Here is a 57,671-nt window from a genome sequence, read left to right as displayed (position 1 = left end):
TATTGACGTAAGTATAGCCCGCATCGCGCAAGCCGGTCGACACCATCGCATCGGCAATCGCGCGGATCGTGGCGTCGTCGATCTTGTCGGCGAACTTGTTCCAGCTGCTCCACCCCATTGGCGGGGTCAAAGCGAGGCCGTCGGGCGCAAGCGTCCCCAGTGCCGGCAGTGTGGTTTCGTGGAACGTCAGCGCGGTCCGTTCGGCGGCGGTGGCGCGGTGCCCGGTCAGCGCGACCGTCGAGTCCCAGATGCCGCCGTCGAGCGTCACGTTCTGCCCGCGCACCTGCGCGCGCCAATGGCGGATGGGCACGCCCGGCGTGTTGAGGTTGCGCAAGTCGAAGCTGAGCAGCGTCGGCGTTACGACGATCTGCTGCATCGGCATCCGGCCATACCAGTCCGACGTCACCCAGCCCGACACGCTCCCGTCGGCGGCGCGGTGCAACTCGAGCATCCGGATGCCGGGGTTGGCCGGTGCGCCGGGGAACACAAACGCGATGTCATAAGCCCCCTGCGCCGGGGTGAAGCTGAGCGGGTGCGCGACGGCTGGCGAACCAGCGAGCAGCATCCCCAGCCACGCCGCCACACCCGCGACCAAGTGCCGCCAAGGTCGCACGCTCAAAGCGCCGCAACCGATGCCGCGCGCGCCGCTACGTCGCTATGCCGTCGGCTATAGGCGAAGTAGATGACGAGCCCGATCACGTTCCAGCCAGCGAAGCGCACCAGCGTCATCGGTGGCAGGCTGACCATCAGATACAGGCAGCCGAGGATCGTCAGCATGCCGACCACATAGGGGGCGGGTGCGCGGAACAACCGCTTGGCATCGGGCGCAGTGCGGCGCAGCACCATCAGGCATGCGCCAACCGAGATGAAGGCGAGCAAGGTCCCGGCATTGGCGAGTTCGGCGATCTCGTCGAGCCGGAAGATCCCCGCGACCAACGCGATCGTCACGCCGGTCAACACGGTGATCAACGTCGGCGCGCCGGTACGCTGCGAGACCTTGGCCAAGCGGCGCGGCAGCAAGCCATCGCGCGCCATCACGAAGAACACGCGGCTTTGGCCGTACATCATCACCAAGATGACCGAGGGGAGCGCGATGATCGCGGCCAAGGCGATGAGATGCGCCGCGAGCGGCTGCCCGAGATTGCGCAGCACCAAAGCGAGCGGCTCGGGCGAATTGGCGAGCGCGGTGAACGGCAGCGCACCGACTGCGGCGATCGCCACCGCCATATAGATGATCGTGCACAATACCATCGACCCGATGATGCCGATCTTGAGATCGCGCGCGGGGTTCTTTGTCTCCTCGGCCGAGGTCGCCACCGCATCGAAGCCGTAGAAAGCGAAGAATACGATCGCCGCCGCCGCCATCACACCATGCTTGCCGTCGCTGCCGAAGCCATAGGGCATGAACGGATGCAGGTTGGCGGTGTGGAAATTGGGCGCGGCAAAAGCGACAAAGACGCCAAGTGCCACCAGCTTGATCACCACCAGGATGATGTTGAGCGTCGCGCTTTCGCGGGTTCCCGCGATCAACATGCCCATCACGGCGAGTGCCACCGCGACCGCCGGCAAATTGACGATGCCGCCGCCATGCGGCCCGACCAGCAAGGCGTGCGGCAAATGCACGCCCGCAGACTCGATCCAGCCCACCAGATAACCCGACCAGCCCACCGCCACGGTCGAACAGGCGAGCGAATATTCGAGGATCAAGCTCCAGCCGACGATCCAGGCGATGCCTTCGCCGAGCGCGGCGTAACTGAACGTATAGGCACTCCCCGCCGCAGGGATCATCGTCGCGAGCTCGGCATAGGCCAAGGCAGCACATCCACACACCAGCCCGCAGATGACGAAGGCGAGGATCACCGCCGGGCCCGCACGTTCGGCTCCAACGCCGACCAAGGTGTAGATACCCGTGCCAACGATCGCGCCGACCCCGAGCGCGACCAGATGCGGCCAACTCAATGTCTTGGCGAGGCGCGCGTTCTTGGGGTGACTCGTAACGCTGTCGAGCGGCTTACGTGGTCCGAACATGACCTCTCCTGGAATGATGAATCAGGTCGCGGCGGCTGCCGCAAACTCTATGCGCAAATCGTCGAGCGTGGCGGCGATATGCTCGCTCAGCATCGACATGATGGTGGCTTCGTCCCGCGCCAGCCAGGCATCGAGCAATCCGCGATGCTCGACATGCGCGCGCTCGTCGCGGCCGGCCGGTGCCAGATGCGCGATGACATACCGCTCGGCAAGGATCGTGAGACGTTCCACCACCTGTGTGGTCAGGATACGATCTCCCGGGCGGACGAGTGCTGTGTGGAATTCGCGATTGCGCATCGCCACCTCGGCGAGATTGCCCTCCGCGGCGTCATCAAGCCGCTCGAAGCTTTCGATCGCGGCGCGGCGGTCGGCGTCAGTGGCGACACGCGCGGCGCGCGCCGCCGCAACCGGCTCGACCGCAAGCCGCAGCTCGAAGATTTCCTCGGCTTGGGCGCTCGACATCGGCTGGACGAAATAGCCGCGATTGGCCTGGCTAGTCAGCAGCCCTTCTTGCTCGAGCCGCGCCAGCGCCTCGCGCAGCGGGATCTTGCTGACCCCCAACTCAGCCGCCAGCGCATCCTGGCGGATCGGCAAATCGTGCGGCAACTGCCCAGTGACGATTTGCTCGCGGACGATCTCGAATACGCGTTCCGATAAAGTGCGAACGACGATGCTCATGCGGGCGTGCTCCGGAGAAACGGCGGGTTTGCTCATTTAACCTGGAAACCTTCCCAGAAGTGATCGGCGCGATCAATCCAGATCGTATTAAATCCGGTGGCGATCGCCGATCCTTCGATCGACGGGATGATCGCCGGCAGATCGCCGAGCATAGTATCCGCTTCGACGCGACCGATGAAGCGGCTGCCGATATAGCTTTCGTGTACGAAGCGGTCCCCCACTTTCAGCCGCCCGGTCGCCGCCAGGTGTGCCAGCCGCGCCGAGGTGCCCGTGCCGCACGGCGATCGATCGATCGCCTTGTCCCCATAGAAGACCGCGTTGCGGCCGTCGGCATCGTTGGCGAGCGGCGCGTCGGCCCATAGGATATGGCTGACGCCACGGATCGTCGGGTCGAGCGGATGGACGGGTTCATATTGTGCGCGCACCGCGTCGCGAACGCGCCCGCTCAGCTCGACCAGCCGCGCCGCGCCGAGCGCATCGAGCCCGGCATAGCCCCCCTGCGGCTCGATGATTGCGTAGAAATTGCCGCCATATGCGACGTCGATCGTCAGTGGGCCAATCCCCTCGACATCGACCGCGATACCGCGCTGCGCGACATAGGCCGGGACGTTGGTGATGGTCACCGCCGTCACTTTATCGCCCTCGGTCGTATAGCGCACGTCGATCACCCCGGCCGGGACCTCGATCCGCAATGCGCCCGGGGTCGCCGGCTGGATCAGCCCATGTTCGAGCCCGAACGTGACCATGCCGATGGTGCCATGCCCGCACATCGGCAAACACCCCGATGTCTCGATGAACAGGATCCCGATATCGGCATCGGCCGTGGTCGGCGGATAGAGGAAGCCGCCCGACATCATGTCGTGCCCGCGCGGCTCGAAGCACAGCCCCGTGCGGATCCAGTCGAAGCGCGACAGAAAATCCTGCCGCCGCGCCGACATGCTGTCGCCTTTCAGGAGCGGTGCGCCACCCGCCACCAGACGAACCGGGTTTCCGGCGGTGTGGCCGTCTATGCAGAAGAAAGTGTGGCGCACGCTCTACCTTCAGGCCGCCTTGGCCACTTGGATCGTCGGACGCGTCGCTGCGGCCTTTTCGACCATCGCAATCACCTCTGCGCGGCGTTCGCCGATCAGCGGCAAGCGCGGCGGGAGCACGCGTTCCGACCCGCGCCCCATCACTTCTTCGGCCAGCTTGATCGATTGCACAAGATCATGCTCGGCATCGAGATGCAGCAGCGGCATGAACCAGCGATAGATTTCGAGTGCCTTGGCATGATCGCCGCGCTCGAACGCGCGTACCAGTTCAACCGATTCCTGCGGGAACGCGTTGGTGAGGCCGGACACCCAACCCTGCGCGCCGAGATAAAGCCCTTCCAGCGCGACGTCGTCCAGCCCGGCGAACAACACATAGCGATCGCCGAAATGGTTGCGGAAATCGGTGAAGCGGCGGGTGTCGGGCGCGGATTCCTTTACGCAGACGATATTGGGCGTATCGACCAACTCGGTCAGCACCGCCTTGTCGATCACGGTGCGGTAGGCTGGCGGGTTGTTGTAGAGCATGATCGGCAGCGCGGTGTTGTTCGCGACGCCCTTGAAGTGCGCGACGAGCTCGTGGGGCTGCGGCACATAGACCATCGGCGGCAGCAGCATGAGACCGTCGGCACCGATCTTCTCCGCCGCCTGCGCATAGCGCACCGCGCGGCGCGTATCATATTCGGAAACGCCGGTGAGCACGGGCACGCGACCGGCCACCACTTCGACGATCGCCGAGAGCACCGAGACCTTTTCGTCATATTCGAGCGAGTTGTTTTCACCGACCGTGCCAAGCGCGATCACACCGGTGACGCCGTCGCGGATCAGGTCATCGACAACGCGCTGCGTATCAGCGAGGTCGATTGACAGATCCGCGCGCAACTGCGTCGTTACAGCGGGGAAAACACCCCTCCAACCGATTGCCATTTTCCGTGATCCGTCCTTTTGTTTGATCTGGAATACGGTATACGAAGTGAAATGCTGCAGGGCAACAGGAGAAAGTCGAAAGTGAAAATCGCGGTGATCGGCGGGGGCGTGGTCGGTCTCAGTTGTGCACTCCGGCTCGCGCAGGGAGGGCATATAGTGACACTAGTCGAACGCTCCACACGCCGTGACGCGGCATCCTGGGGCAACGCTGGCCATATCGCAACCGAGCAAGTTGCCCCGCTCGCCTCGATCGCAACGTTGCGCTCGGCGGGCGACCGTCTGTTCGCTCGCGGCGGCGCGCTCGACCTCCCGCTCGCCGCAGTCGGGGACTGGCTCCCGTTCGCGGTGCGCATGATCGCCGCCGCCCGACCGAAGCGCTTCGCCGCGGGCAAACGCGCGCTCGCGACGTTGCTCGCCGATGCCCTGCCCGCCTGGCGACGCCTGGTGACGGCAATCGAGGCACCCGATCTGCTGAGCGAAGCCGGCCATCTGGTCGTCTGGGAAAGCGCTGCAACGGCGGCTTCAGGACGCGCCGCGTGGTCGCAAGCGGATACCGGCACCGCAAGCTTTGGCGCCGCAACAGCGGAGCAAATCGCGGCGCTCGAAAGCGCGACGACGGTGCCGCTTGGCGGTGCCATCCAGTTCCACGGCACCGGCCAGATCACCGATCTGGGCAGGCTCGCCGCCGTGCTGAGCGCAGGTTTTTGCGCGGCGGGTGGCACGATCGTCGAGCAGGAGGCAACTTTGCTGCGCGAGGACGGGAAAGCGACGATCCCGGGCCTGGACGCAGATTGCGTGCTCGTCACCGCAGGCGTGCGCTCGGCACCGCTCGTGGCGGCGTTCGGCCATCGCGCGCCGATCATCGCCGAGCGCGGCTATCATATCCGCGCAAGCGCCACGGGCTGGCCGCATGATCTCCCGCCGGTCGTGTTCGAGGATCGGTCAATGATCGTCACGCGCTTCGGCGATCAGGTGCAGGCGGCCAGTTTTGTCGAACTCGGCCATGTCGATGGTCCGCCCGACCCGCGCAAATGGGAGCGGCTCGAACAGCATGTCGGCGACCTCGGCCTTTCTATCAGCGGACCGTTCACGCGCTGGATGGGCAGCCGCCCGACCCTGCCCGATTATCTTCCGGCGATCGGCCGGTCGCGCCGCGCGGACAATCTGTTCTATGCGTTCGGGCATCAACATCTCGGGCTCACGCTCGCCCCGGTGACGGCGGAGATCATCGCCGGGATGATCACCGGACACCCGAATCGTATCGACATGGCCCCGTTCGACCTCGAACGGTTTGGCGGCAAGGGAGGCAGACGATGATCGGCGGATCGACGGCGGACGAACAACTGGCGACGCTCGGACCATGGCCGACCCCTTCCGCGCCGATCACACCGGCCGAGCGGCGCGACCGGATCGACCGCGCCCGCGCCCTGACCGAAGCCTCCGGCGCGACCGCGCTGCTGGTCAACGCCGGGGCGAGCCTGCGCTATTTCACGGGCCTGCCATGGTCGCCGACCGAGCGGCTGGTCGCCTTGCTCCTGCCGCTGAACGGGCCGCCGCGATTGATATGCCCCGCCTTCGAACTGGGCTCGCTCGAAGCGGGCCTCGCCGTTGCTGCCGAGCCTTTGCTATGGGAGGAAGACGAAGACCCCAGCGCGCTGGTCGCAGACGCGCTGCCGCGCGGGACGACGCTCGCAGTCGATCCACTATTGCCGTTCCACTATGGCGAGCGCCTGCGCCAGCATGGGCTGACGCTGCTCGACGGTGTCGCCACGATCGACGGCTGTCGCATGATCAAGTCTGCAGCCGAACTCGCGCTGATGCAGCAGGCCAAAGCGATGACGCTGGAAGTCCAGCGGCGCGCGGCGCGCATCCTCAGGCCCGGCATCGCCGCAAGCGAGGTGATCCGTTTCATCGATGCCGCACACCGTGCGCTCGGCGCGGCGGGCTCCACCTTTTGCGCCGTCCAGTTCGGACGTGCGACCGCATTCCCGCACGGTCTGCCTGGCGATCAGCGGCTCGAAGACGACAGTCTCGTCCTCATCGACACCGGCTGTACGGTCGATGGCTATCATAGCGACATCACCCGAACCTATGCCTTCGGCCGGGTCGAAGATGACGTGCGCGTACTCTGGTCGCTGGAACAGGAAGCACAGGCCGCCGCCTTCGCCGCAGTCGCACCCGGCGTGCCGTGCGAAGCGATCGACGCTGCGGCACGCGCGGTGCTGGAACACGCGGGGCTCGGGCCCGACTATCGCCTGCCCGGCCTCCCGCACCGCACCGGGCACGGCATCGGCCTGTCGATTCATGAGCCCGCTTATCTGGTTCGCGGCGACCGCACCCCGCTGGCACCGGGCATGTGCTTTTCGAACGAGCCGATGATCGTGGTGCCCGATCGCTTTGGCATTCGGCTCGAAGATCATTTCCATGTGACCGCGACCGGCGCGGAGTGGTTCACGCAACCCCAGCCTTCCCTCGATCGCCCCTTCGCCGCTTAAGCGCGCCGAGGGGCATGTCGGCTCAGGCGAGTCAGCGTGACGCGAGCGGGCGAAGGACCGCGCACCGCAAGCGGGATCGCACCGCCAGCCTCGGTGAGGATTGCACCGTCGATCGCGACCCGCCACCGTCCCGCGCCAAGATCGAGCGTGACCGGTGCCGCACCGTGTTCGACACGGAATTCGACGCTGGACCCGTCATGCGCCAGCGTGATCTCGCGCTCGGCGGCAAAGCGCCCGGCGTGCAAGGTGAGATCGACCGTCCCGCCGACCCAGCGCGCGTGGAACCGCCGCCGCACGCCATCGCGCGGCACGACCGCGATCGTCTGATCGTCCTCGCGCAATGTACCGCCATAAGCGATCCGCCCGAAGATCGGATCATCGGCGACGATCGTCGCCGCGCTGCGTAGCGCACCGCAAAAGCCGAGATCGATTTCGCAGGCATAATACCATGCGCCGCGATGATGCGGCTGGTCGAGCCAGGTCAGCCCCGTCGGGGCCGGCTCAAACCCGCCTGCCGCCGCACCGTCATTGGCCTTGCCCGGATACCAATAACCGTAATCGGTTTCCGCCGTGCCGCTGTTGAGCAAGGCCCAACTGCTGAGAAACGACGCATAACCAAGCCGAAGCAGAGGATGCGGATCGGCAGGATCGCCAAGCGCGTGGTCGAGCACCGCCCAGCCGCCCATCTGCGCCATGTAGCTGAGCGTATAGGCATTGCCGCCGGACCCGCGATAATCGCTGCCCAACAGATAATAAGCCGGTTCCAGCCAGCCACGGCAAAACAGATTGGCCGCCATTTGCCGAGCGCTGAACGCCGTGACCGCTTCGCGCGAAACGCCCGCGACCGGATGGGCGAGCGCGTACCGCACGATCGCCTGAGTCGATTCGAAGCCGGTCGAATCGAAGGCATATTCGGAACCGAACAGATCGGGCCGATCGGTGACGAAGAAGCGCACCTTCGTTTCCCAAAAGTCGCGCAACTCCTGCGCCTGCTTGGACCGACCGACGGCGTCCAGCGCGACGATCAGCTCCGGGAGGACGCATTCATTGTAGAAGCCCGTTTCATAGGCCGACCAGTTCGCCAGCGCTTTGGGAATGGTGAACATCGCCCGCGCCGTGCCGAACGCGCGTTCGAGATAGGCCTTCGCGTCCAGCCGCGTCGCGACCCCGGGGTGGTCGGTCGCGATCCGATACAGCGAAAGGTAAAGCAGGATGATGTGCGGGTAATCGTAGACCCGCCAGATGTGCAGCTTCCCCTTGGTGCCAGGATCGGCACTGTCGCGATTCTGTTTCCAGTCGGGAATACCATAGATCGCATAGGGATAGGTCTCGGCGGTGCTGCGCTGCAGCCCACCCCAGACGAAGTGCTCGATATAGTCGTCGAGCGCGGTGACTTCGGCCTGGACCGGGTGCTCGGCATTCTTGGCGGCGAGGAAAGCGGGCTTGCTTAACCCCGGATCGTCGCAGGTCACTTCATAGATACGCCAGCCCTTGATCCGATCATAAGTGTCGGGCCCAAGCAGCGTCTGGCTCTGCATGTTCCACTCACCCAGCAGCCCCCGATACCATTTCGTCGGATCGCGGTGCTGGTGCGCGGCGATGAACGCGCCGCGTTTGGCGATCAGCGTCTCGACCGGCTCGGTCGCGAAGAATTCGAGATAGGTGACGCGGGCGTCACCGTGGCGGATCGTGAGGCGATTCTCGCCGAGACGAGCAAAGCGGACGCGGTATAATTGCCGCCCCGCCCGCTCCCCAAGCGGCTCGATCTGCGTTGCAGCAGGATGCTCGGCAGCGATGCCGTGGATCGGGTCGGACGAACGCAACGCCAGCGTCACGAACAAGTCGCTGGGGACGGTCATGCCGGGCACGACTTCAACATCGATCCCGCCCGCAGCGGCGATCGCGTCCCGCGCGGCGGCATAGTCCGCGACGAGGCTGAAGCGCAGGGCGTAGCGGCGCCGCTCGCCCGGGGCGAGCATCAGGTTGGTGACCGGGATGCGCCAGCGCGTCCCCTTGGCGGCGCTTTCGGCAGCAGCCGCTGCGGCGTGGATGTAGACGCCATAGCCGTCATCATGGTTCTCGGCCGCGGCCATGTCCCAATATTCGAGCTGGGTGTCGCGCTCGGGCATGAGCAGCAGATAGGGCCCGACGCTGTTGCGCCGCATCCAGAACAGGTGCGAGCCATGCCGCGATACGAAGCTGTGCTTCAACACCGCGTTGCCGTCGTCCTTCACCGCGCCGGCGATGTTGTTCATCGGCAGCGGCAGCATCAGATCGCCAATCTCGACCGGCACGGCGGACACATTGTGCAGCGTGATGCGCCACACCAGATCCGCGCCTTCGAGACGCTGCTCGAGCTGCAGGTCCAGCGCGTCGGCGATAGCATAGCTCGCCACCCTGCCCGCAGCGGTTTCCACCGTGCGTACCGCGATGGCGCGCGCGCTGTCGAAGCGCTCCCAGTCCCCCGCGCCGCGCCGCCACGCGATGCGCGCGGTGCCGAGCGCTACGCCGGGATAGACATAATCGGTTGGGAAGGGATCATCGCGGACGGACAGGCTGGTAATGCCGGTCGCGTCGGTCCCGACGACGAAGCGCGACGCGCGCCCCTGGATGGTGCGCGCCACCCGCCGTTGCGGTGTCTCCATCGCCCACGCCGCCGGGGCGAGGCGGAGCGCGCCCAATGCGACGGCTGAACACAACACGGCGCGACGGCTAAGCGCCGTCATGAGCCGCAAGGCTCCGACGCGGCGACAGGTGCGGCGGTCGGCCGTTGCGGCGTAGGCGCGAGCACCTCCCACTCGGTTACCGCAACCCCGGCGGTGGCACCGCCCGCCTGCGAAGCATCGAAGGTCGCGCGCAGGCAGCGCGTGGTGATTGCGGCGAAGCGCGTCTCCTGTGCCGCATCGGCCGTTACGCCATAGCCACTCGGCTGCGGCACCGGCTTCCAGCGTCCGTCCCAATAATCGATCCGCCAGCGCGCAGGCGGCGCAACGCCTTCGCCCGCCCCGGCCGGATGATCCCCCCAGAACCAGATGCGCGAGCCATTGAGCGTCACCGGTTTGGCCCAGCGATATTCGATCCACGGATGCGCCGGATTGTCGGCACCGCGCCAAGTGCCCCACATGTCGGGCGGCAAGGGTGCCTCGCGACGCATACCGTCATTGAGCGCCTTGATCCAATATTGCACCGGCACCGGGGCGTTCGAAGCGAACGCCGTGGCCGAACCGGCGACGTTGCGCGTCGGTGCCGGCGTCGGCTGTGGCGACCGCGTCGGCACGACCGGGCGGATTCGCGCCGGCGTCACGCTATCGTCCCATTCGATTCTGTCGAGTGCCACGCTGCGCCGGAAATGCCCGCCGCCGACCGCGTCGGCGGTATGATAGGCCAGATACCATTGGCCCTTGAACTCGACCGCCCCCGAATGCGACGTGGTCGAAGATACGGGCTTCAAAATCACCCCGCGATAGGTCCACGGCCCGAGTGGCGTGTTCGCGGTGCCGTAAGCGATGCAGGCATGATAGACCGCTGGCGTGCAGTCGCTCGTCGGCCCCGCAGCGTTGCCGGCGTAGAGCATGTAATAGACGCCCTTGCGCTTCATCAGCCACGGCGCTTCGAAGAAGCCCTTCAGCCCGTCGACCCGGATTTCGCGGCCCATCGGCGTGATCATGTCGCGTGCGAGCGCCATCCCGCGCAGCTGCCCGAACGTGCCCCAATAGATGTACGGCGTGCCATCATCGTCGATTATCACGGTCGGATCGATATTCTGGATCGTGTTGCGCTCGGGTACGCGCTGCGAGATGATCGGTCCCGATGGATGCGCATCGCGCCATGGGCCCACCGGAGTGTCGGCAACCGCGACGCCAATCGCGAAGCGGTCGGGGGCATCGCTCTTCGCCTCCGACACGGGCGCGTACATGTAGAATTTGCCATCGGGTCCGGGCACGATCTGGCCGGCATAAGCGTGCCCGGGCTCGGCCCATTTGAACACGCTTTCGGGCCGCGCGATCGCCGGATAGTGCGTCCAGTCGCTTTTGACCGGGTCTTTGGTGGCGAGCAGCTGCCACTCGTTCATGATGAAATCATTGACGCCGGGTGGGGCCTCGTCGCGCCCGGCGAGGATCCACAAAGTATCGCCGATCACGACCGGTGCCGGGTCGGTCGAATAAGAGCGACCGTCGGCGAGGATCGGATTGCCGTTGCTGTGGATCGTCTCCTGTGCCGCGAGCGGGGTCGTCGATAGCAAGGCGAGGGCGAGGATGGAGCGTCGCATCGTCATTCCGTTTCGGGATAGGGGCCTTTGCCGCCATCCTTGATCAGTTGATCGGTCCGCGCGTCGAGCACCGGGAGCGGCACCGAGCCGAGCTCGAGCATCGCGTCGTGCCACGCGCGCACATTGAACTTGGGGCCAAGCGCCTGCTCGGCACGCGCACGCGCTTTGCGAAATGCGAGCTCGCCCATGTAATAGCTCAGCGCTTGCCCCGGCCAGGCGATGTAGCGATCGACCTCGGTTTCGATTTCGTGGTCCGACAGTGCGGTATTGTCGTGCAGGAAGCGCTGCGCACGCTCGCGCGACCAGCCTTGCGTATGGATCCCCGTATCGACGACCAGCCGCGCCGCGCGCCACATCTGGTAGCTGAGCATGCCGAAGCGATCATAGGGATCGTCATACATCCCCATATCGTCACCGAGCTGCTCGCAATACAGCGCCCAGCCCTCGCCATAGGCCGAGAGATAGGCGTCACGGCGGAATTGCGGCGGCCCGGTATTTTCCGCAGCAAGCGGCATCTGCATCGCGTGGCCCGGTGCCGATTCATGCAGCGTGAGCGCGACCATCTGATAATAGGGCCGCGAGGGCAGGTTCCAGGTGTTGACCAGATAGATGCCGGGGCCACCACGGCCGCCGGTGTAGAAGGGCGCGAGGTCGGCCGGCACCGGCTTGATCGCGAAACGGCTGCGCGGCAAATGCCCGAACCAGTCGCTCGCCTTGCCATCGAAGGTCTTGGCGATCCAGGCGGCGCGGTTGAGCAGATCCTGCGCCGTCTTGGGGTAGAAGCGCGGATCGGTGCGGAGATAATGCAGGAAGGCGGGCAGATCGCCATCGAACTTCACCTGGTGCAGCACGTCGAGCATCTGCGCATGGATCTTGGCGACCTCGGCCACCCCAATCGCGTGGATCGCGTCGGGGCTCATGTCGAGCGTCACGAACTCGCGGATTTTCGAGCGATAATAGGCCTTGCCGTCGGGCAGATCATATGCCGCCAGCGTCTTGCGTGCGCCCGGAATATAGTCCGTCCGCAGGAAAGCGAGCAGCTTGGCATGCGCCGGCACCGCTGCCTCGGCGATCGCCGCCGCGCCGTCTTTGCGCAGCGCGGCCTGGGTCGCGGCCGGGATCGACGCAGGGAAGGTCATGAAGGGCGCATAAAGCGGGTTGTCGGCGAGCGACTTGGCTTCGGCGACTTGCGCCACGCCAATGTCGCGGCCCTGCAGCGTCACTTGGGGGGGCGTGAACCCGCGTTTTAGACCCGCTCGCATATTGGCGATCTGCGCGTCGAAATAGCCGGGCAGCTCGCGCAAGGTCGCGATATAGGCGCGATAGTCGGCCTCGTTGTGAAAGCTGCGGCGCGCTGCCTCGGCGACATCGCCCCAGAAACTGGTGTCGGAATTGAGCGGCTTTTCGTAATCGCGATAGGTCTGTTCGGCGAGCAGTGCGTCGATCTGCCCTTTATAGACCGCGTAATCGACCTTTGCCTTTGTCGATAACTGCGCCAACGGGATCGCGGCGAGCAGGCGCTCGGTCTCGGTCCAGCGCGCGAGTTTTGCCGCCTGCGCCTTCGGGCCCACATCGGGCAAATGGGCCTGGGTTTCGGGCGGGCTGTTCTCGTCGGGCCCCTGCATCTTCTGCCGCCAGGCATATTCAGCGGTATAGATCGCTTTCAGCCGATCGTCGGCGGAGACGGCGCGGCCCGCCGTCTTGCGCGGTGCCGCGTCGGCCACCATCGGCATCGTTGTGCCAAGCAGCACGAGGAGTAACCAGCCATGCCGCATCTTCATTCTCCTGCCGCCAGGGCATCGATATCGGCGAGCAACGCCGCCGGAATCTCGACGCCGTGCGCCATGCTCTGCGCGCGCGCTGCGTAGCGGCGTTGCGACGGCAAGCGCGCGCCCTGCCCCTCGATCGCGGCAAACATGCCCTCCGCCCGCGCAAGGTGCGCCTCGACCTGATCGCCGAGAAAGCCAGCCGGGTCGATCGCCACGATCAATTCACCGCCGAGCGGCGATCCACCAGCGCCGCCGTCAGCGGCGAGCGATTCCGCGCTGGTCATGTCGCCGATCAGCGGCCCGGCGATCAGCTCGACCATCGCCGCCAGCGCCGACCCCTTGTGTCCCCCGAAGGTGCGCATCGCGCCAGCGAGCACGGCCTCGGCGTCAGTCGTCGCCTGGCCCGCGGCGTCATATCCCCAATCGTCAGGCACCGGCTTACCGGCGCGACGATGCAGCTCGATTTCGCCGCGCGCGACGGCACTGGTCGCCAGATCAAAGACGAACGGCAGCCGACCCGGTCGCGGCCAGCCAAAAGCGATCGGATTGGTGCCGAATACCGGCTGCGTTCCACCGGCAGGCGCGACCCACGCATGGCTCGGCGTGAAGGCGAGCGCGACCAGGCCCTCGTCGGCCAGCCATTCGACCTCGGGCCAAAGTGCCGCGAAATGCACGACGTGATTAAGCGCGAGCGCGGCAATGCCATAACGCCGTGCCTTTTCGGCGAGCATTGCGCGGCCCGTTTCGAACGCCAATTGCGCAAAACCGCCGCCGCCATCGACCCGCACGAGCGCGCGGGCGGGCTCCGACAGGAGCGGTATCGCGTCGGGCACCACCGTGCCGGCACGGATGCTCTTGGCGGCGACGAGCAGGCGGTACAATCCGTGCGAGGTACAACCGTCCCGCTCCCCCGCCACCATCGTCTCGGCGACCGCGTGCGCATGATCGCCCGACAGCCCGACCTGAAGCAGCACGCGCCGGGCGAGCGCACGGACCTCCGCCAGCGTCATACGCACCGAGACCGGCGCGGTCGCAATGGTCATTTGGCGGTGCCGGGCTTGGCCGTGAACAGCACCACGCCGAACACCGGCCCCGCCGAGCTGCGATCGTGCGGTACGAAGCGAACCTTGAGCTCGCTTTTCTTGTCGGTCAGCGCCGGGGGCAGCGGATATTCGATATCGATGAACTTGCCCGGCACGTCGCCGCTAAGACGTTGCGTCGCGATTTTCACATTATCGACCAGAATGTCGAAGTCACGGCCTCGCTCCTCGCCCCAATAGGTCGCCTGCAGCACGAGCGGCCCGGGCTTTGCCTTCATCGTAAATTCGAAGAAGCCGCCCGAGCGCGCATCGCGCCCGTTGCGGTTGCGATAGCTGGTCGGGAAGGACAGCTCCGAGGTCAGGCCATGATCATGCTCGGGCTGCATCTCGCCGAGATGGACGACGTCGACCGATCGCGCGGCAATGTCCTTGAGCCGTGCTTGCTCGGCAACGAAGGCGGCTTGCTCGGTCTTCCATTCGCCCTCCGAGAAGCGCTTGAAATAGACCGCGCTGCGCCGTTCATATTGCTTGTAGAACGGCACGAAACTGAGGTCACCCGGCCGCACGATGCCACTGGTGGTGTAGCTCGCCGGCGTTGCGCTCGGTCGGAAGCTGGCGAGCAGGTCGGTGCCGACCAGCGCCGGATCGGGCGACGTCCAGTCCCCCTCGGTCGTGCCGAGATCGGCGGCGAGCACCATCGGCCCGCGCAGAATCGCGACGGTCCGGTCGTCGCCCGGCGTCGCCTCGATCCGCAGCTCGAGCGGCAGCGTGATCGCGACGCTATCCCCCGCTTTCCAGCGCCGCTCGACGATCGCATAGCCGCTCGCGAAACTTGGTGTGACCGGCTGGCCGTTGACGCGCACCACCGCTTTGCCCGCAGCCCAGCCGGGCACGCGCAGCGCGATCGCGAAGCGGCCCGGGCGGGCGAGCTGGGTGAGCGTCAGCGTCGAGGTTGGCTCGAACGGATAGCGCGTGTCGAGCGTCAACGTCGCGCCGCGCGCGCGCCACGTCGCGTCGGCGGGGATATAGAGGTTCACCAACAGGGCCCCCTCGCCTTCCCAGAAGATCGACTCGCCATGCTTGGCATGGCTTTCCATGCCGGTTCCGACGCAGCACCAGAAGGCGTCGTCCGCAGACGTCGAATATCCGCGCACCGCCCCGGTCAGCAGCGGCGTCATATAGGTAAAGCCCGCAGTCTTGGGGTCCTGCGCCGCCATCACATGGTTGAGATGCGCGCGCTCGTAATAATCGAACAGTGCGCCGTCGGGCTGCCAGCTATAGAGCTGCCGCGTGAGCTTGAGCATGTTGTAGGTGTTGCAATGCTCGCAGGTCTGTTCGGTAATGTGGCGGCTGATGCTGTCGGGTTCGGAGAAATATTCGCGGTCGGCATTGCCGCCGATCACATAGCTGTGATGTTTCGTCACCGCCTGCCAGAAGAAGCGCGGTGCTGCGGCCTTTGCCGGTTCGCCGGTCAATTCGTGGATCCGCGCCAGGCCAATCAGCTTGGGCACTTGGGTGTTGGCGTGGAAATTGGCGAGCTTGTCCTGCCCTGCGGTCAGCGGATCGAGGACCTTGCGATCGTACAGGCGCTCGGCGATCGCCAGCCACTTGCGATCCTTGGTCCGCGCGAACAGTTCTGCAAAACTCTCGTTGAGCCCGCCATATTCGGTGCCGAGCATGGTTTGCATCTGCGCGTCGTCGAGCGCGGCGAACACCGGCTCGAAATACCCGGCAAAGGCTATCGCGACCGACAGTGCCTTGGCGTTGCCCCAGCTCGCGTGGATGTCGAGCAGCCCGGCAAACAGCTTATGCACCGTATAGAAAGGCGACCAGGCACCGTTGAGATCGAACCCGCCCGAGCGGATATCGCCCTTGATGATCTCCGGAAAGATTTCGATCGCATCGACGACCGTGCCGTCTTTCCGCTTGCGCTGCATCGCACCGATATAGCCGTTGCCGCGCGCCGCCTGCGCGTCCGCCAGCTCATCGACGATATAATCGGCGCGCCGCTTCGCCTGCGCATCGCCGGTCTGTTCGTGCAGCAGCACCAGTGCCGACATATAATGGCCGAGCGTGTGACCGGCGATGGTATCACTCTCCCAGCCGCCATAGACCTCACCCTTGGGCTTGAGCCCGGCATAGGCACGGAAATTGTGCAGCAGCCGATCGGCGCTCAGGCGCAGCAGATAGGCGCGGTTGACCTCGACGGCGGTCGCGTAATCGGATGGGCGCAAGCGCACCGCCGACAAAGGAAGCGGCGTGGCCCGGCGCGGCAAACCCGCGGCGAGGGCAGCAAACCCTGCGGTTGGCCCCGCCAGCAGCGCCAAGGCGCTTGCTCCGGCCATCACTTCGCGACGCGTGCCCTGCATGATCACTCCCTTATAATACGGTATACGATTAAGACCATTTGGAAGGTAAGGTCAATCGCAGAACGCGCGACACCCTTGGCGGATCGGCGGAATGATTCCGATCCCCAGCTTCCGATCATATACCGTATAATATTATTGACGCGCGCGGACATGCCTGCTGTATCGTGCTGCAAAAGGGGATCGCCGTGCCTGCTCTCAGTCTATCATCGCTACGCATTCATCGCCGTCGCATTGTGCACCTAGCGCTGCTGACCGGCGTAGCGCTGGCACCGATCGCGGCTCGCGCAAATCCCGCGCCTTTGCCGACGATAGAGCAGCGCTACCAACTGGCCGACCGCTACCTTGGTGATGCCATGCGCAAGCTGATCGTCGATCAGAATCTCGACGCGCACTTCATCAATAACGGCAATGGCGTGCTGTTCCGGCGCGGCCCGACTGACGCCCGCGATATCCTGTTCCTCGATTTCGCAACGCGCGAGGCACGTACGGTCGTCAACGAGGCCGTGCTGGCGCAGCTTGTTTCCAACGCGACCGGCAAATCGGGCCCACCGAGTGGCCTTTATCTGGACGCGCCGGACTATGACCCGGCGACAGGCGTGCTCAGTTTCGGCGCGTTGGGCAAGCGCTGGACGCTCAAGGATGGCGCGCTGACCGAGGCCGCCAAGGACTCGCCCAAGGGCGACGATGCGGTTTCGCCCGACGGCCGCTTCCGCATCGTGGCCGAGGATCACAACTTGATCGCGGTCGACCTCAAGACCCAACGCCGCGTCGCGCTCACCACCGATGGCACGCGCGACAAACCCTATGGTCGCGGCATCGCCGAACTGGGGGAAATCCTGAAGCAAGGCACCGAAGATCCGGTGCTGCCGGTGTCGGTGCGGTGGTCGCCCGACAGCAAGCGCATCCTCACCTGGCGGCTCGATACGACCGATGTGCAGCGCCTGACGATGACGCAGGAAACGCCGCCGGGGGCCTTTTATCCGCGCAGTTTCTCCTACGTTTACCCGCTCGCGGGCGCGGCGAAATTGCCGCAAGCGAACCGACTGGTGATCGACGTCGAAGATGCGGTGAAGCATCGCAAGGCGAAGATCGTGCCCCTCCAAGTCCCGAGCGAATCGCTGCTCTATCCGGCCGATCCCGATCTGAGCTGGTCGGCGGGCAAGGTCCGCTCGCAATGGGTCGAGCGCGGCTACGGCCAGATCGTCGTCTATATGTCCGACCCGGTCACCGGCGCATCGACGGTCACCGCGCGCGAAGCCATGAAGCCGCTGGTCACCGTGACATCGAGCTTTCTGCAACCAGCCCCCGAATTGGGCGGCGAGCTCGACGTGTCCGAGCGCACCGGATGGGCACAGCTTTACCTGGTACGTCCTGACGATCCCAATGGTGGCATACCCCTGACCAAGGGCAATTGGGAGGTCACGTCGGTCAATTATGTCGATGGCGCGAAGCGCTCGATCCTGCTCACCGGCGTCGGCCGCGAAGCCGACCGCAACCCCTATTATCACGCGCTGTACCGCGTGACGCTCGACGGCAGCCAGCCCGTCCTGCTGACGCCCGAGCCGCTTGAGCATGAGTTGCGCGTCTCCGACGATGGCCGGTTCGTGATCGACGCAATGTCGAGCCCGACCGTCCCGACGCGCACCGTCGTGCGCGACACCAGCGACGGGCACATTCTTTACGAGCTCGGCCATGCCGACGCGTCAGCGCTCATCGCGACCGGTTTCACCATGCCCGAGCCGTTCCGGGGGCTCGCCGCCGACGGCAAAACGCCGCTTTATGGGATGATCTATCGCCCGGCGCATTTCGATCCGACGCGGCGCTATCCGATCATCGACAATGTCTATACCGGCCCGACGATGCACGTCGTGCCGAGCGCGTTCGGCGACGCATTGCTGAACGGCCCCGGCAGCGTCGCGCAACTCGGGGCGATCGTCGTGGTGATCGATGCGACCGGCACGTCACAACGCGGTCAGGCGTTCCGCTTGCCGGCGTACCAAAATCTGGGCGAAGTCGGCCTCGACGATCATATCGCGATGATCCGCCAGATGGCGGCGCGCTATCCCTATATCGATACGACGCGCGTCGGCGTCTATGGCGGCTCGGCCGGCGGCTATGACGCGGCGCGCTTCATCCTCCGGCGGCCCGATTTCTTCAAGGTTGCGGTTTCATCGTCGGGCAATCACGATCTGCGGCTCGACAAAGCCTGGTGGCCCGAAGTGACGATGGGCAATCCTGACCCGGCGGTGTGGGATCGCAACTCCAACATGTCGGTCGCGGGCAACCTCAAGGGCAAATTGTTGCTGATCCACGGCGATATCGACGACAATGTGCCGATCACCGAGAGTTTCCGGCTCGGCAACGCGCTGATCCAGGCGCATCGCAGCTTCGACATGGTCGTGCTGCCCAACACTACGCATCGCGTTTCGCAGCCGTTCTTCTACCGCAAGTTCCGCGACTATTTCGTGCGCAACCTGCTCGACGAAGCGCCGCCTGCCGACGCCGCGTTTGAAGATCCGTCCAAGCCTGCCCCATCGGCCAAACAGTGAGATCCGCAATGCCCCGTTTGCTCAACGTATCGCTGTTGGCGCTTGCCGCATCGATGCCCGTCACGGTCGGCGCACAGGAAGCGCAACCGGCCAAGCCGGTCTATCGACCGATCGCCACAACGGCGTTCCGCGTCGGCAGCTTCCAACTGCTCCTGCGCACCGACACGCAAACGCTGGCTGGCCTATCGCCGCTCGCCGAGCCTGGCTTTGACTTCGTCCCGGGCAAGCGCGAGCCCGAGCGGCAAGGCGATGGCTACAACCATGTCGGCGACATCGACGTGCGGCTGCGCACGCCCGGTGGCGAATGGCGCGATTTCGCCTCCGCGCACCAGCGCAAGGCGATCACGCCCCTGCCCGCGCGCGGCGTAACGCTCGCCGCGGCGGACATCACCGCGTCGATGGGCGACGGCATTCCGCTCCGCGTCGAGCGGCGCTGGGTCACCGTCGGCGGCGCGCCGGTGCTGCGCTTCACGCTGATCAACACGTCGCAGACCCCGGTCGAGATCGGCGTGCTTGGTCTGCCGATGGTGTTCGACAACATCATCGATGACCGCACGCTCGAGCAGGCGCATGCCGAGGCGAGCTTCGTCGACCCCTATATCGGGCGCGATGCGGGGTATCTTCAGGTGACCCGGCTGAGCGGCAAGGGCCCCGCCCTGCTCGTCCTGCCCGAGGGGCATAGCCCGCTCGAAGCCTATGTCCCGCTCCCGCAGGACCGCGCCGCGCCCAAGGGCACGACCTTCACCGAGAAGAGCCAGCGTAGCCAGACCTCGGAAGGGTTTTACGACTGGACGATCGCGTCAAAAGGCTATGCCGACAAGGAATGGAGCAAGGCCGGGCCGCAATGGAACGCGCCCACCAGCATCACGCTCGCCCCCGGCGCACGCCGCGAGGTTGGCGTGCGCTTCGTGCAGTCCCCCGATATTCGCGGCATCGAGACCACGCTCGCCGCGCAGCACCGCCCGGTCGCGGTCGGCATTCCCGGCTATGTCGTGCCGACCGACCTCACCGCCTCGCTCTTCCTGAAATATGACAGCAAGGTCGCCAAGGTCGAATCCTTCCCCGCCGGTGCCCTGATCGCAACGCCGACCGTCGCCGCCAAAGGCTGGGCCCGCTATGACGTGCAGGCGCGCGGCTGGGGTCCGGCACGGCTCAGCATCACCTATGCGGATGGCACGGTGCAGACGGTCAGCTACGACATCACCAAGCCGCTCGATCAGGTGATGGCCGACATCGGCCGCTTCACCACCACCCGGCAATGGTATGACGACAAGAGCGACCCGTTCCACCGCGCGCCCGCGATCCTTTCCTACGACAAGGAAGCGGGCAAGATCCTAACGCAGGAACCGCGCGTGTGGATTTCGGGGATGAGCGACGAGGGCGGCGCTGGCAGCTGGGTCGCGGCGATGATGAAGCAGCTCGACAACCCCGATGCGACCGAGGTCGGCAAGCTCGAGGCGCTAATCGACGAAACCGTCGTCGGCACGTTGCAAATCGCCAGCGGCGACCATGCGGGCGCGGTGAAGAAAAGCATCTTCTATTACGACCCCAAGGAACATCCCGGCTATTACGACCCGACCGAGAACTGGCGCAACTGGACGTCCTGGTCGCACAAGGATGCCGACGATCTCGGTCGTGCGTACAATTATCCGCATGTCGCGATCGGGCATTGGGTGCTCTATCGCCTTGCGCGCAACCATCCGGGCCTGGTCACCGCGCACGACTGGAAATGGTATCTCGATCATGCCTATGGCACCGTCACCGCAATGATGCGCGATGCGCCCTATTACACGCAGTTCGGCCTGATGGAGGGCGACGTGTTCGTCGACATCCTGAAGGACCTCAAGCGCGAGGGGATGACCGCCGAGGCGACCAATATGGAAGCGCTCATGAAAGGCCGCGCCGATCATTGGAAGACGCTGCAATATCCCTTCGGCAGCGAGATGGCGTGGGATTCGACCGGCCAGCCCGAAGTCTATGCCTGGATGCGCTATTTCGGCTATCAGCCGCAGGCCGACACCACGCGCGAGGCAATCCTCGGTTACGATCCGACAATTCCGAGCTGGGGCTATAACGGCAATGCCCGGCGCTATTGGGACTTCCTCTACGGCGGCAAATATCCGCGGATCGAGCGGCAGATCCACCATTATGGCTCGGCGCTCAACGCCGTCCCGCTGTTCGACGCCTATCGCGCCAACCCCGCCGACACCCACCTGCTGCGCGTCGCTTATGGCGGGATGATGGGCGGGATCACCAATATCGATCGCGACGGCTTCGGATCGGCCGCGTTCCATAGCTGGCCCGACCGGATGGCGTGGGACCCTTATACCGGCGATTACGGCATGGGCTTTTTCGGCCACGCTTATGCCGCCGCGACCTATCTGGTCGAGGATCCGACCTTTGGCTGGCTGGCTTATGGCGGCAATCTCACCAAGGCGGCGGACTCGGTCAGCGTCGTGCCCAAGGACGGTGCCCGCGCACGTCTGTTCGTCGCGCCTGCGGGGACGTGGATCACGCTTGAGGCCGGCAAGATCGCCAGCGCCGCCTACGCCCCGGCCACTGGCAGGATCACGCTGACGCTCGACCCGGCGACCGCAACCACGCCCGCAGCCCGTCTGTTCATCGAGACCACGACCAAGACGGGGCCGCGCTATTCCGCCGCCACCGAGACCGTCGAACGCGGCGCGCGGACGATCCCCCTGTCCTCCCGTACGACGACGATCGTCCTAACGCCGCGCTGATCGTCGGCCACTTCCCCCGCCAGTGCCGGGGCCGAAAGGCCTCGGCACCTTTTTACAAAGTCCCACGCACAAAAAGGGGTGCGGCGAAGTTTCGCCGCACCCTTTTGTTGTTCCGACCGATCTAAGTACCCCATGTCCGGTAGAGCTACCCCGGACGCACCGGGGTAGCGATGCGAACGCCGCTCTTAGAAACGGAAGCGCGCACTAGCCTGGATCGTGCGTGCCTGAACGCGGACGCCCACCGGGAGCGCGTCATAAGCACCAAAATACGAGTCGGCATTGTCGTGCAGCAAGTTGGTTGCTTCAACACTGAACGTCACGAACTTCAACGGCGTGTAATTTACAGCCGCATCAAGCCTCGACGTCTGCTTGGTATAGACCGAATATCCCGGGTTCACATAGTCGATCGCAGTCTTGTACTTGGACCGATAGTTATATGCGATCCTTGCGCTGAAGACCGGCGTATCATAGATCAACGCCACGTTCCCCGAATATTTTGACGTGTACGGCGCATCATACAGCCCCTGCGTGTCCAGATTCGTATCTGCATAAGCGAGCTGCAGCGACGCCGTCGGAATATAGGTGAAGTTGGCATTGATTCCGAAATGCTTCGCGAAGCCAGGCAGGAAGTCGAAGAAGGTGTTCACCTGCCCCTCGAGCCCAAAAATCTTGCCTGGACCCGCATTGCGCGGCTTCCCAACGATATACAGGCCGTCGGCGGCTTTTGGATTGGGGGCAAGCCCCACTACCGCCTCGCGCATCTCGGTATAATAGATGAAGCCGGTCTGGTTTTTCAGGAAGGTTCCGAGCGAAACCAGGCCGCCCTTCCCCCAATAATATTCAAGCGAGGCGTCATAGTTGTTTTCCTGGGTGGGCTTCAGGTCTGGATTGCCCGCATATACCCGGCCCGACGTCGATGCGTCGAGGATATTGACTGCGGAGCGCATGTCATAAAATTGCGGACGCGAGACGTTATGGGTGTAGGAAAGGCGCAACTGTACCTTTGGCGCGAAATGCAGAATCGCGGTCGCACTGGGCAATAGGTCAACGTAATTTACCTTGCTGCCCGTGGGAATGTAGGCAACTCCCTTTCCATAATCGGGCGTGCCGTTGGGCAAGAAGGCGTTCCAGGCATAGCGTGAGCTCACCGCCGTACCCCAGGTGTTGACGTAGCGCAGGCCGATCGTTCCATCCACCGGAATTGCCGCCTTAAACCCATAGTTCAGCGCTCCATAGCCCGCGAAGGTGCGCTCATGCTCCTTAAAGCTCTCGCCGGGATCGGTGGTCGCTGGCTCGGAAAGCGTCCAATCGCGGCCGGTGAGGTCGGCACCATGCCCGATCAGATAGTTTCGCATCGCCGCGAAATTGTCGAACAAGCTGGCACCGCCAAGATGATACCAGGTCGGTGCCCCTGCAATATCCGGCGTGGTTGAGGCAACGCCGATACCGGTTGCGGCACCTACCGCGTTCATTGTCGGCGCGGTCGCTGTGGTGAAATAGAAGGCATCGCGATAACCGTAGTCACGCGAGATGGTGTGCTTGGTAAAGCGTGTCCCGAACTGCACCGAGCGTAGCAGGCCCGTCGCGCTGGTCTGTACGGTGAAATCGAGATTGGTTGCAAACAGCGTGTCATTGTTGGTGCCGCGCTGATCGTGAATCTGATAAAGCTTGTAATTGGCTGGATTGCCGATGTCGGTGTTGGGGTAGGTGACGAATGGACCACCGCCGGGAACATTGGGTGAATTAAAGTCGACATTGATTACATTTCCACCGGTCAGCCGGTACTGACTCTGGACATAATATTGGCTGTAGTCGGACCAGTTATACTGCGTGCCGAAATTGATCTGCACCTTGTCCGAATGCCAGTGCGTCTCGAAATTGGCGTTATAGGTGTCGCTTGTTGTGTTCTGATAGATGTTGAGCGGGCCACCCTGGACGCCTTCGGCACCGTTATTGGTGATCGTCACCGAACGGATCGTCCCGTCAGGATTGACGACGAGATTGCTGTAAGCCCCTTGATCGCTATTGGTCTGGATCCGCAGATTGTTACGTTCGTCGTCCGAACGAACACCGAGGTACGAGCCTTCAAGCACGAAATCGAGATGCTCGTTCGCACGCCACTGCCACGACGCATTGAGCGATGGGCGCTTGATCGAGCCCGATTCCACCCCGTAATTGATAGCGTAGGGGATAATGGTGTTCTGCAGCGCGACCGGCAGCCGCGCGTTGGACTGGCTCCCGGTGAAGAAACCGATCTGCTGCGGCGATTCGCTAACGACATAATTTTCGAAGTAATTATTCTTGGTGTATGAACCGTTTACCAGCACGCCCATCTCGCCGATCGGCGTATCGAAACGCTCGGCGAGCAGCACGCTGGCATAGGGGCTCTTGGTATTACCAAGGTCGGAAAAGGTTTCGCGAAAACTCCCCGCAACTGTCAGCCCCTTTTTGAGATCGAGCGGCCGACGCAACTCAACGTTGACCGTGCCGGCGATACCGCCTTCGACCTGGTCCGCGCTGCGGGTTTTGTAGACCTGCACCGACTTCAGCAACTCAGCGGGGATGTCGGCGAGATTGAGAGAACGCGAGCCAGCGCTCGTCGCCTCATTGCCATTGATGGTCGTCTGTACGTCGCTCAGGCCGCGGATCGTAACACCCGAGCCCTCGCCATGCGACCGGTCGATCTGAACGCCAGTCACGCGCGCAAGCGCTTCCGGTACGTTGTTGTCGGGCAGCTTGCCGGCATCCTCGGCATCGACCGAATCGACGATCTGCTTTGAGTTGCGCTTGCGATCGCGCGCCGACTTCAAGCTGGCGCGCAGGCCGACGACGACGATGTCGTTGCCGCCTTCGCCTTTATAGGTTGCCGAATCGGCACCTGCCGCAACGGCTTGCTGCACCGCTTTGCCGCGGCGGCGCGCGGCCTCGCGTTCTGCGCGCGCTTTGCGCCGAGCGGCGATCCGCTCGGCCTTGCTAAGCGGCGCGGCCGACGCGGAGTCTTGCGCGACCGCCGAAGGTGCGATCGCGGCGGCAGCAGCCACGGGACACGTGACCGATAGCGCCGACATGCAGCAGGTGAGCGTTAAAACTACTTTCATTCGCATGCCGATTTTCCCCTCAAAGTCCTTCGCCTGGCCCTTTCGCCACACGTCCCATGACAGAGTTATTACATACGATATAAAGTATACAAATCGAAATCTGCGGAGTGTGCTGCTACGCTACGGCCATGCTTTTTTTGGCCTAAATCGCCACGTCGTCCCCCGAGTCCGACGTGTTCGCGATCGTGTCGAGGTGCATCAGCCGCACGACCAATGGGCTGAGCGCGACGACGCCGAGACCGACGACCATCGAAAACCCACCGATCCTCGTATAGACAGTCAGGATCGTGTCCGGCCCCGCGCCTGCGGCCCCGGTGGTTTGGGCGATCAAGGCCGCGATGAAATTCCCCGCTGCCGTCGACAGGAACCACGTTCCCATCATCAAGCCCGTCATCCGCGTAACGGACAATCGGGTCATCGACGACAGGCCGATCGGCGAGAAGCACAATTCGCCCATCGCATGGAACAGATAGACCAGCACGATGAACAGCGCGGGGGTCAGCGCACCGCGAGGTGCCGCGCCGGCAACCAGCACCAGGAAACCGAGCCCGACCAGGATCAGCCCGAGCCCAAACTTAAGCGGCACGTTGGGCTCGAGCCGCCGCCGCGCCAACATGCCCCACCCCCATCCAAACAGCGGCGCGAGCACGATGATGAAAGCGGAGTTGATCGACTGAAAGACCGTCGCCGGAATTTGATAGCCGAACAGCATCCGATCGACGCGCTCATCGGTGAAGACGTTGAGCGAGGATCCGGCCTGTTCGAACAACGCCCAGAAGAGCGGGCTCAGCGCGACGAGAAACAGCGCGGCAAAAACGCGATCGCGCTCGACCCGTGGCAAGGTGAACACCGATCGCCAGACGATATAGCCAACCGTCAGCACCGCAAAGCCAATCAGCAGAATCCCGACAGCTCCTTGTGAGCGGATCAGCCACCACACGACGCCGACCGCAGCGATACCGCCAAGATAGATCAGCGGTTCGTGCGAAAGCCCGGCGAACACGGGCGGGCCGCGCAGCGCGCGCGGCGGCCGGCCGGTGTCGCGAAGATCCTTTTCGAACAGCACGAACGCGACAAGCCCGAGCAACATCCCGATGCCCGCCGCACCGAAACCATAACTCCAGCCGACCGTCTCGCCTAGGATCCCGATCACGATCGGCCCGATCCACGCGCCGAGGTTGATGCCCATATAGAAGATCGAGAAAGCGCCGTCGCGGCGCCGATCTCCACGCGCATACAGCCCACCAACCAGAACCGACACATTCGCCTTGAGAAAGCCCGTTCCGACCACGATGGCGGCGAGCCCCAGATAGAAACCGTTCAGATACAAGCCCTGCGCTCCGACCGGCCCTTCAAGCAGCGCGATCAGCAAGTGCCCGGTCACAATGAAAACGCCCCCCGCGAGCACCGCTTTGCGCGCACCGAGATAGCGATCGGCCAGATAGCCGCCGATGACCGGGGTTATGTAGACCAGCGAGGTGTACGCACCATAGACGGCGTAGGAATGATCCTTCGCGAACAGAAAGTGTTTGGTCAGATAAAAGATCAGGATGGCCCGCATGCCGTAATAGGAAAAGCGTTCCCACATTTCGGCGAAAAACAGGACATAGAGGCCATGCGGATGACTGAGCAGTGTCCTGGCGTCGGCAGGCGTCTTCGACACTCCAAAACGGCCGGTGTCATCGGTCGAGGGGCGATTGCCGACAGACGTCATGCCCGACAACCGCCATCGAATGTCGGGCAGCGTTCGGGGGCTCGCTCGGCGCATCGCTCGCTCTTTCGCGCATTCTCAACCATCACACCCTCCGCAACATCCTAACCTTCACCCTAGGGTATACGGTATTTTATATGCAATCTTTTAACGTGCGGCGTCAGACCCTTGCGAAATGTACAGACTTTTGAATACCGAATATCGTATATTATATTTGACATACCCCCGCGAGCGTGGTGCATTCGCCTGAAGGCAAAGGGCCAATCAGGGGTATTTATGACAATTCGCAACTCCCACCGGGGAGCAGCGCTCGCTGCATCGGTCTCCGCATTGCTGTCGACCAGCGCTTATGCGCAAATCGCCGCTGCGCCGACCACGGCGGAGCAGACCGTCGCCACGCCGGAAAGCAGTGACATCGTGGTCACCGGCACCCGCATCAAACGCCGCGACTTGGCCAGCAACAGCCCGCTGACAATGGTCGGGGAAGCCGAAATCCGCTATCAGGGCGCAACCAGCGTCGAAAGCGTGCTCAACAAACTTCCGCAATTCACCGCCGATGCGAACGAGAACGTCTCGAACGGGTCCGACGGCACGTCGAACATCAATTTGCGCAACCTCGGGTCCGGCCGGGTGCTGATCCTGCTGAACGGCCAGAGGATGCTGCCGCAGCAAGCGATCGACGTGAATTTCGTACCATCGTCGCTGGTGCAACGCATCGACGTGGTCACCGGGGGTGCCTCCGCAGTCTACGGGTCGGACGCTTTATCGGGCGTGGTCAATTTCGTCTTGCGCGACAATCTCGACGGGGTTCGGATCGACGCGCAAAGCAGCTTCAACCAACATGACAACGGCAATGGCTATCTTCATGGCCTGGTCAACACCAAGGGCTATCCGCAAGCGCCCGGCACCGTGTTCGACGGCGGCAAGACCGACATCAATGCGAGCTTCGGCAAGAATTTCGCGGACGGGCGCGGCAACATCACCGTTTATGGCGGCTATCGCACGTCGCAGCCGGTAACCCAGGATTCACGAGACGTTTCGGCATGCGCGCTCGACCCCGTGGATGATGCGGGCACCAACCTGAAGTGCGGTGGTTCCAGCAACAACGCCTACGGCCTGTTCACATTGCTGACCGGTCCGAACAAGGGCAAGACGCTCGATAATACCAAGGACGGTAAACACACTTGGGTGCCGTACGATTCGAGCTTTGCGTACAATTACTCGCCGACCAATTATTTCCAGCGCTCCGACACACGCTACACTGCGGGCGCTTTCGCCAAATTTAAGCTGAGCACGCTTGCCGAAGTCTATGGCAGCTTCATGTATATGAAAGACCGTACCTTTTCACAGGCGGCACCGTCCGCGCTGTTCCAGGGCACGACCTTTACAATTCCCTGCAACAATCCCTTCCTGTCGGCGAGCCAGGCGACCACCTTGTGCGGTGCCGCCGCTGGCACCGCGCAGACCCAGGACACGTTTATCGGCCTGCGCCTCACCACCCCGCGCCGCGACGATCTACGGCATGAGGATTTCCGCTATACCGCAGGTGTGCGCGGCAGTTTCGCGAAGGGCTTCAGCTACGACGTCAACTATCTGCGGTCGCTGGTGCGGTACAATGAGACCTATATGAACAATGTCGACAACGTGAAGGCGCAGCGCGCGCTCAACGCTGTCAACGTCAACGGCACCCCCACCTGCCAGTCGGTGATCGACGGAACGGACAAGAGCTGCCTGCCGATTGACGTGTTCGCCGCTGGTGCGATCAGCGCCACCGCGCTGCCATATCTCTTTTCGAACAGCTCGACGCAGAGCCGCAACACGCAGACGGTTTTCTCGGGCACGATCAACGGAGACCTCGGGCAATATGGCATTCAGATCCCATGGGCGGATCACGGCATCGGCATAGCGCTGGGTGCCGAGCATCGCCGCGAGACGCTGAGCGCCAGCGGCGACGCGATTGCGATCCAGAACGGCTATGTCGGCTCCGACGGCACGATCACCGTGACCGAAGGCTATGGCGAGCTGGAGATACCGATCCTGTCCAACCTGCCCTTCGCCAAGGCGCTGACGATCAACGGCGGTGCGCGCTATTCGACCTACCATAACCAACAGGATTCGACTGGCTTCAAATCCGATTTTCACGCGCTGACGTACAAAGGCGAACTGTCCTGGGCGCCGAGCAGCGACCTGCGACTGCGCGCAAGCTACAACCATGCCTTCCGGGCGCCCAACATCAGCGAACTGTTCGGTGCGGTCAGCCTTGGCAACGTGACCGCGACCGATCCGTGCGCCGGTTCCAGCCCGGCAGCATCGCTCACGGTCTGCCAGCGCACCGGCGTGACTGCGGCGCAATATGGCAACATTCCCGAATGCCCGGCAGGCGTCTGCGTTCAGCAATATGGCGGCAACCGCGATGTGAAACCCGAGCAGGCCGACACCTACACAATCGGTCTCGTGCTGACCCCGCGGATGCTGCGCAACTTCACGCTGTCGCTTGATTATTTCAACATCAAGGTGACCGATTACATCAGCACGATCTCGCCTTCGCTGACGATCAGCCAATGCGCCTCGACCGGCGACCCTTATTATTGCGGGCTGTTCCACCGCGATCCGCGCAGCGGCGTGCTGTTCGGCAATAACGGCTATGTCGTCGGCACCACGATCAATACCGGCTCGCTCCAGACGTCGGGCCTCGACATCACGAGCAGCTACACGCTCGACCTCAACCGTTTCGGGAAGGTCAATGTCGATCTCGTCGGCACCTTCCTGCTCGACCTTTCGACCGAGCCGCTGCCAGGGCTCGGGACCTACAATTGCAAGGGCCTGTACGGCTATACCTGCGGCGAGCCGTCGCCGACGTGGCGCCATCAGTTGCGCACCACCTGGATGATCCCAGGGAAGGAGAAGGCCACGTTGTCGCTCGCATGGCGCTATCTCGACAGCGTGAAGCTTTCTAGCTTGTCGGACAATGCATTCCTGAATGGCCAGGGCAGCGTCATCAACAGCAAGATCCCGGCGTACAGCTATTTCGATCTTGCGACGACGGTCAACTTCACCAAGGGGCTGACGCTCCGCGCGGGCGTCAACAACCTGCTCGACAAGGACCCGCCCGCCATCGCGCAGGGAATCCTGGCGAGCTTCGGCAATGGCAATACCTATCCCGGCGTCTATGATCCGCTCGGACGGACGATTTTCGTCGGGGCGACCGTCGCCTTCTGAACCTCTCCGGCGGCGCTCCCCGACAGGAAGCGTCGCCGACACTGTTAAAGGATTCTCCATGCCCCGCCCGTCGCGCCGCGATCTCCTCAAGACCGCCGGCGCGGCGGGCGGGCTTGTGCTTGCGCCCGCGCTTCGCGCGGCAGGGGGGCCGACTACCAGCGACAGTCCGCGTGCGATCGTGTCGCTCGATCGCGGCTGGCGCTTCGCGCTGGGGCATGCGGCGGATCCAGCGAAGGATTTCGGTTTCGGTACTGGCCACGACACCTATGGCAAATCCGGCGATGTCGGGACACCGGTTGCCGAGGCCAAGTTCGACGACAGCGGCTGGCACGCGGTCGATCTGCCGCATGATTGGGCGGTTGATCTCCCCTTCGAACGGTTCGGGGCACCCGATTCAGAGGCTGACCGTAGCGGTGCGTTTCAGGGATTCAAACCGCTCGGCCGGATGTGGCCCGCGACGAGCGTGGGCTGGTATCGCCGCGCGATCCCGATCACGGCGGAGGACGCGGGCAAACGCCTGTCGCTCGAATTTGACGGCGTTGCGCGCAATTGCCTCGTGATCTTCAACGGCTTCGTCGTCGGATCGAACGAAAGTGGCTATGCGCCCTTCCGCATCGACATCACCGATTTCGCCAAACCCGGCGAGGAGAATCTCCTCGTCCTCCGCTGCGACGTCAGCCTTGGCGAAGCGTGGTCGTACGAAGGTGCCGGACTCTATCGCCACGTCCGACTGGTCAAGACCGCGCCGACACATATCCGGCAATGGGGTGCCACGGTCCGCTGCGAGGTGCGCACCGACGGGGCGATCATCCGGATCGAGACCGAAATCGACAATGACGGCCCCGCCGCCACCGCACGCCTGCGTTCGCGCGTGACGGGGCCTGATGGGCGGATCGTCGCCGAATTGCTGTCTGATCCACTCGCGCTGCCGGACTGGGGCCGGACCAGCGTCGCGCAGGAGGCGCGGCTGTCCGATCCAGCCTTATGGTCGCTCGACACGCCGCAGCTCTACGCTCTTGCGAGCGAGATCATCATCGCCGACGTCGCCGTCGATCGCACGGTCAGCCGCTTCGGCATCCGCACGATCCGCTTCGATCCCGATCACGGCTTTTTCCTCAACGGCCTGCCGGTGAAGATCAAGGGCACGTGCAACCACCAGGATCATGCCGGCGTAGGCTTCGCGGTGCCCGACAGCCTCCACGTCTGGCGGCTCGAGCGGTTGAAGGCGATGGGTGCCAACGCCTATCGCTCGACGCACCATTCGCCCTCCCCCGCGATCCTCGATGCGTGCGACGCGATGGGGATTCTCGTGATGGACGAGACCCGCCAGATGTCGAGCAACCCCGAAGCGATGAGCCAGCTCGACCGGATCGTCCGCCAAGGGCGCAACCATCCGAGCATCATCCTGTGGAGCCTCGGCAACGAGGAAATCCACCGCGGCACGCCGACGGGGGCGCGAATCGCGGCGACGATGAAGCGCCGGATCTACGAACTCGACGGCACACGCCCCGTCACCGAAGCGTTCAACGGCAAGTTCGGCGAGGGCGCGTCGCCCGTGCTCGACGTGATGGGCTGCAATTACTATCTCGACGCGATCGATCCCTATCACGTTGCGCACCCGACGATGCCCATGATCGGCACCGAAACGGGCAGCACGGTGATGACTCGCGGCGAGTATAAGCGCGACGATGCCGCCGGGATCGTGCCCGCTTACGATACCGACTTCCCCAAATGGGCGACCACCGCCGAGACATGGTGGAGCTTCTACGATGCTCGCCCTTTCCTTGCCGGCGGGTTCGTGTGGACCGGGTTCGACTATCGCGGCGAGCCGACGCCGTTCGAGCGCTGGCCCGAAAACGCCTCGAATTTCGGACAGATGGACAGCTGCGGCTTCCCGAAGGACAATTATCATTATTACCGCGCCTGGTGGGGATCGAGGCCAGCGCTGCACCTGTTCCCGCACTGGAACTGGCCGGGGCGCGAGGGGCAGGAGATCGCGATCTGGGTCCATAGCAATTGCGACGCGGTCGAACTGTTCCTCAACGGCCGCAGCCTCGGCCGCCAGAGCGTGACGCGCAATCGCCACCTCGCCTGGCAGGTACCCTATATCCCCGGGCGGATCGAGGCACACGGCTTCGCGCGCGGCCGCCATATCCTGACCGAAGTGCGCGAGACGACCGGCACGCCGCAACGCATCGGGCTGACCAGCGACCGCCACAGCTTGGCGCCCGGCGAGGTCGCGGTGGTGCGCGCCGCCATCCTCGATGCGAAGCGGCGCGAGGTGCCGACCGCCAGCAACCGCATGACCTTCACGCTCGACGGTGACGCTAAATTGCTCGGCGTCGGCAATGGCGACCCGCGCTGCCTCGAACCCGACCATGCCAGCGTGCGCTCGGCCTTCAACGGCCTGTGCATGGCGATCGTCCAAACCGGTGAGCGCGGCGGCGCGATCCGCCTCGTCGCCACGGGTGATGGCCTCGATGCCGCGATGCTGCCGCTCCTCGCGACACGCGCTTGACGCGTTGCGCTCCTACCGCACGCTCCTTTCCATCGACCGAGACCCTCCGATGATCCCACCCCGCGCCAAGGCCTTCGTCCTCGCCATCGCTGCCCTGTGCCTGCCGACCAAGCTGCTCGCCGCGCCCGACGCGGCAACGTTCACCCGCTCGATCGGTCTGCGCGAGCAATGGCAATATCTCACGCGCGACGTGGTATGGTCGGCCCACTGGACGGCGGATGGCAGCCATTTCTTCTACCGCAAGACGGTCGAGGGCGGCTTCGCCTTCGAAACGGTCGACCGTCGAACGCTCGCCAAAGCGCCGGCGTTCGATCAGGCGAAGGTGGCGCGCGCGCTCGGCGCGGCGCTCGGGCATCCGGTCGCGCCGCTGCGGTTGCCGTTTGCGGCGTTCGACTATGATGCGGACGGTACCGCGATCCGGTTCCAGCTCGACGAAACCGCCTGGTCCTGCGCGCTCGACGGACACGCCTGCGCCGTCGTCGCCGATCCGCGCCGTCCGCGCGGCTTCGGTGTCGTCCGAGATCTGTCGGTCCCCGCCGACAACCGGCCCGCGCTCTCGCCCGACGGCACATGGGAAGCGTTGGTCGAGGACAACCAACTCGTGTTGCGCAAGCCGGGCGGCAAGGACGCGATCCGCCTGAGCCGCGACGGATCGGCCGGTGACTTCTATGATCCCGAAACGCTGGTCTGGTCGCCCGACAGCCGCCACATCCTGTTGTACCGTGTCCGCCCCGGCTATGCGCGCCAGGTGCTGCGTGTGGAGGCAGCACCGGCGGGGCGGCTGCAGCCAACGCTGCGCACGCAGCTTTACCCCAAGCCCGGCGATGCGATCGACCAGGAGCAGCCCGTGCTGTTCGACCTCGCGGCACGGCGCGAGACGGTGATCGACGCCGCCCTCTTCCCCAACCCCTATCAACTCTCGCAACCGCGCTGGCGCGCCGACGGGCGCAGCGTCGAGTTCGATTATATCCGGCGCGGCTTCCAGCAGGCGCGCGTGATCGCGGTCGATGCAGAGACGGGCAAGGCGCACGCCGCGGTCACCGAAAACGCCGCGACCTTCGTCTATGCCGATCGTCGCTTCGCCCATGCGGTGCACGGGCTCGGCGACGAAATCGTGTGAGCGTCGGAGCGCGATGGCTGGAACCAGCTCTATCTGATCGACGGCCACACCGGCGCTGTGAAAAATCGCATCACGCACGGCAATTGGGTCGTGCGCGAAGTGGTCAAGGTGGACGATGACAAGCGCCAGATCTGGTTCGCCGCAAGCGGCATGAACCCGGGCGAAGACCCGTATTTCCGGCACTATTACCGCATCGATTTCGACGGCCGCCACCTGACGTTGCTCACCTCGGCGACAGCCGATCACGACGTCGCTTTCTCGCCCGACATGACGCTGTTCGTCGACACCTATTCGCGGGTCGACTTGCCCACGATCAGCGAGTTGCACCGCGCGGACGACGGCACCCTGGTGGCGAGGATCACCACGGGCGACGACACGCGCCTGGTGGCCGCCGGGTTTCGCCCGCCCGAAGTCGTCACCGCCAAGGGACGCGACGGCAAAACCGATATCTGGGGCATCGTCGTGCGACCGCGCGATTACGATCCACACAAGACATATCCGGTGATCGAAAACATCTATGCTGGCCCGCACGACAGCTTCGTGCCCAAGGGTTTCTGGCCGTTCGGCTATCACGCCGGCGGCGACAAGGTGATCGGGATGCAGGCGCTGGCGGATCTCGGCTTTATCGTCGTCCAGATTGACGGCATGGGCACCGCCAATCGCTCCAAGGCATTTCAGGACGTCGCCTGGAAAAATCTCGGCGATTCGGGCTTCCCTGATCGCATCGCCTGGCACCGCGCACTGGCCGCGCGCGACGCATCCTACGATATCAGCCGCGTCGGCATCTACGGCGCGTCCGCTGGGGGGCAGAGTACGCTCAACGCCTTGCTGTTCCACCGCGATTTCTACAAGGTCGGCGTGGCTTATGCCGGTTGCTACGACAATCGCATGGACAAGATCAGCTGGAACGAACAGTGGCTCGGCTGGCCCGTCGACAAGAGCTATGCCGCCGCCTCGGGCGTCGACAATGCCTGGCGGCTGACGGGCAAGCTGCTGATGATCGTCGGCGAGCAGGACAGCAATGTCGACCCCGCTTCGACGATGCAGGTGGTCGATGCGCTGATCAAGGCGAACAAGGATTTCGATCTGCTGTCGGTACCAGGCGGCGAACACAGCGTCGGCCGCTCAACCGGCCCGATCGACTATGTCACACGTCGGCAATTTGGCTTCTTCGTACGCAACTTGCTCGGCGACACCACGCCCGACTGGAACGCTGTGCCGACGCGCGTAGGCTAATCGGATGGGCTGATACCACCCTACTCTAAAATGCTAGGTCGGGAACAATTTTACGCCTTGAAGGCATCTTCTGAGACAATCTGTGCAGGAGCTGGCGCGACCGTCTGTAACGCAAGGTTGGAAATCGTTTCATGCGGCCCGTGCCTGCGCGGTGAAGGACACCGCGCAGGACGTTTAGGCAGCGCGGAACCTCAGAAGCCGTAGGACAGCCGCAAATAGCCGAACTGTCCGGGGACATCGTAGGTGGTCGTATCGAAATTCGCGCCGTCGCAGGTGATGCAGACGGGCGGCTGCTTGTTGAAGACGTTGTTGACGCCAGCGACCAGCTTGAACTTTTGCATCCAATCCGCCGACAGGTAGAATTGCACGTCACCATAGAAGGTTGGCGTCATGCGATGCTTGGTTGCATCGCTCTCCCTGACCGCGCTGATATAGCGGCCGGTAAACGACGCCCCGAACGACGGCGTCGAGAAATCGACCGTGCTGTTCAGCTTGAAGCGCGGGAAGGCCTGATCGACCGACAGGCAACGCTCGGTCCCAACGCATTTCTGCAAGCCGGTCGGCAGCAGCGCGTCATATTTCAGCAGATAGGCTGCATTGACGCTGAGGCCCGCCGTGCCACCGCGGAACCGCGGCGTGCGGTAGAGCAAGGTACTGTCGAGCCCATCGGTCTTGATCGAGTTCAGGTTCTGCAGCACCGCGCCGACCGATGCGATGGTGCCGACAGTCGTGCGCTTGATCAGCGCGCAGCTCGCGGCATCGCCGTTGAATGCGCAGCGCGAGAGGATCAGTGACGCCGGGGCCGAGTCAATCGCGTTCTTCAGGCTGATCGAATAATAATTGACCTCGAGGCTCAGCACGCTGGCCAAACGACCGTGCGCCCAGGATGGGCTGTAGACGCCCCCTGCGGTCCAGGTCTTCGCGGTTTCGGGCTTGAGGTTGACGTTGCCGCCCGAAAAAACGCCGATCTGGCCAGCCGGCTCGGCATAGCTGCCATTCGCCGGCACCCCATTGGAGATGCAGTTCGCCTTCACCGTCGCGTTGGTCTGGAAAGAGCCGCCCAGCCCGCTGGTGCACGGATCCTGGATCGTCTGGTCGGAGCGCGAGGCACCGGCGTAGAGTTCGCCGATGCTCGGCGCGCGCAGGCTCTCGGCATAGCCGCCGCGCAACAGCAGGTCGGAAACCGGCTTCCACAGGCCCGACGCGGTAAAGACCGTGTTGCTGCCGAAGGTCGAATAGTTTGAGTGGCGCACCGCGCCGTCGAATTCGAGCTTCTGGAAGAACGCGGTGTTGGTCAGGATCGGGACGCGAAGCTCGCCATAGATTTCATCGACGTTGAAGCGGCCGCGGCTCGGTTGGGTCGGCACGTCGGCACCCAGCCCGGCGACGATAACCGGATCCGGGTCATAGCTCGCCCCCTGATCGCGATGCTCATAGCCGATCGCCAAACCGACATCGCCGGCCGGCAGCGTGAACAGCGCACCCGAAAGGTTGGCGCTGAAATCATTGAGTTCCTGTTGGCTCTTGTCGCGTTCGTTGAAGGTGACGAAGGCGAGCATCGCCGGGGTGATCGAGCCCGCGCCGCCAACCGTCGCGCCACCGAAGATGTTGAACGGCACGCACGCACCGGTGCATTGCGAGACTGGCCCGAGCGCCTGCGCGAGCTTGGCGGCGTTGACGTTGCCGGTGAAGAGCTGGTGCGCGTCGTTGAGGCCATAGACCGCGTTCGCATCCCAGAACCACTTATGCTCGCCGATGTGGAACGAGCCGTCGAGCGTCACCGTTCCCGAGAAGGTATCGACATCCTGCGTGAAGATACGCTGGCCACCCTCGACGAAGCGACGATTGATCGCGACGTAATTGGCGGGCACGCCCGACGGCGTGCCGTCGAGGTTGACGCCCGAGGACAGCGTGACCCCGAACGGATTGTAGGGATTGCTGGCATCGACCGAAATGCGGTCGAGCAAATTGCCATTGCCCGCACCCGGCCCGATCACAAGCGGCAGGAACGCGGCCTCGGTGCGCGAGTGGCGGTGATTGTAGACCAGCTTCACCCGCATGTTGACGTTGTCGCTCAGCGCCTGCTTGAAGTTCAGGAATCCGCCATACCGCTCCGACGGCGTCAGCAGATAGTTGAACGGCGCGAAGTTGAAGCGGTCGGCATCGGTGAAGGTCTTGAAATCGGCCAGCGTCGCGGTGCGCCCGATGACGGGTGCCTTGAGCGTCAAATTCTGCCCCAGCACGCGGTAGCGCCCGAGCGGCGGCGAGCCGCTGCACCCGACGCCACCGGTCGCGGCAAAGGCGGGATCCTGGCACGACACCGCCCCCGATGCCGGGAACAGCGAAATCGCCCGATTGCCGGTGCTGACCGCTTCCTGCTTGGTATAATAGCCGCCGAGCACGACCGAGGTGCCGCTTGCGGGCTTCTGGATGCCATAGCTGAGCTCGTAATTCTGGGTATGGCCATCGCCCTGGCGGAAAGTGCCGAACTGGGCGTTGGCCTGCAGCCCCTTCTGCGCCTGCTTGGTGATGATGTTGACCACGCCGGCCACCGCGTCGGTGCCGTAGAGCGGCGACGCGCCCGATTGCAGGACTTCGATCCGTTCGATCGAGTTCATCGGGATTTCGTTGAGATCGACCGAGGCCGGGATGCCGCCCGCCGACGAGCCGTTGACGTAGCGCAGGCCGTCGACCAGCACGAGCGTGCGCTTGGCCCCGAGATAGCGCAGGTCGATTTCCGCCGCGCCGGAGCTGACACCGGTGCCGTCGGGCGGACCACCGATATTGCCGGCATTGTTGACCTTGGTGTTGAGCCCCCCGCCCGCGCTCGGCAAGCGCTGCAGCACGTCAGCGACCGAGCTCAGGCCGGTGCGCGCGATCGCGGCCTGGTCGACGGTGACGACCGGCTTGTCCTGGTCGAGCGGGCTGCGGCGGATGCGCGATCCGGTGACGACAATATCCTGGTCGGAGGCGGCGGTGGCATTTTCTGGCGCGACCTGCGCCGACGCCGGAGCAACGGAAATGCCGACCGCGAGCGCCACCATGGCGGCACCCAGATAATAAGGCGAGATAGCTTTAAGCATGATTGTTTCCCCGTTTGTCGTCTTTGCGACATCCTCTCCGGGTTTATGACAGGATGGTGAAACAATCGACACGGTGGCCGCAAGGGGGCAATGCGCGCGACCGGTCGTTTCCTTGGCAGTGTGGTTAATTTGTGACTATCGAAACACACCCCCGGATTTGGTTTGCGTAGAGCGGCTTTTGGTCTCTTGAATCGCGCGCAGGATCTCGGATGATTCAGCCTGCTGGCACTCCGCAGGGGATCGGGGAACAAAGGCCAACTTGCCACGAAAACGGGCGGCGGGAACCGTGCGGACGAGCCCCACCGTGGCGAACTGGCAGGGCTGCAAACGCACAACAGCCCCATCTCTTTTGAGACGGGGCTGTTGTGCTAGCGTTGGTCGCGGGGAGGCGCGCCGGACGGTGTCACACTTCACCTGTGATCGACGCGATGGCGCTTGTCGCCGGCATCTCGACACCTGCAGAGATCCACAAGCGACTCTCTGGCCGTCACCTCCCCTTGCCGTAAGCCGCCGCTCCTTCATGCTTAATATCGGCTGGGATTGGGCGTGCTCCGCCGAAAGTAAGAGCATGCCCGTCACGTCCGACCTGCCGCATGCCCCCATCAACACAGAGCTCGACGCCCGCAATGTAGCTCGCCTCGTCGCTCAGCAGGAAGATCGTGGCAGCGGCAACCTCGGCAGGCCGCGCCATGCGTCCAAGAGGGTTCGGCGCGATCAATCCGGCCCGTACCTCCTCAGGCACGCGCGCCATCATATCGGTGTCTGTCGGTCCCGGTGCGACGACGTTGACGCGGATGCCACGCATCGCCAGTTCTGCGGTCCAGGTGCGCGCGTAAGAGCGCAAGGCGGCCTTGGTTGCAGCATAGGTGCCACAGGAATGGACACCAGCCGACCCCGCGATGGATCCAACGAGGACCACCGAACCCCCATCACGCATCGCGCTCAGCGCCGCCCGCAATGCGAAAACTGCGCCGCGCACATTGACGGCGAAGAGACGGTCGAAGTGCTCAGGCGTCTCGTCTACCAGTGCGGCAGCGTCACCGATCCCCGCATTGAGTACCAGCGCGTCGATTCGGCCATGCACATCCTGCACCGCCACCACCACGCGTCTCATATCCTCCGGCAGGCTGGCATCCGCGACGAGCCCGCTCGCGCCGTTTCCGATCTTCTCGACCGCCTGTTCGACCTCGCGCGGACTTCGGCCCGTCAGGAACACGCGTGCACCTTCGCTTGCTAGCCGTTCTGCGATCGCGAGGCCAATGCCCTTCGCGCCGCCCACGACGAGCGCCACCTTGTTCGTCATCCGATTCATCTGCAGAGTCCTTCATCAATGAGGACAAACCAGATATACGATGGTTATCTGATAACAAGAACGCACCTTGGATAGCCGAGATATGGCGGACGATACCGACCTTGAGTTTCTGTCCCTTCGCGCGCAGTCCGATGTCGCGCGCATACGCCCGGTGCTGGACAAGATCGCCGACAAGTGGACGATCATGATCCTGACGGTGCTGTGCCCGAAGCCGGCGCGGTTCAACGAGATCAAGCGTCGGCTTGACGGTATCACGCATAAGGCGCTTGCCGACGCCCTTAAACGTCTCGAGAGAAACGGCTTGGTCACGAGGACTGTACTGCCGACGGTGCCGATCGGCGTGCAATATGCAATCACGCCGCTGGGCCATTCGCTTCGACAGCCTTTCGAAGCACTCTGCGCTTGGGCGCTCGCGCACGGCGAGGCCATTGAGGAAGCAGGCGTTTCATACGATCGGGCCAAAGCGATCGATTAACTGCGCTCTTCGAGCGTTTTTCAGCGGCATTACAAGATCGCAGCGTTTAGCTCGCCCGTGCGAAGGACCCAATCGTGGACGCTCAGCGCCCTCGTTACGCCCCCCCAACTTCGGACACTCGTTCATAGGTTCGCGGTCGCATTCCCATCGTCGCTGGAATGGCGAAAACGGATCGACTGCTGCCGGAAGCTCGTGGGACCAAGCCGTCGTTTGGCCTTATGGCGGCGCACGTCAGGTTTCGCTAGGATCGGAGGTCACGAGTGGGGACGGAAAGCGCGAGCATACGCCCGGTTATGGGCAGTGATCGGACGGCAGCCTCTGGTACGGGAGGCGGGAGGCAGATGCCTCGATCCGTATTCAGATCGGCACGTCTCGCCGAGCGACACTGGAGAAGCCGTACGTTCGATAGCAACTCGTCACGGAACGGGCCGATACGGTGATCTCGGTATAGCCCTCCGGTGTACCGAGGAATGATCCGCGCCAATCGGCGCCGGCGACGGCCCCAGTGGTGATGAAGGACATGCCGTTCAGCTCGATCTGCTCATAGACATGGCTGTGTGCCTGTAGCACCGCCAGGACATGATGGTCGCGCAGGATGCGCAGCACGTCGCGGCCATTGACCACGAACGTCCAATTGTGGGGGGTGTCGAGCCAGGATTCCGGCTCATAGCATTGCATCGCGGTAACAAGCGGAATGTGCGTCACAGCGATAATGCGAGCACCTTTGGGCTGCGCCGCGAGATCGCGGCGCAGCCACGCCAGTTGCTCATCATCGACGCGCCCCTCGTAATTTCGGTCGGCGGTCAGGCCGATCGAATCGAGCACGACGAAATGCACGCCCTTATGGTCGAAGGCGTAATATCGCGGTCCGAAGCGATCGCTATAGAAGTGCTTGCCGTAATCGGGTGCGGAAGGATCGATCCCGCTCTTCGGGAAGACGCCGAGACAATCGTGATTTCCGATGACGTGATGCACCGGTTTGCGCAGATGCGCGCGCTCGGTCCGTTGATAGAGATCCATCAGCATCGTCGCGCGGTCCCTTCCGGTTTCCAGCGCGTCCTCGATATGGTCGCCACCCTGAATCACGAAATCGCAGTCGGATGCGGAGACCTGCTCGAAGCACATCGCGCAAGCGCGGGCGGCGTCCAGTTCAGGCCGGATATGGCAATCGCCCATCAGGACGAAACGGAACGCGTCGTCCGTCTGCGGCGGCGCGGCCGAAGCCGCCCGCGCCGCCAGCGGCAAAAGCGGCGCGCCCATCGAGAGCTTGAGAAGAGTGCGTCGTTCCATAAGGCATCCATCGAAAAGGCGGCCGAGGGGCGCTCCCGATACGATACGGGGGAGCGCCCCTCCCGGGGAAACGGCTCAGAAGTGCGCGCGCACCGTCGCGAACACCTGTCGCGGGGCGGCGGCCTGCAGCGTGGTGTAGGTGCCGTTCGGATCAGAGGTTACAAAGCCTGCCGTGCCGGTCGAAGCGATGTAATGCGCGTCGAACAGATTCATCACGTTGACCTGAACGTCGAGCAGGCGGCTGAAGCGATAGCCGACCGAAAGGTTGAAATTGACCGCGCCGGGCAGCACAGCATCGTTCAGATAGCTGTAGTAGCGCGCGCTGCGATAATGCGCGGTCACCCCGCCCCACAGCGTGCCATCGTCATAATTGAGTTCGGCATTGCCGACGTTCTTCGGCGAGGCGACCACCTGCTTGCCCTTTGTGGCGATAACGGCCCCGCCCAGCGGCTGGACATTGTCGTCATAGGTCGCATCGTTATAGGCCCAGCTGCCGTACAGCGACCAATGCGGCGCGAACCGCCAGTTAGCCGCCGTCTCGACGCCGCGCGACGAGACGCTGCCGACATTCTGCAACACGTTCTGGTTGCCGACGACGGTCGCGCTGATCGACGAAGCAAGCAGGCGGTTGGTGAACTTCACGTAATAGCCGGTCAGCGAAAGCTGCAGATCGCGATTATGGAAGCGGTAACCGGCCTCGAACGTGTTGGTCATCTCTGGTTTGAGGTCGCTGCGGATATAGTTGAAACCGGCTTGCGAGCTGCTGGAAAAGGGGCCGCTCGATGTGGACGCGACGAACGCCGCCATATTGCGGGTGTAATCCGCGAAAAGTTCGTTGTGGCCGTCCAGCGTGTAAAGAACGCCGGCGGTCGGCAGGAACCAGTTCTCCGCCTTGATCGAGCCGTCGATCGGCTTGGTGCTGACGATGCTATGCGCGTGATTGGTGGACACGACACCTTTCACGCCCGCGTTCAGACGAAGATGGTCCGTCGCCTGCCAGGTGTCACTGATGTCGAGTTGCACGGTGTCGGTGGTATATTGGTTCGAATAGGTGGTGTGGAACGGGTTGGTGTAGAATTTTTGGAACTCGCTCGGCGCTACGCCCGCCTGCAGTCCGTAGAGATAGTTCGCTTGATTGAACGCATTGTGCTCATACCACACGCCGCCCTCGATTTTGTGGTCACCGGCCTTGAACGTCAGGCGCGAGAGGATGCCCTTGCGATCGATGTCGTAACGGTTTGCCGAAACCGAAATCGGCGAGCCGCCATAGGCTGCGGGCGTGGGATCATAGGGATCGGCCCAGGTGCCGATGCCCTTGTCGAGGTGAATATAGCCGGTGGTGAAGCCCGACAGGCGCGACGAAAGCTGATAGCCCAACTTTTCATAGGCAAGCAGATCGCGCCGAACGCCGCCGCCCTGATACACGCTGTCGTCCGCGTTGACATAAGGCGCGGGCGGTGTGCCGCCATTCTGGGTGATCGTGGCGAGGCGTTCGGCGAGCGCGAAGGTCGGGATATTGTCGAAATCCCAGCCATAGGTCTTCAGCCGCGCCAGCGAGGTGTCGTTATAATCGTCTTCGCGCCGGTCGATCAGGTCGAGAAAGGTGGTCGAGGTCACGCTGTCGCCCAGCGGCTGGACGTATTTGGCGTTGATCTGGTCTTGAACCTGCTTGCCCCAGCCCTTCCATTTGCCTTGCCGGTCGTGCGCATAAGAGAGCGCCAGTCTTCCGCCCCACGGCAGGTCGCCACTGTTGACGCGAACAAAGGTGCGCCATGAACTGGCACTGCCATAGCTCGCCTCGAGATCGACACCGAAGCGTGCGGTCGGATCGATCGAGGTGAAGTCCACCGTGCCGCCGATATTGCTGGTCGACGCCGTGCCCAGCGCGCCGCTGCCCTGGGAGAGCGTGGCAGCGCCGTTATTCTCGGTCAGCAGTGCGCGGTTGATCGAAAGGCCGTTATTGTTGCGATACTGCATGTTGCCGAGCGGGACGCCGTCGAGCGTGTACCCCATCTGATCGGTCAGGAAGCCGCGGATCGAAAGCTGCGTCGCCGCCTCATAGGTGCCGTGTGCATCGGACGAGTCGAAGTTGACGCCCGGCAGCCGACTGAGCGAGCGCAGCGGCGACGAGCCCGCCGTCGTCTTTTCCATCGCCTTGGCGGACACCGTCTGCACCTGGCGCGACTGGCCCTGCCCCAGCACGACGATGTCCGCCCCGGTCGTACTCGCGATCTCCTTTGGGGTTTCGACCGGCGCGACCTTCAGCGAGATCATCGAGGCGGTTTGCTCCGCGATCACCAGTCCCTGCCCTGCGATCAGCCGATGCAGCGCCTCGTCGCGCGTGAAGCTCCCGTGTAGCGCCGCCACGCGACGACCGGCAACCGCGTCGTACGGGAAGACGAGGTGCACACCGGCCTGCCGTGCAAAGCCATTCAGCGCGGTCGCCGTGTCGGATGGCTTGATATCGAAGCGGATGCGCGCTGCCTCGGCCTGCGCGGAAGCAGCCGTGGTCATCGCGACCGCCATGATGGCGGTCGTCGTCAAATATCGTATCATGGAAGTCCCCACTCTCTATGCGATTGTCGGGGCAAGGATGGATCAGCGCGGACGAACCGCCATTCGCCGTGTAAAAAAAGTTCAGATCCGGGTGAGAACGATGCCGCCGTTTGCCCCGGTCGTCGCCCGCACGCCGAACGACGTGCGCAACGCTTGCAGAAACTCTGCCGGGTTGGTGGTCGAAAATGTGCCGCCGAGGCGCAGGCGCGACAGATCGGGATCACCGATCACGATCTTATCGGGCAGATAGCGGTTCATCTCCGCCAGCGCGTAATCGAGGCTTTGGCCGTTCAGCACGAGCGTGTCGTGCTGCCAGGCACCGATCGAACCGAGATCGGGCGCGTCGCGCAGCGCCATCTGTCCGGCATTGGCCAGCGCAACGTCGCCCGCGCCGATACGCCGCGTGGTGCCCTCGAACGTGCCGCCCCCGGAAAGAATCGCCAGTTCGCAGCCGGCACCGCGCAGCCGCGCATTGTACGCGCCTGGTTCGAGTAGAAATTTGCCGCCGGGCGTCAGCAACTCCAGCCGGTGCAACGCCGCAAGGCGAACGGCGATCTCGCCCTGCTCCAGCCAGACCCGCGCGGGCATCCCGGCTTTCCAGGAGACGCGGGTGTCGGTGTTAAGGTCGAGCGACAAACCGGGTGCAGCGGCGACGGTCTTGCGCTGGCCGACGGCAGTCGTTGCCGAAGCGCGGGCAGCGGCGCGGTATGCGAAGCCCCCGCCTACGACCACCGCCACAGCGACCGAGGCCGCAGCGCGCAGGATGTGGCGTCGCCCTGGCCGCTCAGGGACGATCGGCTCGGCGCGGCCTTCGCGCGCCAGTTCCCCGTTCGCAAGGCGTAAAGCATCCAGATCGCGCCAGGTGCTGGCCACTTCGACGAACGCAACTGCATGGCGAATATCCGCTTCGCGCCAAGCCTCGAACGCTGCAACGTCCGCCGATCCCGCGTCGAGCGCAGCCAACCAAGCGGCGGCCTCGTCGGTCAGGTCAGCGTGCTGCTGCGGGCTTTCGGAAAGGCCGGACAAACTTCCTCCACCTGCGCTTCGCTGTCGCGACGGGCCTTCGTTACGAGGGCAAGGCCTTTAGCGATATGCTTTTCGACGGTCGAGACAGATATTGAAAGGGCCTCGGCGATTGCAATTGGGGGCATACCCTGAATTTTGCGCATGTGCAGGACGCGCGCGCATTGCGGCGGCAGGCTATCGATTAGCTGGAGCAGGCGTTGCAGGTCGGACCGCCCAGCCGCGACCGCGAAGGCATCGGGCGCGGGATCTGCCACGTCGAGCATATCCAGAGATGCCAACAGTTCGATCCGAACCACATTCGCGCGCCGCAGGCGCTCCAGCGCAAGATTATGCACAATCGTCAGGACGAAACCGCGCGCACTGACGATCGCACGAAAGTCCGGCGTTTTCAGGACGCGCGCATAGGCTTCCTGCACCAGATCATCGGCCTCATCACGACCGCAAAAATGCACCGCCTTAGCCCGGTAAGCGGCGGCGTGCGGCAGCACCTCGGCCATAAACCAGCGGTCGATGTCACGCAGCCAACCCAACGCACACTCCAAACTGCTCGGAGCGCGCGTAGGTGTGCTTTCTTACAACAGTGCGACATCGACGCGAAAGCAGGACTGGCTTGAGCACCCGGCCATGCCGGTATCGATATCGTACCATGTCTTAGAAGCGAAACACCGATCCGACGTAATAAGCGCGGCCGTTTTCCAGTTCCTCGCTCAGCAAGCCGAAGCCGGGGCCCGTCACGCGCGTCGGGCGATTGTCGGACAGGTTCTTGCCCTGCGCCACCAGGGTGATGGCCCGCGACAGCCGGACGCGAACCTGCGCATCGAAGACATCGCTGGCCTTGTACCGAACGTCCTGGGTGGGGTCGGTTGTCGACACGGTCAACAGGAGGGGCGACAGGTGGTTCCACGCGCCTTGCACCGTGACCGGCCCAAAGGTGTAAAAGGCGCGAACGTTACCGACGACGTTCGCGCTTTCGATCAGGCTCGACAAGGGACGACGCGTGCCATTCGTCATCATCACCGACGGTGGCGTCGGGTTCAGCAGGGTGACGTTGGCGGCAATGCCCAGCCCGGCCAACGGCCGCGGCAGGAACGAGAAGCGGGTGACGACCGCGTTCAATTCGACGCCCCGGATCACCGTGCCGCTGGCGTTGATCGGCTGGGTGGTGGTGACCTGGGTGGTGACACCGTTATAAGGCTGGAGGGCGGTGTTGCTGACCGTCAGGATTTCGTTTCGAACGTTCTTGATGAAGCCTGCTACCGAGAACAGCACGTCCCGGTTGGCATAATATTCAAGGCTTATGTCGTAATTGTCGCTCCGCCGTGGCTGCAACTGCGCATTGCCGGTCGTGATCGTGACGAAATTGGTCCCGGAATTGATGACGATGGTCTGCCGTCCCGCCAGATCGCTGTAATTCGGTCGCGCAAGTGTCCGGCTGAACGCCGCGCGGGCGCGAAACTTGCTCGTCAGGTTCCAGTCGAGTTCCGCCGACGGCAGCCAGTCGTGATAGTGCTGCCCCTGCTGCCCATAAGCCAGCGTCGTCGTTTTGCCGACCGTAGTGAAGGCGTTTGATCCGGTCGTTAGATCGGTGCCTTCGTACCGGACACCGGCGGTGAGCCGCAGATCGTCCAGCGCATAGCGTCCCAGGACATAGGCCGCCTTGATGTCCTCGGTCAGCGTGTAATCGGATTGCAGGCTGGTTTGTGCGTTCGTGGCATTCGCAACGAACTTGGCGGGGTTGGTGTTGAAGAACGCCGTGACCGCGGCAGGATCGAAGAACATCACGGTCTGGCCGCCGCTGTTATAGGGCGTATAGGTCTGGGGCGCGGCAAAGGTGGACAGCGGCGCAGCCCCGGCGATCGGAGCATAGTCGCTTACGGTACGATCGTATCGGCGATCGACGAAGCGCGCGTAAAGTCCCGTTGCAAGTCCGAACCCGCGATCTTCGCTCGCCATGTTGATCCGCAGGTTCGCCCGTGCGGTCAGCGCCTTTTCCTTCTGATCATCGGGGGCGATCTGATAGTCATAGAAATTGTAGTTTGCGGGATTAAACACGTAGCTTGGGTTGGCGAAGGTGAACTGGGGAAACTGCCCCGGCGTAATCGTATAGGCATAAGCGAGGTTGGTACCGGCCGGAATGCGGAATACCGAGGTCGTTGCATCCTGATGATAGGTGGCGATCGCATAGTTCACGCCCAGATCGGCGCGGATATGATTGCCGGGGCTCAGCTCGCCGTGAAAATCGGCATATTTGATGCCCCGCTTCTGGAAGTAATGGGAATCGTCGTCCTGCGCGTAAGTGCCGCTGGTGACCGTGCCCCCGGCTGGGGTAACGCCCGTGATGTAGGTGTATTTGTTGGTCGCGGCGGTTACCGCGGTGTTCGGGGTCACACTGTTGGCCTGCCGATCCTCGTCATTGGTGTGGTAGAAATCGGCAAAGGTCAGCGCGCCTTTGAACAGGGCGTGGTCGTCAAACTCGAACTTGGCGAGGCCGCCGTAGCGCTGACGGAGATTGTCATAGTGCAGCCAGCGACGGACCGAAGGCACGACAGCGGCATTGCTGACATCGGTCGTCGCCGAGCTCAGTTTCTGGCCGGTGGTCGGATCGGCGTAGAGCGGCGTCGTGCTCGCGGAATCGAGTGAGGCGCTGACGCGCCGGAAATAGCTGCCCGCGACAACCACGCCGAATTTGTGGTCCGGACCGAAGGTGGTCGCGCCGACCAGCTCGGCTTGTCCTGACGGTGTATTGCCACCGCGCACGTGCTGGAAATCCCAGCGGCCAATGTCTGCACGACCACCCAGAAAGGGCTTGCCGCCATTGTCGAACGCGCTGCGCGTGCGGAGGTTGGCGATACCGCCGATCGCGTTGGCGTTCATCGCCGCATCCATCGACTTATAGACATCGACGCGTGCCGCCAGCGACGACGGGATGACGTCGAGCGACACGTTGCGGCGCGAGATTTCGTTGGCTGGCAGGGGCACGCCGTCAATCTCAACGAGGTTATAGTCGGCATTGAGGCCGCGGATAGAAAGGAATTGCGCCTCGCCGCGACCGTTATTCTGGATGGTGGATATGCCCGGAACGCGGGTCAAAGCCTCGCCCAGACCGAAGTCCGGCAGCGTGCCGACCTCGTCAGAGCTGATACTGTCGGAGATAACGGAGATCTCGCGCTTGGCCGCAATGTCCTTTTTCGCCTGAAGCCGCGCGCCGGTCACGACGATATCGCCTTCCTTTTCGGAACCGGCTGCATCGGGGTTAGCCGTTTGGGCAGGCGTGGCGATGCTCTGCGCCAAGGCATCGCACGGCACCGACGCGGACAAAAGCAACAGCAAACGGAAATGTGATCGGAACGACATGGCGAATCCCCCTCTGGATGACATGATCGCGTCATTTAATCACTATAGGTGACATAAAAGTGACGGTGCATCGCGGTGATGTGGCGACGTCTCGATGGAAAGGATAAATCTATGTTTTTGCTTGGGTTGACGGCTATGGCCGCTGCGACGACCACACCGGATCGCCTTTATGCCTGCGGAGACAATCAGGTCCGCGAACTGCAAATCATCGGCGATCGAGCGACCGAGTCGTGGCGCTGGACGGCAAGCGAGGCGACCGATCTGCCCGCAGACTACCGGGCGGAGCTGCTGGCGCATATTGATGACTGCAAGCCGGTGGACGATGGACGCAACCTGCTCGTCACCGCCTCGACCGGCGGAACGGTGTTGATCGACCGCACGACCGGCAAGGTGCTGTTCCGCGCGAGGACGCCGATGGCACATTCAGCGGCGCTGCTGCCGGGTGGGCTGGTTGCGGTCGCGCTGTCGATCCATCTGGCGGGCGACCGGCTCGAACTCTACGACATCCACCGCAGCGAGATGCCGTTGCAGAGCCTGGCGCTGCCGTCCGGGCATGGCGCGGTCTGGGATGGAAAGCGCACGCGACTGTTTTCGCTCTCGCACGATCTGATTCAGGCGTTCCGGCTCGACAACGCCGTGCAGGGCCCCCGTCTAGTGGAGACCGCACGCTGGCCGCTACCGGGTCGGCGCGACGGGCATGACCTGTCGCTGACGCCAAATGGCAGCTATACCGTCACCACCGATGATGGTGCCTGGTCCTTCAACCCCGATGACGGCAGCTTCCAGGCCATCGCGCCGCTCAACCCCAAGCTGCGCGTCAAGGCCGTGAGCGCAATGGGCGACCGCATCGCCTGGGTGCAGGCCGAGGAGAGCTGGTGGGCCCACGGCTTCACCGTTATGACAGCGCAAGGTGCCGAGCCGCGCCGCATCCCGGTCGACAACCTTCATCTCTACAAGGTCCGATGGATCCGATGACGCTGTCTCCGCGCGTCGCGCATAGCGCCTATTACGCCGCCCACATCGGCAAGAGCCTGTTATGGACGGCGAGCGACCTCGTCACGATCTACGCGCTGGTCAGCCTGTTCGGGGTCGATCCGGCGCTGGCGGGCTGGCTGTTCCTGGGCGGGCTTGCGGCGAACGCGCTCGCGGACCTGTGCGTCGGTGCGTGGCTGGACCGTCATCCGCAGCATAGGCGACGGGTCGCCGGCGTAGGCCTCACCGGGGCCGCGCTGATATTCCCGATGACGATTCTCGCCGCGACATCTGGCAACGCCGTGCTGATCGCGGCGACGCTTGCCTTCCGCCTTTGCTATGCCGCCTATGACGTGCCGCACAACGCAATGCTGACCCGGCTGGCGGCAACAGCGGCTGGCACGGCAACACGCCTGTCGCGCGGGCGCACGATTGGCACCGGCATCGCGGCGGGCGCGGTCGGGCTCGCATTGTCGCGGTGGCGAGACGCGGCTACTCTGCCTGTGATGCTCTGGCTGATTGCGGGTACAGCGTTGATTCTCGGGTCCGCGCTGCTGCCGCTCCTGCCGCGCGCCATGCCATTGCGGGTGGGCGCGGCGGTACCCACCGGTCCGGGGCTGCCCTGGGGGTTCCTGGCCGGCAGCCTGATCGGGATCGTCGCGCTCGGTGCGCTGACCAAGGCGATGCTGCAATTGCCGACCACGATCGCCCATCCCGACGCCGGGACGACCGTCCTGCTGCTGACGGCTGGGCGGGTACTGGCTGCGTTGGTCCCGTTCGCCGTCTACGATGCGCGTCGCGGCCTGATCCTGCTGGCGTCGCTGTACCTGATCGCTATCCCCGTCATGGCCGTACTGCTCCGGCTGGAGGGATGGCCCATGATCCTGATCCTCGGCCTGCTGCTCGGCTGCACCAATCTGCTGGACTGGACGCTGCTGCCACTGCTTGCGCGCGGCGCGCGCAGCTATGGCTTCTACACCATGGCGGCCAAGCTGGCGCTCGGCGGGGCCGGGCTGACAATGACCGCCGCGCTTGGCGATCACACCACTTTCGCGCCCGATGCCTTTACGACATTCGTTGCCGCGCTGCTGGGCGCTTGTGCGGTCGCTGCCTGGTGTGTTTGGCCACGGCGTCGTATCGCACCGACCAATTCGAGGGGCTTCCACGCATGAATCATGGCTTCGCCGGCCAGTTCGCGCCCGCATTTCTACGCGAAGACGGGCGCCGCACCGCAACCGACAACGAACGTGTGGTGATGGCGCTGCTCCACCGCACAGGCACGGCCTCGCGCGCCGACCTCGCCCGCGCGACTGGCCTGACGGCGCAATCGATCACCCGCCTTGTCGATCCGCTGATCGAGCGCGGCCTGCTCGTCGAGGGCACACCCCAAATCGCCGGGCGCGGCAAACCGAGCGCGAAGCTCCGCCTCGTCGCCGATGCGGCCTTCGCGGTCGGTGTGTCGGTGATGACCGACGCGGTGTCGCTGGTGTTGATGGACTTGACCGGCGCGATCCGCGCGCGCGCCGATGCACCGCTGCTCAGCGTCGACTTCGCGCGAGCGGCCGCACAAATTGCATCGCTGATCGATGCCACGGTGACCAAAGCGGCGCTCGATCCAGCGCGACGGATCGGCATCGGTGTCGGCGTGACCGGCTATTTCATCGGTGACGGCGCGCGGCTGAACCCGCCCGCCCAGCTCGAACCATGGGCGCTTATCCCGATCGACACGATGCTGGCCGAGCGGCTCGGCGGCCCGGTCTGGGTCGACAATGATGGCAACGTCGCCGCACTCGGTGAGGCGATGCTGGGTGCGGGGCGCACAACAGGCGACTTTGCCTATCTGTATTTCGCGGCCGGGTTCGGCGGCGGGGTGATCGCGGGCGGCGCGCAGTTGCGCGGCAGCCACGGCAATGCCGGCGAGTTCGCCTCGATCTTGCCCGAGGGCTGGCCGCAGCCCAATCTCGAGAATTTGCGCCTGTATCTTGCGAACCACGGGCAGCCTTACGACGATCTGCACACGATGCTTGCCGCGTTCGATCCCGCCGATCCGCTGATCGACGGCTGGCTGGATCTCTGCACGCCGTCGTTCAACCTTGTCGCCTCGGTCATCTCGGCCGCGCTCGACCCCGACCTGATCGTGCTCGGCGGCCGCTTGCCGCCCGTGCTGGCCGAGCGGATCATCGCGCGCATCCGGTTCACCAACCCCGAGCGGCGCGGTCATTATCGCCCGACACCCAGCATCGCCCCGTCGGCGATCGGCCCCGATGCTGCGGCGATCGGTGCCGCCATGCTGCCGCTGCGCACGGCGTTCTTTACGTGACGGTATCTCAGGTGGCCGCGAACGGCCATGGGTTATCCCGGCCTTCGGTAGACGTTGGGGACCCAATTGGAACGTTAGATTGCATAATCAGCTGGCTGCATACCTGTGTCGACAAGACTTACTGAACCCTAAGAAGTCGAACGGCGGGTTGAGCTGAAATTGGTCGTGCACACACCCGCGTCGGAACGGCGTAAGGTGCTCGGGCAGGCGCCGCCGACAAGGCCGTGACCGTCACCAAAAAACATTTGAACCCATGCTTTACGCTCACGAATTTCGCCCCCGGAACGAAGGCCGCGTCATCGGCACGAAGCGGGCGCTCAGCCGCAACGGCGGACGCCGCGCACCGCGCGAGGACGCCCGCAGGACGCCGCGGTTCGAGAATTTCCTCAACACCATTGCCGACCCCAAACATCCCGAGCATGCCGAAGCTACGGAATGGCACTTCGGCTGCTATGGCAACGCCTTCGCCCGCTCCTGCTTCGATGAGCTAGCAGCAAAGCTCCGCAGAAGCGACATCGCCAAACGTCGCGCCGCCGACGAAGCCACCTTCGCCGAACGAAAATCAACCTGCCAGGGCGTCCTCCAGACCGCGCTTACCTCGCGAATCGGGCGTAAGCCACAGAAAAAAGGCGAAAAAACCGCCTCGGGCGGACCTGAGACGGTTTGGTATGTGTGAGTTTGGTTGCGGGGACCTGCACTGAACGGTGTGCCACTTCCGCAGTCATCGAGATCTAGAGGCATGGCGCTGCGGAACTAGCAGCCTCTCGGTTAGCGACCCGCCATGGACTGCGTCAACTTCGCCTGCCGCGGCGGCGATCGACAGAGATGATGCGACTATGGTCGACCCACCCCTGCCCGGCGCCGCTCGCACGCCGTTGCAGCGGGGATAGGCCTTGCATCCATAATGGAATGCTTTTCCGCCGTTGGCACCGCCCCATCGCTTGACCATCGGGCCACCACAGCAAGGACAGGTTTTTCCCGGCTCTGCGCTGCCGCCGCCCGTTTTGCTTTTCCGCCTTTTCGCAATCGTGGCTGAAGCAGGCTTTTGGATCATCCGATTAGTCGGCGTGTAGATAGGCGTCGTCCCCTCCTGGGAGCGCATGGCGGTCCGCGCTGGGACTAGACGGTAATTAGAAACGCCCTCTAGGGTGTCAGCGCACAATGGCTGGCATGAGGACGACAATGATTATTTGGCTGCGCCTCGATGATATTTTGGTTTTTGAAGGAGAAGCGGATGCTGCTCCACCAGCTGGATCGATTGTCGAGTTCCGCATCGCAGAAACCGTGGGCGCTATTCCAAAAGGCTCTTTAGCGTCTGCCACGGTATCGGCCAATCATCCAGCGCGATATGATTTTGACACAATCGCACCGAAACTCATTGTAGAGTTGATTATCTGCGAGCCCCACCTCTGCCTCGACTAACGTCCGTCGCCTACGGTGCTCGATGTCTAACGCGATCGATTTAGCGATGTTCAGAAAACGACCGTTCGATGCACACCGCCGGCAGCGGCTAGAAACTGTAGATATCACAGCTAATTGGCACCATGCTGTCAGCGGCAGATGGCACTTCCGGGCGATGGGTTTGATGCAAAACTCAAAAGTTTTGCATCACCGCAGCGGCGCAAAGCGGCCGGTCGGCTGACGCTCATTTGCGGACAGGCGATAGCGGCACGGCGAAAGGGGGTCGGTCGTCCCTCCGTGCCGCGCTGCTAAACACGTAAGGTCAGCGAACGCCGATACCGCTTGGCGGCCGCTCACCAGGTTGAAGATTACCACGACCACCGCGGCGACCAGCAGATGCAAGCGCGCAGATCAAAAGTCTTCGCCCAAGCCTTGTCGTTCCCCCCCGGGCCGGTCATGTCTGGCCTCATGTTTCGCCAAGAAGCCCAGATCGCGCAGCAAAACCGACTGCATGGCGATGTCTCACTCGCGATGCCGATATCTTGGCAGTTGATCGGTTATGGCCTGTTGGCGCTGCTGGTCGCGGCTACGGCTTTTCTGTTTTTGGGCTCCTATGCACGGGTGGAAACGGTCGTAGGTCAGATTGAGCCCGATCTTGGCGCAGCCCAAATCGTCCCTTCCCGCGCAGGCATTGTCACCGGCATCTTGGCCAAGGAAGGTGAGCAAGTGTCGGCGTCATCGGCCTTGGTGTCGATCCGGGTCGAAGAGATGGGCCGCACTGGCGGCACCGGACCAACACAGGTTTTGACTGCGCTAAGCGAGCAGGACACCCAGCTTGCCGCCCAACAGAGTTCTACGTTGGCCGGTGCGCGAGCAACGCGCCAGCGGTTGGACGCCCAGATCACCGGTATTCGTGCAGAGCTTGCGGCGCTGGATCAGCAGATCGCGACCCAGCGCAAATTGGTCGAAGTGGCACAGGGTGATTACGATCGATCGCAGACTATCGCCACCAAAGGTTTTCTCAGCAAACGTGACCTTCAAACCCGAGAAGAAACGTTGCTCGGCCGCCAGCAGCAGTTGGCCAGCCTCACCCAGGCGCGCGCCGACAAACAAGCAAGCCTGATGGAAGCGGCTCGCGCTATCGATGAAGCGGGGCGTACCGCACAGGCAGCGGCGGCCGGGATCGCGGGCGACCGGGCATCGGTCGCGCAGCGGCGGTATGATGTTGAAGCGTCGCGCGGCTATACGCTGACCGCGCCGATCGCTGGTGTCGTCACGGCTGTGACGGCGCGCATCGGCCAACCTGCTCAGGTGAATGCACCACTGATGACGATAGTACCGGCGAACGCCAAGCTCGAAGCGCAACTTTATGTACCGACCCGGGCGGCCGGGTTTCTGTCGGTCGGGCAGGAGGTGCATGTACAGGTCGATGCTTTTCCTTACGCTCAATTCGGTTCGGTGCCTGCCGTCATCAGCCGGATTAGCTCAGCTACCATCAACCGAGGCACAGCTAACGGGCAACCAGAACCAGTCTATCTGGTCATCGCCGCAATCACAGATCCGAGGATATATGCATTCGGACGCTTTCACCGTCTCCAACCGGACATGACATTGGCAGCGCGCATCGTCACCGAGAAACGCACGCTGGCGGAATGGCTATTCGAACCGATCCTCGCGGTCCGGCGTCGCTGATATGGCTAAGCTTGACTTGGGCCTGTTCGGCCAACATTCTGTCCGCCATGTGCGCCAGACCGAGGTTGCCGAATGTGGTTTAGCCTGTCTTGCGATGGTCGCCAGCTTTCATGGGCTCGATATAGACCTCAATACGTTGCGTCGACGGCATGCACCGTCGCTCCGCGGGGCGTCGCTCAAGAGCCTAATTGCAGTGGCCGATCAGCTTGGTTTCGCATCACGGCCGGTTAAGTTGCCGCTCGACGCCTTGGGCGATCTTCATCTGCCGGCGATTCTGCACTGGGATATGAACCACTATGTCGTGTTGGAACGGATCGAGCGCGGCCGGGCGCTGATCTTGGATCCGGCAGCGGGCGCGGCGCGGCGCGTGCCGTTAGCAGAGGTATCGCATCACTTCACCGGTGTAGCGCTCGAACTGCGCCCTGCAGCGGGCTTTGAGCCGGTCAATCAGCGGCAACGTTTGCACTTGCGTCAACTCTGGGGACGGATGCGCGGTTGGAAGCGGGCAGCTGCACAGACGCTGGCGCTGACGATTGTGCTTCAGGCGTTCACGCTGGCATCGCCCTATTACATGCAACTCGCACTCGACAGCGTGGTGCCGGCGCTTGACAGCAATCTGTTGGCTGTTCTCGCTCTCGGTTTTGGGTTGTTCACGCTGTTCAATGTGGGCGCATCGCTGCTGCGCGGGTTTGTGCTGCTCTCGGTCGGCACCACCATGGGTTATGCCTTGGCGACGAACCTCGCAAGACGGTTGTTCCGGTTGCCGGTCGAGTGGTTCGAGCGCCGCCATGTCGGTGACGTGCTGTCCCGCTTTCAATCGGTGCAGCCGATCCAAGACGCGCTGACGCAAGGACTGGTCGGCTCACTGGTAGACGGTGTTCTCGCCGTGCTAACGTTCGCGCTGATGCTTTGGTATAGCGCCACCTTGGCGTTGATCGCGCTGGGAGCATTCCTGCTCTATGCGCTGGTTCGATTGATTTCGTTCGGGTTCGAACGGGATGCCCGCGAGGCGGGGATCGTCACAATCGCCAAGGAGCAGTCCACGCTCATCGAGACGGTGCGCGGGATCGTAACGTTGCGGCTGTTCGGCCGTGAGGCCGAGCGGCACGTATTATGGCAGAACCGATTGGCCGACGCGACCAACGCACAGATCGGTGTGGCGCGGATCGGAATCTGGCAGCAGGCCGCCAATACCCTGATCTTCGGTCTCGAGAACGTCGTCACCATCTGGCTGGCGATCAGGCTGGTTCTGTCCGGGGGCTTCTCGGTTGGCATGGTGGTGGCATACCTCGCCTATAAACAGCAGTTCCTGACCCGTGTCGCGTCGCTGATCGATCAGGGAATCGCGTTTCGGATGTTAGGGCTGCACTTGGAGCGGCTGGGTGATATCGCCCTTGAGGAAGAGGATCGGGGGTTCGGTGCGAGCGGCGGTCACGACTCGCCATTTTCGGGACATATTCAACTCAAAGGAATATTTTACCGCTATTCGCCGACCGATCCCTTGATCCTCAATGGCATCGACCTCGACGTTCCAGCCGGTTCGCATATCGCGATCACAGGACCATCCGGTGGGGGGAAGTCTACCTTGGCAAAAATCATCTTGGGGTTGGTCAACCCGGACGGCGGTGAAGTACTAATTGATGGAGTGCCTCTGCGCCGCTTCGGCTTTCGAAGCTACCAGTCACAAGTTGCTGCGGTGCTTCAGGAAGACAGCCTGTTTGCGGGTTCAATTGCAGACAACATCGCGTTGTTCGATGAGCAGGCTGACCCGGAGAAGGTAATGCGATCAGCGGTTATGGCAGCGATCCATCAGGAAATCATGGCGATGCCCATGAAGTACGAAACCCTAGTAGGGGACATGGGGTCAGCGCTGTCGGGCGGCCAGAAGGCGCGCGTACTACTGGCGCGGGCGCTCTATCGCGAACCTAAACTGCTGCTTCTGGATGAAGGTACCGCTCACCTTGATTATCAAACAGAAAAAGCCGTTAATCAAGCAGTTAACAATCTGGGCATCACGCGCATAATTATTGCCCACCGTTCAGAAACGATCGCTAATTCTGAAATTTCGTTCATATTGGATGGTGGCCGTATGGATTCGATGGTTTCGACTTGCTCTTGATAAATCGGCTTGTAGGCTCTCTCCGACACAGTGAGGTGTCGCAGGGAAGGAAGATGAAAATGTCCGTTCAAGATCTTTCCATCGATGAAATCGAAGGCGTCAATGGCGGTATCTATTCGGCCCGCATGGTACTCTGGGGAACTCTGGCAGGCATCGCAGGGGCAGGCCTAGCAGTTGCCGGTTTGGGCACGCCAATCTCAATCGGCGGTGTCGCTCTGGCTGCAGAAGGCGCTAGCGCAGTGGCCATCGGGCTGACTGGCTGAAAATAGTAACTGGCGGGATCGATGTCTTTTTTTACTAACAAGAACGAGATATTTTTCTCGCTCAGCCTTGATCCCGCCGGTACAAAAAAAGCGTACGTCTACAGGCTTGAGAAAAGCCGTTTTAGAATAATCATGGGATTGCTTCCGTACGTTACACTGACAAGTATCATTGGGCTTTTCGGCACAATTATAGTCGGTATATTTTTTGAAAATCGACTTTCGCAAGACGAAACGACAAAATATATTCTTATATTTAATGCAATGGCTGCTATCGTAGCGATAGCAGAACTTGTGCAATTTTTACTAATAAGAAAAAATTGTCCAATTGTTTCTGATTCTGAGCGAAGCAATATCGTTAATCTGACGATTTTTAAAACACCTTCATGGCAAATATATGTTTCTTTTTTACTTGCCTTGCTTACTCCGCTTTTCGGATTGATCTTTCTCCCTGATAATAGCGGAGGCCTTATCAGCAGTATTAATAAATCTAATGATTTAGAAAAATTTATGTATATTCAAATATTATTAATAAGCACAGCTCTTTCTGCAGTAATATTGTCCAAAGTGATTTCTATACTGCGACACGATTAAATACGAATAATTCAAAAAATATTTAAAACTATTTAATGCTTAAATAAAAAAACAATTTTTATTGTTAGCTTACAAATTTATATTTGGTAGCGTTTAGACAACCATTATCCAAAAATCAAAAAGTGCATCAGCGCAGCGGTGTCAAGCGATCGGTCGGTTGGCTCCCGTCCCAGAGCACTCACCAGACTATCGCTATCTTTCGATCAGCGAAATCGTTCACTGCGTAAAACCGCTGCACCCAGGAAAGGTGCGATGCAGGCAAGCATTACTAAAAGGGTTAGAGCGGCAGCTCCAATCGTAGTGGCAGGGTTCTTGCCTATGTAAACTAAGCCAAGGAAAATAAGGGCTGGGACGTAAGTGATATAATTAAATAAAACACCCAGATTATCAGTGCGATACCTCAGTCCTAAAAGGCCAAATG

The 57,671-nt window shown here is 63.0% G+C and carries 37 protein-coding genes and 1 pseudogene (1 of these 38 running past the window's edge); 18 read left to right on the top strand and 20 right to left on the bottom strand.

Annotated features, from left to right (window positions below; all coding sequences use genetic code 11):
• The 5 genes in view from ON00_RS00165 to ON00_RS00145 are tightly spaced (at most 32 nt apart) and all read right to left on the bottom strand, a layout consistent with a single transcriptional unit that may run on beyond the window.
• Nucleotides 1-613, bottom strand: partial view of a glycoside hydrolase family 27 protein gene (locus tag ON00_RS00165; RefSeq protein ID WP_029622296.1) — the 5' portion only. 935 nt of this gene lie to the left of the window's left edge; only the first 613 of its 1,548 coding nucleotides appear in the window; its start codon is at nt 611-613; its stop codon lies beyond the left edge, outside the window.
• A 2-nt stretch (nt 614-615) separates the two neighbouring features.
• Nucleotides 616-2,028 (bottom strand): amino acid permease, encoded by a 1,413-nt coding sequence (locus ON00_RS00160; RefSeq protein WP_010402281.1) that lies wholly within the window; start codon nt 2,026-2,028, stop codon nt 616-618.
• A gap of 21 nt (nt 2,029-2,049) precedes the next feature.
• Nucleotides 2,050-2,706, bottom strand: coding sequence for a GntR family transcriptional regulator (locus ON00_RS00155; protein WP_010402278.1), 657 nt, complete (start codon nt 2,704-2,706; stop codon nt 2,050-2,052).
• Between the two features lie 32 nt (nt 2,707-2,738).
• Nucleotides 2,739-3,737: a 4-hydroxyproline epimerase gene (locus ON00_RS00150; RefSeq protein WP_029622295.1), complete on the bottom strand. Its 999-nt coding sequence runs from the start codon at nt 3,735-3,737 to the stop codon at nt 2,739-2,741.
• Between the two features lie 9 nt (nt 3,738-3,746).
• Entirely contained in the window at nt 3,747-4,661 is a 915-nt protein-coding gene (locus tag ON00_RS00145; RefSeq protein WP_010402273.1) for a dihydrodipicolinate synthase family protein, read from the bottom strand.
• A 51-nt stretch (nt 4,662-4,712) separates the two neighbouring features.
• Between ON00_RS00145 and ON00_RS00140 the strand changes: the two genes are divergently transcribed.
• Nucleotides 4,713-5,978, top strand: a complete 1,266-nt coding sequence (locus ON00_RS00140) for an NAD(P)/FAD-dependent oxidoreductase (protein WP_050810882.1) — start codon at nt 4,713-4,715, stop codon at nt 5,976-5,978.
• A complete protein-coding gene (locus ON00_RS00135; protein WP_010402268.1) occupies nt 5,975-7,156 on the top strand; it encodes a M24 family metallopeptidase in 1,182 nt (393 codons plus the stop codon). Before ON00_RS00140 ends, ON00_RS00135 begins: the two co-directional genes overlap by 4 nt.
• On the opposite strand, the gene ON00_RS00130 is transcribed toward ON00_RS00135, so the two are convergent.
• Genes ON00_RS00130 through ON00_RS00110 form a run of 5 tightly spaced genes read right to left on the bottom strand, consistent with a single transcriptional unit; the run spans nt 7,153 to nt 16,604 of the window.
• A complete protein-coding gene (locus ON00_RS00130) occupies nt 7,153-9,882 on the bottom strand; it encodes a DUF5695 domain-containing protein (protein WP_010402267.1) in 2,730 nt (909 codons plus the stop codon). The genes ON00_RS00135 and ON00_RS00130 overlap by 4 nt on opposite strands.
• On the bottom strand, nt 9,879-11,426 hold the full coding sequence (locus tag ON00_RS00125) for a family 43 glycosylhydrolase (protein WP_211207090.1): 1,548 nt from the start codon (nt 11,424-11,426) through the stop codon (nt 9,879-9,881). The genes ON00_RS00130 and ON00_RS00125 overlap by 4 nt, the downstream gene beginning before the upstream one ends.
• 2 nt (nt 11,427-11,428) lie before the next feature.
• On the bottom strand, nt 11,429-13,201 hold the full coding sequence (locus ON00_RS00120; RefSeq protein WP_010402265.1) for a DUF885 domain-containing protein: 1,773 nt from the start codon (nt 13,199-13,201) through the stop codon (nt 11,429-11,431).
• 2 nt (nt 13,202-13,203) lie between these two features.
• Nucleotides 13,204-14,238 carry an Ldh family oxidoreductase gene (locus ON00_RS00115; RefSeq protein ID WP_010402264.1) on the bottom strand — a complete coding sequence of 345 codons (1,035 nt, stop codon included), beginning with the start codon at nt 14,236-14,238 and terminating at the stop codon, nt 13,204-13,206.
• Nucleotides 14,235-16,604, bottom strand: a complete 2,370-nt coding sequence (locus ON00_RS00110; RefSeq protein WP_010402263.1) for a glycoside hydrolase family 127 protein — start codon at nt 16,602-16,604, stop codon at nt 14,235-14,237. Before ON00_RS00110 ends, ON00_RS00115 begins: the two co-directional genes overlap by 4 nt.
• A 233-nt stretch (nt 16,605-16,837) precedes the next feature.
• On the opposite strand from ON00_RS00110, the gene ON00_RS00105 reads away from it, so the two are divergent.
• Together ON00_RS00105 and ON00_RS00100 are read left to right on the top strand one after the other, a co-directional pair.
• On the top strand, nt 16,838-19,153 hold the full coding sequence (locus ON00_RS00105) for a S9 family peptidase (RefSeq protein ID WP_211207089.1): 2,316 nt from the start codon (nt 16,838-16,840) through the stop codon (nt 19,151-19,153).
• 8 nt (nt 19,154-19,161) lie between these two features.
• Entirely contained in the window at nt 19,162-21,894 is a 2,733-nt protein-coding gene (locus ON00_RS00100; RefSeq protein ID WP_010402258.1) for a DUF5695 domain-containing protein, read from the top strand.
• A 185-nt stretch (nt 21,895-22,079) separates the two neighbouring features.
• Here ON00_RS00100 and ON00_RS00095 read toward each other — a convergent pair whose 3' ends face one another.
• Nucleotides 22,080-24,992 carry a TonB-dependent receptor gene (locus ON00_RS00095; RefSeq protein ID WP_010402255.1) on the bottom strand — a complete coding sequence of 971 codons (2,913 nt, stop codon included), beginning with the start codon at nt 24,990-24,992 and terminating at the stop codon, nt 22,080-22,082.
• Nucleotides 24,993-25,134: 142 nt separating this feature from the next.
• Complete coding sequence (locus ON00_RS00090; RefSeq protein WP_010402253.1) at nt 25,135-26,706, bottom strand: peptide MFS transporter; 1,572 nt, start codon at nt 26,704-26,706, stop codon at nt 25,135-25,137.
• A 273-nt stretch (nt 26,707-26,979) separates the two neighbouring features.
• Here ON00_RS00090 and ON00_RS00085 point away from each other — a divergent pair, with 273 nt between their 5' ends.
• The 4 genes and pseudogenes from ON00_RS00085 (at nt 26,980) to ON00_RS21105 (ending at nt 34,796) form a co-directional block, all read left to right on the top strand.
• On the top strand, nt 26,980-29,922 hold the full coding sequence (locus ON00_RS00085; protein WP_050810880.1) for a TonB-dependent receptor domain-containing protein: 2,943 nt from the start codon (nt 26,980-26,982) through the stop codon (nt 29,920-29,922).
• 58 nt (nt 29,923-29,980) lie between these two features.
• Nucleotides 29,981-32,440, top strand: coding sequence for a beta-galactosidase GalA (gene galA / locus ON00_RS00080; protein ID WP_010402248.1), 2,460 nt, complete (start codon nt 29,981-29,983; stop codon nt 32,438-32,440).
• Nucleotides 32,394-33,857: pseudogene (locus tag ON00_RS21110) on the top strand (DPP IV N-terminal domain-containing protein); the annotation flags it as partial. The gene galA and the pseudogene ON00_RS21110, both read left to right, overlap by 47 nt.
• Before the next feature lie 300 nt (nt 33,858-34,157).
• On the top strand, nt 34,158-34,796 hold the full coding sequence (locus ON00_RS21105; RefSeq protein WP_281048000.1) for a prolyl oligopeptidase family serine peptidase: 639 nt from the start codon (nt 34,158-34,160) through the stop codon (nt 34,794-34,796).
• Nucleotides 34,797-34,987: 191 nt separating this feature from the next.
• On the opposite strand, the gene ON00_RS00070 is transcribed toward ON00_RS21105, so the two are convergent.
• The gene (locus ON00_RS00070) at nt 34,988-37,879 is read right to left on the bottom strand and encodes a TonB-dependent receptor domain-containing protein (RefSeq protein WP_010402238.1); all 2,892 of its coding nucleotides are present in this window, start codon (nt 37,877-37,879) and stop codon (nt 34,988-34,990) included.
• A 487-nt stretch (nt 37,880-38,366) separates the two neighbouring features.
• A complete protein-coding gene (locus ON00_RS00065) occupies nt 38,367-39,182 on the bottom strand; it encodes an SDR family NAD(P)-dependent oxidoreductase (RefSeq protein WP_211207088.1) in 816 nt (271 codons plus the stop codon).
• 91 nt (nt 39,183-39,273) lie between these two features.
• Here ON00_RS00065 and ON00_RS00060 point away from each other — a divergent pair, with 91 nt between their 5' ends.
• Entirely contained in the window at nt 39,274-39,666 is a 393-nt protein-coding gene (locus tag ON00_RS00060) for a winged helix-turn-helix transcriptional regulator (protein WP_010402235.1), read from the top strand.
• Between the two features lie 357 nt (nt 39,667-40,023).
• Here ON00_RS00060 and ON00_RS00055 read toward each other — a convergent pair whose 3' ends face one another.
• The 5 genes from ON00_RS00055 to ON00_RS00035 form a co-directional block, all read right to left on the bottom strand.
• Nucleotides 40,024-40,956 carry a metallophosphoesterase family protein gene (locus ON00_RS00055; RefSeq protein ID WP_010402233.1) on the bottom strand — a complete coding sequence of 311 codons (933 nt, stop codon included), beginning with the start codon at nt 40,954-40,956 and terminating at the stop codon, nt 40,024-40,026.
• 75 nt (nt 40,957-41,031) lie between these two features.
• Nucleotides 41,032-43,512, bottom strand: coding sequence for a TonB-dependent receptor (locus ON00_RS00050; RefSeq protein ID WP_010402232.1), 2,481 nt, complete (start codon nt 43,510-43,512; stop codon nt 41,032-41,034).
• Nucleotides 43,513-43,593: 81 nt separating this feature from the next.
• A complete protein-coding gene (locus ON00_RS00045) occupies nt 43,594-44,538 on the bottom strand; it encodes a FecR family protein (RefSeq protein ID WP_010402231.1) in 945 nt (314 codons plus the stop codon).
• Nucleotides 44,496-45,068, bottom strand: coding sequence for an RNA polymerase sigma factor (locus ON00_RS00040; RefSeq protein WP_010402230.1), 573 nt, complete (start codon nt 45,066-45,068; stop codon nt 44,496-44,498). The genes ON00_RS00045 and ON00_RS00040 overlap by 43 nt, the downstream gene beginning before the upstream one ends.
• Before the next feature lie 121 nt (nt 45,069-45,189).
• A complete protein-coding gene (locus tag ON00_RS00035) occupies nt 45,190-47,892 on the bottom strand; it encodes a TonB-dependent receptor (protein WP_010402229.1) in 2,703 nt (900 codons plus the stop codon).
• A gap of 111 nt (nt 47,893-48,003) precedes the next feature.
• Here ON00_RS00035 and ON00_RS00030 point away from each other — a divergent pair, with 111 nt between their 5' ends.
• From ON00_RS00030 to ON00_RS20420, 9 genes are all read left to right on the top strand, one after another.
• A complete protein-coding gene (locus tag ON00_RS00030) occupies nt 48,004-48,867 on the top strand; it encodes a DUF6528 family protein (RefSeq protein WP_010402227.1) in 864 nt (287 codons plus the stop codon).
• Nucleotides 48,864-50,036, top strand: coding sequence for an MFS transporter (locus ON00_RS00025; RefSeq protein ID WP_029622291.1), 1,173 nt, complete (start codon nt 48,864-48,866; stop codon nt 50,034-50,036). The genes ON00_RS00030 and ON00_RS00025 overlap by 4 nt, the downstream gene beginning before the upstream one ends.
• Nucleotides 50,033-51,184 (top strand): ROK family transcriptional regulator, encoded by a 1,152-nt coding sequence (locus ON00_RS00020; protein WP_010402224.1) that lies wholly within the window; start codon nt 50,033-50,035, stop codon nt 51,182-51,184. The genes ON00_RS00025 and ON00_RS00020 overlap by 4 nt, the downstream gene beginning before the upstream one ends.
• A gap of 253 nt (nt 51,185-51,437) precedes the next feature.
• Nucleotides 51,438-51,860: an IS1096 element passenger TnpR family protein gene (locus ON00_RS19730; RefSeq protein WP_010402221.1), complete on the top strand. Its 423-nt coding sequence runs from the start codon at nt 51,438-51,440 to the stop codon at nt 51,858-51,860.
• A 506-nt stretch (nt 51,861-52,366) separates the two neighbouring features.
• Nucleotides 52,367-52,606 carry a hypothetical protein gene (locus ON00_RS20430; protein WP_154651235.1) on the top strand — a complete coding sequence of 80 codons (240 nt, stop codon included), beginning with the start codon at nt 52,367-52,369 and terminating at the stop codon, nt 52,604-52,606.
• A 321-nt stretch (nt 52,607-52,927) separates the two neighbouring features.
• On the top strand, nt 52,928-54,277 hold the full coding sequence (locus ON00_RS00010) for an HlyD family secretion protein (RefSeq protein WP_010402220.1): 1,350 nt from the start codon (nt 52,928-52,930) through the stop codon (nt 54,275-54,277).
• 1 nt (nt 54,278) lies between these two features.
• Complete coding sequence (locus ON00_RS00005) at nt 54,279-56,396, top strand: peptidase domain-containing ABC transporter (protein ID WP_083834036.1); 2,118 nt, start codon at nt 54,279-54,281, stop codon at nt 56,394-56,396.
• Between the two features lie 53 nt (nt 56,397-56,449).
• Nucleotides 56,450-56,659 carry a hypothetical protein gene (locus ON00_RS20425; RefSeq protein ID WP_154651234.1) on the top strand — a complete coding sequence of 70 codons (210 nt, stop codon included), beginning with the start codon at nt 56,450-56,452 and terminating at the stop codon, nt 56,657-56,659.
• Between the two features lie 21 nt (nt 56,660-56,680).
• Nucleotides 56,681-57,250, top strand: a complete 570-nt coding sequence (locus ON00_RS20420; protein WP_211207086.1) for a hypothetical protein — start codon at nt 56,681-56,683, stop codon at nt 57,248-57,250.
• 203 nt (nt 57,251-57,453) lie between these two features.
• Here ON00_RS20420 and ON00_RS21005 read toward each other — a convergent pair.
• On the bottom strand, nt 57,454-57,671 hold a 218-nt coding region (locus ON00_RS21005; protein WP_211207085.1), incomplete at its 5' end, for a hypothetical protein.

Source organism: Sphingomonas echinoides ATCC 14820 (assembly GCF_000241465.1).
GTDB lineage: Bacteria > Pseudomonadota > Alphaproteobacteria > Sphingomonadales > Sphingomonadaceae > Sphingomonas > Sphingomonas echinoides.
This window is presented reverse-complemented; position numbering and strand designations above follow the sequence as displayed.

Excerpts from the sequence above, each read along its gene's own strand:
- ON00_RS00160 (WP_010402281.1), bottom strand. The coding sequence starts at position 2,028 with ATGTTCGGACCACGTAAGCCGCTCGACAGCGTTACGAGTCACCCCAAG.
- ON00_RS00155 (WP_010402278.1), bottom strand. The coding sequence starts at position 2,706 with ATGAGCATCGTCGTTCGCACTTTATCGGAACGCGTATTCGAGATCGTC.
- ON00_RS00145 (WP_010402273.1), bottom strand. The coding sequence starts at position 4,661 with ATGGCAATCGGTTGGAGGGGTGTTTTCCCCGCTGTAACGACGCAGTTG.
- ON00_RS00140 (WP_050810882.1), top strand. The coding sequence starts at position 4,713 with ATGCTGCAGGGCAACAGGAGAAAGTCGAAAGTGAAAATCGCGGTGATC.
- ON00_RS00135 (WP_010402268.1), top strand. The coding sequence starts at position 5,975 with ATGATCGGCGGATCGACGGCGGACGAACAACTGGCGACGCTCGGACCA.
- ON00_RS00130 (WP_010402267.1), bottom strand. The coding sequence starts at position 9,882 with ATGACGGCGCTTAGCCGTCGCGCCGTGTTGTGTTCAGCCGTCGCATTG.
- ON00_RS00125 (WP_211207090.1), bottom strand. The coding sequence starts at position 11,426 with ATGCGACGCTCCATCCTCGCCCTCGCCTTGCTATCGACGACCCCGCTC.
- ON00_RS00120 (WP_010402265.1), bottom strand. The coding sequence starts at position 13,201 with ATGCGGCATGGCTGGTTACTCCTCGTGCTGCTTGGCACAACGATGCCG.
- ON00_RS00115 (WP_010402264.1), bottom strand. The coding sequence starts at position 14,238 with ATGACCATTGCGACCGCGCCGGTCTCGGTGCGTATGACGCTGGCGGAG.
- ON00_RS00110 (WP_010402263.1), bottom strand. The coding sequence starts at position 16,604 with ATGCAGGGCACGCGTCGCGAAGTGATGGCCGGAGCAAGCGCCTTGGCG.
- ON00_RS00100 (WP_010402258.1), top strand. The coding sequence starts at position 19,162 with ATGCCCCGTTTGCTCAACGTATCGCTGTTGGCGCTTGCCGCATCGATG.
- ON00_RS00095 (WP_010402255.1), bottom strand. The coding sequence starts at position 24,992 with ATGAAAGTAGTTTTAACGCTCACCTGCTGCATGTCGGCGCTATCGGTC.
- ON00_RS00090 (WP_010402253.1), bottom strand. The coding sequence starts at position 26,706 with ATGACGTCTGTCGGCAATCGCCCCTCGACCGATGACACCGGCCGTTTT.
- ON00_RS00085 (WP_050810880.1), top strand. The coding sequence starts at position 26,980 with ATGACAATTCGCAACTCCCACCGGGGAGCAGCGCTCGCTGCATCGGTC.
- galA (WP_010402248.1), top strand. The coding sequence starts at position 29,981 with ATGCCCCGCCCGTCGCGCCGCGATCTCCTCAAGACCGCCGGCGCGGCG.
- ON00_RS21105 (WP_281048000.1), top strand. The coding sequence starts at position 34,158 with ATGCAGGCGCTGGCGGATCTCGGCTTTATCGTCGTCCAGATTGACGGC.
- ON00_RS00070 (WP_010402238.1), bottom strand. The coding sequence starts at position 37,879 with ATGCTTAAAGCTATCTCGCCTTATTATCTGGGTGCCGCCATGGTGGCG.
- ON00_RS00065 (WP_211207088.1), bottom strand. The coding sequence starts at position 39,182 with ATGACGAACAAGGTGGCGCTCGTCGTGGGCGGCGCGAAGGGCATTGGC.
- ON00_RS00060 (WP_010402235.1), top strand. The coding sequence starts at position 39,274 with ATGGCGGACGATACCGACCTTGAGTTTCTGTCCCTTCGCGCGCAGTCC.
- ON00_RS00055 (WP_010402233.1), bottom strand. The coding sequence starts at position 40,956 with ATGGAACGACGCACTCTTCTCAAGCTCTCGATGGGCGCGCCGCTTTTG.
- ON00_RS00050 (WP_010402232.1), bottom strand. The coding sequence starts at position 43,512 with ATGATACGATATTTGACGACGACCGCCATCATGGCGGTCGCGATGACC.
- ON00_RS00035 (WP_010402229.1), bottom strand. The coding sequence starts at position 47,892 with ATGTCGTTCCGATCACATTTCCGTTTGCTGTTGCTTTTGTCCGCGTCG.
- ON00_RS00030 (WP_010402227.1), top strand. The coding sequence starts at position 48,004 with ATGTTTTTGCTTGGGTTGACGGCTATGGCCGCTGCGACGACCACACCG.
- ON00_RS00025 (WP_029622291.1), top strand. The coding sequence starts at position 48,864 with ATGACGCTGTCTCCGCGCGTCGCGCATAGCGCCTATTACGCCGCCCAC.
- ON00_RS00020 (WP_010402224.1), top strand. The coding sequence starts at position 50,033 with ATGAATCATGGCTTCGCCGGCCAGTTCGCGCCCGCATTTCTACGCGAA.
- ON00_RS19730 (WP_010402221.1), top strand. The coding sequence starts at position 51,438 with ATGCTTTACGCTCACGAATTTCGCCCCCGGAACGAAGGCCGCGTCATC.
- ON00_RS20430 (WP_154651235.1), top strand. The coding sequence starts at position 52,367 with ATGATTATTTGGCTGCGCCTCGATGATATTTTGGTTTTTGAAGGAGAA.
- ON00_RS00005 (WP_083834036.1), top strand. The coding sequence starts at position 54,279 with ATGGCTAAGCTTGACTTGGGCCTGTTCGGCCAACATTCTGTCCGCCAT.
- ON00_RS20425 (WP_154651234.1), top strand. The coding sequence starts at position 56,450 with ATGAAAATGTCCGTTCAAGATCTTTCCATCGATGAAATCGAAGGCGTC.
- ON00_RS20420 (WP_211207086.1), top strand. The coding sequence starts at position 56,681 with ATGTCTTTTTTTACTAACAAGAACGAGATATTTTTCTCGCTCAGCCTT.